Raw genomic sequence first — 55556 nt, forward strand, 5'->3', positions numbered from 1 at the left:
TCCCCGGCCCGCTCCCGCGCCGCGCCGCCGCCCGAGGCCTGGAGGGTGGAGCCGTCCGGCGAGGTCATCAGCCGCTCCAGGTACCCCGCCCAGACGGCGACCAGCACCACCAGCGCGGCTCCGCTCAGCGCCAGTTGCAGCACCCCGGTCCCGTACGCCCCCTCGCCCACCGAGTCCACGGCGTCGATCGCGGACGCGGGCGGCACCCAGCGCAGCACGTCCGCGGCCGGGTCGAGCTGCCCGAGCCCGGCCCTGCCCAGCCGCTGAGCGCCGTAGTTGACGAGCTGCGCCCCCACCGCGATCACCAGCCCGCTCAGCACCGCCAGATCGCGCCCCTTGCGGCTGGTCAGCAGCCGTACGTTGGCGGCGGCGACGGCCCGCGCGAGCGCCACGCACACCAGCAGCGCCAGCGGCACGGCGACGACGGCGGTGACGTACGCGGCACCGCCGTGCGCCACCGCGATCACCGAACCGACGATCATGCACAGCGTGAACAGCGGCCCGATGCCCACCAGCGAGGCCGCGAGCAGCGCCCGCACCAGCGGCCGGGTCCGCAGCGGCAGCATCACGAGCCGGGTGGGGTCGAGGGTCTCGTCGCCGCTGGGGAAGAACAGCGGCATCACCGCCCAGCCGAGCGCCAGCAGCGCGACGAGCAGCACGACGACGGAGTCCGCGTGCGCGTGGCCGCGCAGCAGCACCAGACCGAGCAGCTGACCGGCGGCGAACAGCAGCGTGAGCACCCCGGACGCGATGTACGCGGCCCGCCGCCCGGCGGACTGCCGCAGCCCGTTGCGCAGCAGGGACAGCTTCAGCCGTACGAGGATGGCGGTGGCGCTCGTCATCGGGCCCCGCCGCCCAGCCAGTCGAGGTGGGCGGAGGCGTCCCGGCCGTTCGCGCCCACCAGTTCGAGGAACGCCTGCTGGAGGGTGGCGGCGTCGCCGCGCACCTCGGCGAGCGTCCCGGTCGCGCGGATGCGTCCGGCGGCCATCACGGCCACCCAGTCGCACAGCGACTCCACCAGCTCCATCACGTGGGAGGAGAAGACGACGGTGGCGCCGGAGGCGGTGTACCGCTCAAGGACGCCCCGGATGGTCTGCGCGGACACGGGGTCGACGCCCTCGAACGGCTCGTCCAGGAACAGCACTTCGGGGTTGTGCAGCAGGGCCGCCGCGAGCCCGATCTTCTTGCGCATGCCGGTCGAGTAGTCGACGACGAGCTTGTGCTGCGCCCCGGCCAGGTCGAGCACGTCGAGGAGCTGGGTGGTCCGCTTGTCGACCTCGGCGCCGGGAAGCCCCCGCAACCGGCCGGTGTACGCCAGCAGTTCGCGCCCCGACAGCCGCTCGAACAGCCGCAGCCCCTCCGGCAGCACCCCGATCCGCGCCTTGACCTCGACCGGGTCCCGCCACACGTCGTGCCCGACCACCTCGACGGTCCCCTGATCGGGCCGCAGCAGCCCCGTCACCATCGACAGCGTGGTGGTCTTCCCCGCCCCGTTCGGCCCGACCAGCCCGATGAACCGCCCGGCGGGCAACTCCAGATCGATGCCCCCGACGGCGACCTGCTCCCCGAACCGCTTCCAGAGCCCCCGGACATGAACGGCGACTGTCCCCACCACACCTGATTCGGCCATGCCCAAACCCTACGGCGGGGACCACGCCCCGAAGGGGCGCGGGGCTGTGCCGGTATGCGGCTCCGCCGCGCGGGCGGGCTCCACCACACACCACCCGCACCCGCCACCAAGAGATCAACCCGGCAGACGGAGAGGCGCTACCGATCCCGCCCACACGCATAGGCGAGCGGCGAGATCAACTCCTCCGCGTCCGGCAACCACCGATTCGCAGCCGTCGGCCGACAGGCCCACTGCACCGCCCCCCGCGACCCGAACCGCGTAGGCGGCGCGGCCACATACGCCCCCTCACCGAACGCCACCAGATCCAGCGACGCCGGCGACCACCCCAGCTTGCGCACCAGGTCCGGCAGCTTCACCGCCGCCCCCGGCAGCACGAAGAACTGCGTCCGCCGGTCCGGCGTGAGCGTCACCGGCCCCAGCGTCACCCCCATCCGCTCCATCCGGGCCAGTGCCAGGAACCCGGCCGTCTCCGGCACGGAGATCGCGTCGAAGGTACGTCCCGTCGGCAGCAGGATCGAGGCGTTGGGCTGCTTCTGCCACATGCGCCGCGCGACGGTCGCACTGCCCGTCGCCTGCGTCGCCCAGTCCGCGCGTGCGGGGTGCGCCCCCGGCGCATCGCAGACGGCGTTGCCACAGGAGCAGAGCTGCACGCCGTCGACGGCTTCCAGCCAGGTGCCGGGGAACACGTCCCAGTGGCGGTCCTCGGCGTAGCGAACGGCGGTCTCCAGCAGCGATTCCCCGCGCTGCTTCGGAATCTGGACGGCTTCGGTGGCCGGGATCGTCTCTTCCACGCTGAACACAACTCCCGCGCCCACCTCGGGTTACGGCCGGACCGCGCGCGGGGGAGGAGCACCGATCCCGCGTCCGGGGCGCACGGGTGCATGTGCGGGGGCGCGCAGGAGGATCCACGGCAGGAGCTGGGTAGCCAGGTGTGGGGGGACGACGCGGGTCGTTGGGTGAGGGGGCGACTCGAACCGCTTCCCGGCAATCCTCGCAAGCCTCGCATTTTCGGTATGTCCGCTGGGCATTGATCTTCACGGCCGGAACTCTTCGGTGCCCGGCACGGGCCGGTGACCGACGGGTTCGGGCCTGGAAGACACGTCAACTCGGTGCGCGGGCAGGCACCGCAGCCACAGGGGGTTACGCCATGGCCGCAAGGCCTCTCGTCGCTCGGCAGCCGAACGAACGGCTGCAGGCGCTCATCCAGGAAGCGGGTTGCTCCAACGCCGGACTGGCCCGCAGGGTCAACATGTGCGGCGCCGAGCACGGACTCGACCTGCGCTACGACAAGACGTCCGTGGCCCGTTGGCTGCGCGGGCAGCAGCCGCGCGGCCGGGCCCCGGCGATCATCGCAGAGGCGCTCGGGCGCAAACTCGGCCGTACGGTCACGATCGACGAGATCGGCATGGCCAACGGCAAGAACCTCGCGTCCGGCGTCGGCCTCCAGTTCTCGCCGACGGTACTGGGCGCCATCGAGCAGGTCTGCGAGCTGTGGCGCAGTGACGTGGGGCGCCGGGACTTCCTGTCCGGCTCCTCCGTCGCCGCGTCCGCGCTGGTCGAGCCCAGCCGGGACTGGCTGATCTCCGCGCCCGACTCCCAGGTGGCCCGCTCGGCGGGCCCGCGCGTGGGGCCGTCCGACGTGGCCGCCGTCCGCGCGATGACGCAGGCGCTGGTCGACCTCGACCACCAGTACGGCAGCGGGCACGTGCGTCCCGTCGTCGTGCACTACCTCAACAGCGTCGTCTCGGGGCTGCTCGCGGGCTCCTACCGGGAGTCCGTCGGGCGCGACCTGTTCGCCGCGGTCGCCCGGCTGACCGAGCTGGCCGGGTACATGGCCGTCGACACCGGTCAGCCGGGGCTGGCCCAGCGCTACTACATCCAGGCGCTGCGGCTGGCCCAGGCGGCCGGGGACCGCGGGTACGGCGGCTATGTGCTGGCCGCGTCGATGAGCCACCTCGCCGCCCAGCTGGGCAACCCGCGCGAGATCGCACAGCTCGCGCGGGCCGCGCAGGAAGGGGCACGCGGGCGGGTGACCCCCCGCGCGGAGGCGATGTTCCACGCCGCCGAGGCCCGCGGACACGCGCTGCTGGGCGACGTACGGTCCGCTCAGGCGTCGACCGGGCGGGCGATGAGCGCGATGGAGCAGGCCGACGACGCCTCCGGGGACGATCCCGCGTGGATCGCGCACTTCGACGAGGCGTACCTGGCGGACGAGCTGGCGCACTGCCACCGCGACCTCGGACATGCCGCGTCCGCGGCGCGGTACGCGCAGGAGTCCCTCTCCGGGCACCCCGAGGGCCGCGCCCGTCGACGGGCCATCGGTTACGTCCTGCTGGCCACCGCGCAGGTGCAGCAGCGCGAGGTCGAGCAGGCCTGCACCACGGGGCTGAAGGCCGTGGAACTCCTGGAGACCCTGCGCTCGAACCGGGGCGCCGAGTATCTGGAGGACCTCCAGCAGCGGCTGGAGCCCTACCGGGAGGAGCCGGTGGTGAGGGAGTTCGGGGCGCGGCTGGAGTTGCAGGCGGCTGCCTGATGGACACCTGACGGGCAAGTGGGCGCACGGGCAGCGTGGGGAACGGGCGACGGCCGGTGTTTGTTGCGCCGGTCACAGGGAAGGAGGGCCGGTTCTGTCCTGCGTGGCACCGGACTTGGCGGACCCGGTAGCGTGAGCCGACGATTCCGAAGGTCCCCCATTCGTAGGAGTCCCGGTGACGCAGAGTGGACAGGGCGAGGAGCCCTCGGCGCGGCACGCGCACGAAGGCATCGTGCTGCCCTCCGACGGTGGCGAACCGCTGCTGCCGGGTACGACGGCGGGGCCCGGCGGTCCGCAGCACGCCGCCCCGCCCGGAGGGCAGTCCTGGGGCCAGCCGTGGGGGCCCGGGCAGCCCTCGTCCGCGCCGCCGAACGAGGGCTGGGGCGCCGCGCCCGCCCAGGGGGAGGGCTGGGGCGGGCCGCCCGCCGACCAGTGGGGCGCGCAGGCGCCGGGCGCGCTCCCCCCGGAGGGGGCGCCCGCGCCGGGGTACGGCCAGATCGACCAGGCCACCCAGTACCTGCCGCCGGTCGCGCCCGGCGGTCACGGGGCGCCCGTCGACGACGGGGCCACCCAGTACATCCCGCCGATCACCTCCGCCCCCGCGCACGGCGTGCCGCAGGGCATCGACGAGGGGGCGACCCAGTACCTGCCGCCGGTGGGCCCGGGCGCGCTGCCGCCCGAGATGCCCGCCGCCGCGCCGCCCGCGGAGACGACGCAGTACCTCGGGCGCGTCCAGCAGCCGGGATCGGCGACGCACCAGCAGGGTTCGCCCCAGCAGCCCGGGTCGGCTCACCATCCCGGCCCCGGCCCCATGCCGTCCGCCGGTGGCCCCGACGCCGAGGCCACGCAGTACATACCCCCGGTGGCGGCCGGGACCCCGTACGGCCACCAGGCCCCGGAGGACCGGCAGCCGCCCGCCGAGTTCGCGGGCCTCTTCCGCAGCGATCCGGGCGGTGGCGGACCCGCCGGGGCCACCCAGCAACTGCCCCGCTTCGAGGAGCCGCCCGCCCGCTACTCCGCGCAGCCCGCGTACGACCCGCCGGGCGGCGGGCAGGGGCGGCGTGCCGCGCGGGTCGGCCACGACGGCGGCGGGCGGGGCGGCCGTACCGGCTCGCGGGTGCCGTTGTTCGCCGCCGTGGGCATCGCCATCGCGGTCGTCGGCGTCGGCGCGGGCGCGATGCTCGGCGGCGGCGGGGGCGAGGAGACCGACGGCTCCAAACCCGTGTCGGCGACGGCGCCCGCGACCGAGGAGTCCTCCGCCTCGCCGTCCCCGACCGTCGATCCGGCCCGGCAGCAGGCCGAGGATCTGGACAAGCTGCTGGCGGACAGCGGTGACAGCCGGGCCGCGGTGATCAAGGCGGTCGGCGATGTGAAGGCCTGCACCAACCTCGGCCAGGCGGCCAAGGACCTCAGGGACGCGGCGGCGCAGCGCAACGGCCTGGTCACCAGCCTGTCCGCGCTGTCGGTCGACAAGCTGCCCAACCACGGCCAGCTCACCGCCGCCCTCACCGAGGCGTGGAAGGCGTCCGCGTCCGCCGACACCCACTACGCGGCCTGGGCCGACCAGGTCGCGGGCAACAAGAAGCTGTGCCGCAAGGGCCAGGCGAGCAGCACCGGTCAGACCGCGGCGGGCAACCGCCAGAGCGGCGTCGCCAGCGCGCAGAAGACCAAGGCGGCCGGGCTGTGGAACTCGATCGCGAAGACGTACGGCCTGACCGAGCGGCAGCCCACCCAGCTGTGAGGCGGGCGGGCGCCGCCGGTTCAGTGGACCTCGGCGCCCTGGAGGGTCTCGGTCACATCGGTGAAGCCCTTGCGGGCCGCCACCAGCCGTCCGTCCCGTACGACCTGGAGGGTCACGTCGGCGTTGACGAGCCGGGGGAAGCCCACGGAGGCCAGCCGGTCCTGGAACTGCCAGCGCAGGGTCGGCGTCAGCCCGCCCGTGCTGATCTTGAACCCGCTGTCCAGCTTCCGCCGTACCGTGTCGGCGGACACCTCCCCGTCGCCGAGGCTCTCCACGACGGTCCTGAAGACGGTGTACGCGATCCAGGTGGTCTGCGCTCCGGCGTCCGCGGCGTCGATGCGGTTGTCGGAGAAGGCCTGCTCGCTGATCACCTTCTTCATGGCGCCCCACCGGTCGTCGCTCGCCACCGGGTACCAGCCGGTGACGTACGCCCCCTCGTACGGCCCCGACCCGCCGCCGGAGGCGTCGACGATCGTCTGGTCCGCGCTGCCGAGGACGGTGCCGGTGCGCACCTCGGGGAAGTCGGCGCGGGCGCGCCGGAAGGAGTCCATGAAGGTGCTGGTGCGGTCGCCGAGGGCGGGCACCACACAGCCCTTGTCGTCGTCGCCGGTCTCGCCGGTGGTGGTGTCGTCGGTGGTGGTGTCGCCGGTGTCCGCCGTGGCCTGCTGGAGCGCCTGCTGCGACTGCGCGGAGTACTCGGTGGCGTCCTCCGCCGCCCGTACGTCCTTGACGGGCTCGTGGCCGCCCGCCTCCAGGCCGGAGTTGAGCATCGCGGGCAGTTCGTCGCCCGCGATGGTGTCGGGGCGGACGAGTGCGACCGGCCCGCAGTTCGCGGCCAGGGCCTCACCGAGACCGGCGAGCAGCACCGGCTGGCCGCCGTTGACGGGGTAGGAGAGGGGGCTGGTGAACTCGGCGTTCGTGATGCCGTAGCCGCCTATGTACGGGATTCCGGCGCCCTCCAGGACGGGGAAGAAGGAGTCGGCGTGCTGGCTGTAGGAGCCGAGGACGGCGACGGCGTTCTCGTTGACGGCGCGGCGGGCGCACTTGGCGGCGGCCAGGCTCTCGTTGTGGTCGTTGCAGAGCAGGACCCTGAGCTTGCGGCCGTTGATGCCGCCGTTGCTGTTGACCCAGCGCGCATAGGCTTGCGCGAGGGCGGGCATGCCGGGTTTGTTGGTCGCGCTCGTCTCCGTCGGGGCCCAGGTCATGACGGTGATCGAGTCGTCCCCGGAGCCCCCCGTGACACCGGGGACGACCCCGCAGCCGACGGCGAGCGACGCGCACGCCACCAGGGCTCCCGCGCCGCGGGCTGCCGTTCTGACGGGCTTGGGGGAGTTGAGGCGGAATGTGCTGCGGATGCGTGGCCTGCCGGTCATGTCTCCGCACGATTCCGCCACACGACTAACCTTGGCGTGACCCTCGGTCAACGCATGGTGACGTCGAGGTGAATTACGGGGGCCGGTGGGACGGATGGGACGGAGAACGTACGATCGATGACCGTGCAAGGTTCGGAGAACTCTTCCCGTCGTGGCCGCCGCTCCTCCACCATGGGCGGCATGCCACTCAACGACATGCCGTGGTGGCGCTGGCGCAGCAATGTGCGCTCCGCGCTGCACATGCTCTCCGATCCGGTGTTCCAGCGGGACGTCTGGCTGGCCGGCGTGGACGGCTACGGAGACGTGACCGACGCCGTGTACCGGCTGGTCGAGGACACCTGGCTGGACCACTGGTCCGCCGAGAAGTACGTCGGCACGATCTTCCGTGACTCGCAGGAGGCCGCCCTCGTCGACACCGCCGTGCTGCGGGTGCTGCGGATCATGCACGCGGTCGGCCCCGACGCACCCGTCACCTCCTACGTCGAGCACCAGGGGTGGCCGGACGCCGTACGGGCCGCGCGGGACGCGCATGTGCGGATGGCGGTGAGTGACGGGGAGGACCCCGACACGCCGCCGCGCACCCTCGAGGTGCTGCGCATCCTGACCCGGTCCGCGTAGCGGACGGCTGCCCGGCGCCGGGCCGGGTATGGGACCCTGTCCTGCATGAACGAGCAGTCCGCCCGCGCCGAGGCCCCGGCCGACCAGTACGTCCTCATCCTGTCCTGCCCCGACAAGCAGGGCATCGTGCACGCCGTGTCCAGCTACCTGTTCATGACCGGCTGCAACATCGAGGACAGCCAGCAGTTCGGTGACCATGACACGGGGCTGTTCTTCATGCGGGTGCACTTCTCGGCGGAGCCGCCGGTGACGGTGGAGAAGCTGCGGGCCAGCTTCGCGGCGATCGGTGACTCCTTCCAGATGGACTGGCAGATCCACCTGGCCGAGGAGAAGATGCGGGTCCTGCTGATGGTCAGCAAGTTCGGGCACTGTCTGAACGACCTGCTGTTCCGGGCGCGGATCGGTGCGCTGCCGGTGGAGATCGCGGCGGTGGTGTCCAATCACACCGACTTTGCCGAGCTGGTGGGTTCGTACAACATTCCGTTCCACCACATTCCGGTGACCAAGGACACCAAGGCGGAGGCGGAGGGGCGGCTGCTGGAGATCGTGCGCGAGGCCGACGTCGAACTGGTCGTGCTCGCGCGCTACATGCAGGTGCTGTCCGACGACCTGTGCAAGCAGCTCAGCGGGCGGATCATCAATATCCACCACTCCTTCCTGCCGAGCTTCAAGGGCGCGAAGCCGTATCACCAGGCGCATGCGCGGGGTGTGAAGCTGATCGGCGCGACCGCGCACTACGTCACCGCGGATCTCGACGAGGGGCCGATCATCGAGCAGGAGGTCGAGCGGGTCGGGCACGACGTCACGCCCGAGCAACTGGTCGGCATCGGGCGCGATGTGGAGTGCCAGGCGTTGGCGCGGGCCGTGAAGTGGCATGCGGAGCGGCGGATTCTGCTGAACGGGCGGCGGACGGTGGTGTTCGCCTAGTCGCCGTGGCTGGCGCAGCGGTGCCCCGCTGACGCGGGCGGGCGGAGACCCACCCCCGGCCCCTACATCCGGCTCAGTGACGCCGCAGCCAACAGCACCTCCCTGATCGCCGCCCGGTCCCCGAGTTGACCTGCCGCCGCCTCCTCCGCAGGGACGTGGCCCGCGGCCAGGCGGCAGAACTCCACGCCGTCGAGGGCGACATGGGCGACCTCGTGGTCGGCGGAGCCCACCGCGGCCGGGGAGTCGAGCGGGATCAGCCACTCGCCCCCGCCGGACCCCTCGATCTCCAGCCGCAGGCTGCGTCCCGGCGTACCCGCGGCGACCAGGTGCGGGGCGGCCCCGGGAGCGGCCAGGCCCGCCCGGCGCCGCGCGGCCAGCGCCTCCGGCAGGGTGCGGGCCGCGAGGTCGATCATCTGGTGCAGATGGCGCGGGGACGGCGGGGTGTACGGATAGTCCACCGCCTCGGCGATGTCCTCCGCGTGCACCCAGCACTCGAACGCCCGGTCGATCATGGCGTCCCGCAGCGGCAGCCCGTAGTCGCCGTACGGCACCTCGAGCCCGCCCGATGCGCTCCCGCCGGTGAACGCGACCGTCCGCACGATGTCGTGGCTCTGCTCCCGCCAGGGACCCCGCACCGAACGGGTCGGCGGGAAGTACGAGCCGCGCCAGTAGGCGTCGGTGCGCCCGGCGGGCGTGGGCGGGTCGGCGGTGATGTCGCCGAGCGGGTCCTGCAGCCCGAGGGCGATCGCGACCAGCCCGTCGACGGCCAGGAGGTGCGCGATGACCCCGGCGACGGTCGTACGGCGACTGGTGCCCTGTTCGCCGGTGAACCAGCGCAGCCGCACGGGCGCGTGCCACTCGGAGTCGCCGAAGTCCTGGAGCAGGGCGTCCAGACGCGCGGTCTCGGCGTCGTACGGCATGGCCCAGCCCGGCACCGGGATGCGCGGGGGCCGCCGGCCCAGGCAGGACTGGAGGACGCGGGTGCGCAGGGCCGGGTCGAGGTCGAGGCTCTCCGGAGGGTGCAGCAGGCCGACGGCCTCCCGCAGTCGTAGCGCCTCCTCGGCGCAGCTTCCGCAGTCGCCGAGGTGTTCCTCGACGGCGGCGGTCTCCTGCGCCGAGCAGGCGGCCAGGGCCCAGGCGCCCAGCAGGGACTTCAGCACGGGGTGCGGCAGCAGGAGCGGGGCGGGGGTCACCGCCTCGGCGGGCAGGTCGGCGAGGGCGGGCAGTGGCCGTCCGGTGTCCTCGACGGAGGCGCGGGGGAGGGGTATGCGGGGCGGCGGCCGGTCGTCGTCGGGGTGGTGGTCCGCGCCGTCGCCGTCACCGGTGCCGCCGTCGCCCGGGGCGCCGGGGCCGCCCGGTTCCTGTGCGGACCCCGCACGCCCCTCGTCCCGTTCCTTGCCGTGACCGGACTCGTGACCGGACTCGTGACCGGACTTGTGACCAAACTCGTCGCCGAACTCGTCTCCGTATGCGTCGTCGAACCCCTCGTCGAACTCCTCGTCGAACTCCTCGTGCCCGTCGTGCGCCCGGTACCGCCTCGCCTCGCTCACACCGCACCCCCGTACCCGGGCGACCCCGGCGGCGCGCCGGGGGTTCCGACGTCGTGGGCGGTGGAGAGCAGTTGCAGGCCGAGGCGGAGGCGGCGGCGGGCCTCGTCCTCGGTGACGCCGAGGTCGACGGCGGTCTGGCGGTAGTCCCGGCGCTGGAAGTAGGCGAGGTCCAGGGCGGCGCGCAGGGGGGTGGGCATGGACTGGACGATGTAGTCGGCGCGGGCGGCGACGGAGGCGTGGCGGACCTTGTGCTCCAGTTCCTCGGTGGTGGCGGGGCCGTCGCCCTCGGCCAGCGCGGCGGTCTCGGTGGCGCGCAGCCGCTGCACGGCGAGCCGGTGGGTCAGGGTGGCGACCCAGGAGCGCAGGGGGCCCTGCTTGGGGTCGTAGGCGTCGGGGTGTTCCCAGACGTGGGCGAAGACCTCGCGCGTGACGCCGTCGGCGGCGCGCTCGTCACCGAGGACGCGGTGGGCGAGGCCGTGCACCAGGGAGGCGAAGCGGTCGTACAGCTCGCCGAGGGCGGCGGCCTCACCGCGGGCGAGCCGCTGCTGCATCTTGCGGTCCCAGCGGGGCGGTGCGTCCTTGTGCGCCATGCGGCCCCCTCCCCCTGCTCCGTCCCTGTGCCCGGTTGCGTGCCGGTCCCGTCCGTCCTGTTCCAGCCTGTGGCCGGTGTCCTCTCGAATGTAGTCGGCACGTCTGACAACGCACGCCCCTTTATGGCAAGGTGCGCCCTCGGACGAGCCGGTGGTGATAGTGGACCTTTGCTCCACCTTTTGGCTTCTGTCGTGCCTACCCGCCCGTCGTCTGATCAGACATGACCAGAGCGGGGGCGGACTTCGATCGAACAGGATCGAAGCCGACTGAAACAAGCCTTTACCGATCGGTATCCGTTTCTCCCGCGGAGTTTCAGGGAACGGCCGCTGGGCAGCCGCGCAGGCAGGAAGCGTAGGAGCTGCTTCCGTTTTCCATGGCGGTCCGACGAGTGAAAGGCGTGGTGGTGGCGTTCAATGTGACCGGCGGCGAACAGGGCCCGTGGGCCGTGCTGCATGTGTCGGGTGAGTTGGACCTGGTGACGTCGCCGATGCTGCGGCAGCGGGTGCACGACGCGGTGGCCGAGGGCCGCCACAGCCTCGTCCTGGACCTCTCCGAGGTGTTCTTCTGTGACTCCAGCGGCGTCGGGGTGCTCATAGCGGCCCGCCGACTGCTGCGGTCCTGTCAGGGGCGGCTGCGCCTGATACTTCCGGCCGCGGGCGCGGTCGACGGTTCGCACGTCAACCGGGTGCTGGGCGCGCTGGGCGTCCGTCGGCTGTTCGATGTGCATCCCGACCTGGCCTCCGCCGTCACCGAGGAGTCCCGCCCGCTGTCGGCCTGAGCGCGCCCGCTCTGCCACACCGTTGTTCCAAAGTTCCCCCAGTCTTGGCACAAGCGTGGTTTTCGCGCGCCGGGACCGGTCCCGTCGTCGTACGCTCCCTGCCAGACGCACCCCATCTGACATGCGACGACGTAAGGCGGCTCGAGGAGACATGGCCAGCAGCGAGTACGAGCGCAGGATCGCGGCCCGTTTCGCGACCTTCGACCAGAACGGCAACGGCTACATCGACCGGGAGGACTTCAGCGGCGCGGCCAAGGTGCTGCTCGCGGAGTTCGGCACGGCGGCCCGCTCCGACAAGGGGCAGGCGCTGTACGTCGGTGCCGAGGCGTTCTGGCAGGGCATGGCCGGGATAGCGGACCGGGACGGCGACCAGCGCATCACCCGCGACGAGTTCGTCAACGGGGCCGTCAAGCGGCTGCGGGACAACCCGGACCGGTTCGCCGAGATCGCCCGTCCCTTCCTGCACGCCGCCATCGACGTCGCCGACGCGGACGGCGACGGCGCGGCGACCGTGGCGGACGTCGCGCGCGTGCTGACCGCGCTCGGGGTCGGCGAGGACCTCGCGCGGTCCGTCGCGGCGGCCCTCGACGCCAACGGTGACGGCAAGGTGGGCGAGGCGGAGATCGTGCCCGCTTTCGCCCGGTATTTCACGGTTCCTGAGTGACCATGCCGTCCCCCGCGTCCGTATAGCGCTCGCGCAGCTTGTACTTGAGCACCTTCCGCAGCGTCTCGTTGCGCGGAAGGGCGTCCACCACTTCCAGCCGCTCCGGCAGCTTGTGCACGGACAGCCCTTCCGCGCGCAGGTGCGACGTCACCGCCTCCAGTGTCAGCGCGGCGGCCCCCGGCGGCTGTTCGACCACCGCGCACACCCGCTCCCCGCGCTCGGCGTCGGGCAGCCCGATCACCGCCACGTCACCGACCGCGGGGTGCCGGTGCAGCAGTTCCTCGATCTCCTTGGCGGAGATGTTCTCCCCCTTGCGGATGATGACGTCCTTCAGCCGCCCGGTGAGGACGAGATGCCCGCTGTCGGTGAGGTGGCCGAGGTCACCGGTGCGGAAGAACCCCTCCTCGTCGAAGGCCCCGGCCGTCTGCGCCGGATCCAGATAGCCCCGGCACACCGCCTCCCCGCGCAGCCGCAGCTCCCCGTCGACGACCCGTATCTCCATCCCGCGCGGGGGGCGCCCCTCCGTCGTCGCCAGGTGCTCGGGGGTGTCGTCCGGCGCCCCCATGGTGATCATCGGCACCTCGGTCATGCCGTACCCGTGGGTGAGCTGCACCTCCATCTCGCGGACGACGGCGTGATACACCTCGGGCGGCTTCGGCGCCCCGCCCCCGGCGAGCAGCCGCAGCGAGGGGACGACCTTCCGGCCGGGCTGCCTGCGCTGCTCGGCGAGGAACATCGTGTAGAAGGCCGTCGACCCGCCCGCGATCGTCACCCCGCGCGCACGGTACGCCGCCAGCGCCTCCGGCAGGGCGAACTGCTCGAACAGCACCGCCGGGAAGCCGTACAGCAGTTGCATCACCGTGTAGTCGGGCCCGCCGATGTGCGCGTAGGGGAACGCGATCGACCCCACGTCCTGGTCCGTCGGGCGCAGGGCGTGTGCGAGGCAGGAGCCGCCCGCGAGCAGGGAGCGGTCGGTGTGCAGCACGCCCTTGGGGTCGGCGGTGGTGCCGGAGGTCCAGTAGATCCAGCGGACGCCCGTCCCGTCGACGGGTGGGGCGGGCAGCACGGACGGATCGCCGTCCGGGAGGCTGTCGTAGGCCTCGAAGACGCCCTTGGCGCCCAGCCGCCGCGCCATCGCCGTGTGGTCGTAGCCGCGCCACGCGCCCGGTACGGCGAAGAACTCGGCGCCCGACCCGCGCAGCGCGAAGCCGACCTCGCGGTCCCGCAGGAAGGGGATCAACGGGCTCTGTACGGCGCCCAGGCGGGCCAGCGCGAAGGAGAGCACCGCCGTCTCGATCCGGGTCGGCAACTGCCAGGCGACGACCGTGCCGGGGCGTACGCCCATGCCGTACAGCCCCGCCGCCGTCCGCTCGGCACGCGCGCGTAGGGCGCCGCAGGTGAGCGTGCGGTCGTCCTGGTGGAAAAGCGGGCGGTCGGGGGTGAGGCGGGCGCGGCGGTCGAGCAGTTCCCACAGCGTGCGCGACGCGCTCAGGGAGTGCGGGGTCTCGTTCACGGGTGCCCCCTGCCTGGCCTTGGCTGACGGACCGTCAGGTGACATGCTAGCTGACGGCCCATCAGGTAAGTACCCGTCCGGCGGAGGGGACCATGACGGAACTGCCCCGCATCATCAGCGTCGACGACCATGTGATCGAGCCCGCCCACCTCTTCGAGACCTGGCTGCCCGCGAAGTACCGCGACCGCGGCCCCCAGCCGCTCACCGCCGGGATCGGCGAACTCGCCTACGTCGCCGGGAAGTACCGCATCACCATGGACCCGGACGGCCCGCCCACCGACTGGTGGATCTACGAGGACCTGATGTTCCCGTACAAACGGAACATCGCCGCCGTCGGCTTCGACCGCGACGAGATGACCCTGGAGGGCATCACGCGCGAGCAGATGCGCCGCGGCTGCTGGGACCCCGCGGCGCGCCTCGCCGACATGGACCTCAACCACGTCGAGGCGTCCCTGTGCTTCCCCTCCTTCCCCCGCTTCTGCGGCCAGACCTTCGCCGAGGCGCACGACAAGGAGGTCGCGCTCGCCTGTGTGCGCGCCTACAACGACTGGATGGTGGAGGAGTGGTGCGGCGACAGCGGCGGACGGCTGATCCCGCTGTGCCTGATCCCGCTGTGGGACGTCCGGCTGGCGGTCACCGAGGTCCGGCGCAACGCGGCCCGCGGCGTGCGCGCGGTGACCTTCTCCGAGATCCCCACCCACCTCGGGCTGCCGTCCATCCACTCCGGCTACTGGGACCCGTTCTTCGCGGTCTGCGAGGACACCGGCACGGTCGTCAACATGCACATCGGGTCCAGCTCCCAGATGCCCGCCGCCTCCCCGGACGCGCCGCCCGCCGTGCAGGCCTCCCTCTCCTTCAACAACGCGATGGCCTCCATGACGGACTTCCTCTTCAGCGGCGTCCTGGTGCGCTTCCCGCGCCTGAAACTCGCCTACTCCGAGGGCCAGATGGGCTGGATCCCGTACGCCCTGGAACGCGCCGACGACGTCTGGGAGGAGCACCGCGCGTGGGGCGGCGTGCGCGGCACGATCCCCGAGCCCCCGTCGACGTACTACTTCCGGCAGATCTTCTGCTGCTTCTTCCGCGACAAGCACGGCGTCGCCTCGATCGACGCGGTGGGCCGCGACAACGCCACCTTCGAGACCGACTACCCGCACGTCGACTCGACCTTCCCGCACACCAAGGAGGTCGCCCTCGACCATGTGAAGGGCCTCGACGACGAGACCGTGTACAAGCTGATGCGCGGCAACGCGATCCGCATGCTCGGCCTGGACCTCGACCGGGAGCCCGCCCGCTGATGGACCTGACGGACACCCCCGAGGAGGCCGAGTTCCGGGCCCGGCTGCGGGAGTGGCTGGCCAGGACGCTGCCCGCCCTGCCGCCGAAGCCGTCCCCGGACGACTGGCCGGGGCGGCGCGCCTACGACCTCGGCTGGCAGCGCGCGCTGCACGACGCCGGGTACGCGGACGTGCACTGGGACACCCCGCCGACCGTGCGGCTGATCTTCCTGGAGGAGACCGAGAAGGCGGGCGCCCCCTATGTGGGGGCCAACTTCGTCGGCCTGCTGCACGCCGGGCCGACGATCGCCGCCGAGGGGACGGCCGCGCAGCGGGCGCGCTGGCTGCCGCCGATCCTGCGCGGGGAGGAGGTCTGGTGCCAGGGCTTCAGCGAACCCGACGCCGGGAGCGACCTCGCGGCACTGCGCACGCGCGCGTGGCGGGACGGCGACGACTACGTGGTGAGCGGGTCCAAGATCTGGACCTCCCACGCGGAGGTCGCCGACTGGTGCGAACTCCTGGTGCGCACCGACCCCGCCGCCCCGAAGCACCGCGGCCTCACCTGGCTCGCGATGCGCATGGACGCACCCGGCGTGACCGTACGGCCGCTGCGCACCCTCGCCGGATCGGCGGAGTTCGCGCAGGTGTTCCTCGACGAGGTGCGGGTGCCGGTCGCCCACCGGGTCGGCGCGGAGCACGACGGCTGGCGGGTGACCATGGTGACGCTGTCCTTCGAGCGCGGCACGGCGTTCGCGGGCGAGGTGGTCGCGTGCCGCCGCGTCCTCGGCGAACTCGCGCGTGAGGCCCACCGCAACGGCCGCTGGGACGACCCCGCGCTGCGGCACCGGCTGGGCGGGCTGAACGCCGAGTTCCGGGCGCTGTGGCGGCTGACGCAGTGGCAGGTGAGCGAGGCACGGGCAACGGGCGCGGGCACGCCCGGCGTTGCCGGTTCGGTTGTCAAGCTGAGGTACTCACACGCGCGTCAGGATCTCTACGACGCCGCGGCCGACGTCCTCGGCCCCCTGTCGCTGGACCTCGACCGGCCCTGGACGGCGGACCGCCTCTCGTCGCTGTCGTACACCATCGCGGCCGGAACCTCGCAGATCCAGCGCACCCTCGTGGCCGAACGCCTCCTGGGCCTGCCGAAGGGACGATGACATGCGGTTCCGGCTCACGGACGACCAGCGGGCGCTGCGCGACGGCGTACGAGGGCTGCTGGCCCGCCGCTTCGACGTCCGCGCCGCCCTCGACCGGCCGGGGCACCTGGACCGGACCCTGTGGCGGGAACTGGGCGCGGCGGGCTTCTTCGCCCTGCGCCTGCCCGAGGAGCGCGGCGGGACCGGGCTGGGACTGCCGGAGACGGTGCTGGCGTTCGAGGAGGCGGGGCGGGCCCTGCTGCCGGGCCCGCTCATCGCCACGCACCTCGCCGCCGCCACCGTGCCCGGCGCGGCCGACGGGTCTGCCGTCGTGGCGCACGTCGACGGGCGGCTCGTGGAGTGGCTGGCCGAGGCCGACGTCGTACACGGCGAGGCGGCCGGAGCCGTGCCGCTGCGGTCGGTCGACCCCCTCACACCCCTGCACGAGGTGCCTGAGGCGGCGGTCCTGGAGGGCGTGGCGCACGAGGTGTCCCTGCTCACCGCCGCCGAACAGCTCGGCTCGGCGGCCCGGACCTGTGAGCTGGCCGCGGAACACGCCCGGACGCGCGAGCAGTTCGGGCGGCCGATCGGGGCCTTCCAGGCCGTGCAGCACCTGTGCGCGGGAATGCTGGTGCGGGTGGAGGTGGCCCGCGCGGCCGTGTACGCCGCCGCCGTCACCGGCGACCCGGCCGACATCGCCGCCGCCCGGTTGCTCGCCGACGAGGCGGCGGTACGCGGCGCCCGCGACTGCCTCCAGGTGCACGGCGGCATGGGGTTCACCTGGGAGGCAGAGGTGCACCTGCACCTGAAGCGGGCCTGGGTGCGAACGCACCGTACGGGCGATGTGACCGAGAGTATGGAGTTGCTCGCCCGGAATCTGCTGACGGGAGTGGATTGACCGGCGTTGGTCTGCGGTTTCCTGGAAAGCATCCCTTTAATGTCGCGGATTGTGGCATACCGTTATCACGGAGCGTTGATATCGGCTTGTGTCCTAGGCGTGACTCGTCACGTCCTGGAGTCGGAGTCCGGCTCCGGTACCTTGTGTGGGATGCGAGTGGTTCCGGGCACCTGGCGTGCCGGTGGTGACCAGGAGGGCCCTGCGCCTCCCGCCTGTTCGACTCCCCAGCGCGGGCGTCGCACAGTATCGCGCACGGGTACTCCTTCGCGCTGGAATATGCCCGAAGCGCTTGTTGGGGTGACAGTAGGCCAACCATGCTGTCCCACAAGGGATTCACGTTGCGTGACCCTTGCTCTGGTCGTTGTTCTGGTCATGCGGAAAATGGCTACGATCGTGGCCCTCATGAGGCGTGAGCCTCAGTGTCCATCGGTTCGGACGGTGTGAGCGGTGCAGGTGCTTCAAGTGCAGCTGGAGATCCGGCCCGACCCCGCTGAAGTGGGGCGCGCCCGGCGGTGGGCCCGTTCGCGGCTCACCGGGTCGGGCATAGAGGCCGACGAGCCGCTGGCCGAGACCCTGATCCTGATCGTCTCCGAACTGGTCACCAACGCCGTGGTGCACACCGGCTGTCCGGCCGTCCTGCGGCTGTCGCTGCCCGAGACGGTCGCCGAGTCGGCCACCGTCCGCCTGGAGGTGGCCGACTCCAGCACCCGCGCGCCGGTGCCCCGCTGGGTCGACGGCGACGAGACCGGCGGCCGGGGGCTCGCGCTCGTCGACGGGCTGGCCGACCGCTGGGGCTGGTGTCCCGAGGGCGCGGGCAAACGCATCTGGTGCGAGCTGGACCGCTGTTCCGAGGCCGATGAGCGCGCGGCGGCCTGCGCGGGCGGCGCGCTCCCGACGTACGAGGGGTACGGGGGGCTGGCCTACGAGGCTGTGTGACGCTGTGCGCCCGGGTGTGCTTCTGTGCGCGTGCGCTGTAAAGAGGGCGCAGTAACAAAACCTCGGACGGGTGTTGACGTGACGTGTCCGTTTGATCACGCTTATGGGCAGCGATTCGCCGCGAGGGGACGACGAGGGTTCCGGTGACGGGAGCCCTCGACGAGTGTGGGTCGTGAGTCGGCGTCGGTTCCCTCAGGGCCCAGGGGAAGCACGGGGCGGGTACGCCGAGCCGGATGGCGGCGCGCATGCCGTGCTCGGGGCGGGCGAGCCGCGCCGCCAACCGGAGCCCCCACGTTCAGAGAACCGCGACCGGCGCCACCGGTGTGCCCGTCCCCCCGACGAACGGCTCCGGCATCGCTGACAGCAGGAACGCGTGGCGGCCCGTTTCTCCACAGGCTGTGGACAACTCCTCCAGATTCCAGTTCTGGCCCTGGAGCATCCCCATCTCCACCAGGTCCAGCGCGTGCACGCCCAGCCACAGGCCGTCGATCTCCGGCGGGAAGACCTCGAAGGTCAACGTGTCATTGGCGACCGCCGCCACATCGCGCGCGTGGAACCACTCCGGCGTACGCACCGACAGTCCCGGCGACGGATGCGCGTACCCGTGCCTGTCCCCCGCGAGCAGGACCCGCATCTGCCCCGTCCGCACCAGCACGACGTCCCCGGCGCGCACCCGCACCCCGGCGAACTCCTCGGCGGCGTCCAGGTCCTCCGGCGTCACGGCGTGCCCGCCGTCCAGCCGGTCGACGCCACGCGCGCGTGCCACGTCGAGGAGCACCCCGCGCGAGACGATGTGCCGCGCCTTGTCGATACCGCCGAAGGCGGCGCCGCCGTGCGCGGTGACGGTGTCCGCCGGGCGGCCGTTGTAGAGCCTGCCGGAGTGCGAGACATGGGTCAGCGCGTCCCAGTGGGTGGCCGCCTGGAGGCCCATCGTCACGACGTCGTCGCTGCACGCCACCGTGCCCGGCCCGAACAGCTCCTGGTTGATCTGCACCATGGTGTGCAGCGGGTTGACCCGCCCCGGGATCACCCCCGTCTGCACGCCGTTCTGCTCCAGCGGCAGGGCGAGCGGGACGCGCCGCCCCGTGCGCACCCAGGCGGCGGCCTCGCGCACCACCTCGTCGGTGATGAGGTTCAGGGTGCCGATCTCGTCATCGGGCCCCCAGCGCCCCCAGTTGTTCACCCGCTTGGCGATCTCGTGGAACGCGTCCGGCAGTGACATCGGTGCCTCCCCGGGGCTTGTCTCCGCGTATCTGACGGGTCGTAGAATCCGGAGTAGAAATCTAACGGGCCGTCAGATAACGCGGGAAGGGGCCGGGCGTGGGGAACTTCCTGGCAGACAAGGTCGTCGCCGTGACGGGCGCCGGACGCGGCATCGGCCGGGCGGTCGCGCTCGCGGCGGCCACCGAGGGCGCGCGGGTCGTCGTCGCCGACTACGGGGTCTCCGTCGACGGGGCCGCGCCGAGCAGCGAGGTCGCCGCCGCCGTCGTCAAGGAGATCCAGGCGGCCGGAGGGGACGCGGTCGCCGTCGCCGACGACGTGTCCACCATGGCGGGCGGACAGCGCGTCGTCGACGCGGCGCTGGAGTCGTACGGGCGGCTCGACGGGGCGGTGTGCGTCGCCGGGATCCTGCGGGAGCGGATGCTGTTCAACATGACCGAGGAGGAGTGGGACGCCGTCCTCGCCACCCACCTCAAGGGCACGTTCACCGTGTTCCGCGCGGCCTCCGCGGTGATGCGGCAGCAGCGCTCCGGCACGCTGATCGGCTTCACCAGCGGCAACCACCAGGGCTCGGTCTCGCAGGCCAACTACAGCGCCGCGAAGGGTGGCGTCATCTCGCTGGTGCGCAGCGCGGCGCTGGGGCTGCACAAGTACGGGGTGACCGCGAACGCGGTGGCGCCGGTGGCGCGTACGCGGATGTCGGCGAAGGTTCCCGGAGGGCTGACCGAGATCGGTGAGCCCGAGGACGTCGCCGCGCTGGTGGTCTATCTGCTGTCCGGTCGGGCGGTGTCCGTGACCGGGCAGGTCTACACGGTCGCCGGGGCGAAGATCGCGGTGTGGGCGCAGCCGCGGGAGTCGCGGGCGGTGTACGCGGAGGGGGCGGGCTGGACGCCGGAGCGGGTCGCGGAGTGTCTGCCGGGGACGGTGGGGGTGGATCCGATGCCGTTGTTGGGACGGGGGCCTAATGAATCGGGGTGATCTGCCGTGGGGCGGCTGCGGGTTCGCCGTGGCTGGTCGCGCGGTTCCCCGCGCCCCTGAGGTCGGGTGCCGCGGCCTGCGATGAGAGGAGGCCCTCCGTGGACTTTGGGTTTGATGGCGAGGACGACGAGTTCCGTGCCGAAGTGCGGGTGTGGCTCTCGGCGCATGTCGAAGGGGCGGGGGATCGGCGGGGCTGGGAACGGACCCTCGGGAAGGCCGGGTGGATCGGCCTCGGGTGGGCCGAGGGTGGGTACGGGAACCGGACCGGGACGCTCACCCAGCAGGTGGTGTGGGCCGAGGAGTACGCCCGCTCGGGCGCGCCCGCGCGGTCCGGGCACATCGGGGAGAAGCTGCTCGCGCCGACCCTGATCGCGCACGGCACGCACGAGCAGAAGGCGCGCTTCCTGCCGCCGGTCGCCGCCGGGGACGAGCTGTGGTGCCAGGGGTACAGCGAACCGGGGGCGGGCTCCGATCTCGCCGCGGTGCGTACGAAGGCCGAACCCGCGCGGGACGGCGGCTACCGGGTCACCGGTCACAAGATCTGGACCTCGCTCGCCCACGAGGCCGACTGGTGCTTCGTGCTGGCCCGTACGGAGCCCGGCTCGCGGCGCCACCACGGACTGAGCTTCCTGCTGGTCGACATGGACCAGCCGGGCCGTATAGAGGTCCGCCCGATCCGTCAGCTGACGGGCACCAGCGACTTCAACGAGGTCTTCTTCGACGGCGCCCACGCGCGCGTGGAGCACGTCGTCGGCGGCGAGGGGGCGGGCTGGCGGGTCGCGATGAGCCTGCTCGGCTTCGAGCGCGGGGTGTCGACGCTGGCCCAGCAGGTCGGCTTCGCGGGCGAGTTGGCGCGCGTGGTGGGCGAGGCCGTGCGGACCGGCGCCGCGGACGATCCCGTCGTACGCGAAGGGCTCGTACGACTGTGGGCGGAGCTGCGGGTGATGCGGTGGAACGCGCTGCGGACGCTGGGCGGGGCGCCCGACGCCGGGGCGGCGAGCGTGGCGAAGCTGCTGTGGGGTGGCTGGCACCAGCGGCTCGGGGAACTCGCGGTGCGGGTGCGGGGCGCGGCGGGGAGCGCGGGACCGGCCGACTGGTCGGCTGCGGCGCCGTACGCACTCGACGCGGCGCAGCACCTGTTCCTGTTCTCCCGCGCGGACACGATCTACGGCGGTTCGGACCAGGTCCAGCGCACGATCATCGCCGAGCGGGTGCTCGGCCTGCCCAGCGAGCCCAAGGGGGCCGTGTGATGCGAGGCGTGATCTACGACGGTGAGCGGGTCCGGGTCGTGGACGACCTGGAGGTGCGGGAGCCGGGGCCCGGCGAGGTGCGGGTCGCGATCGCGGCGCCGGGGCTGTGCCACAGCGATCTGTCGGTGGTGGACGGGACGATTCCGTTCCCGGTGCCGGTGGTGCTGGGGCATGAGGGGGCGGGGGTGGTGGAGGCGGTCGGCGCCGGTGTCACCCATGTGCGCCCCGGCGACCACGTGGCCCTGTCCACGCTGGCCAACTGCGGCACCTGCGCCGACTGCGACCGGGGGCGGCCGACGATGTGCAGGCGGGCCATCGGACGGCCGGGCAGGCCGTTCGCGCGGGCGGGGCGGCCGGTGTACCAGTTCGCGTCCAACTCGGCGTTCGCGGAACGGACCGTCGTGCGGGCCGTGCAGGCGGTGCGGGTCCCGGACGACATTCCGCTGCCGTCCGCCGCGCTGATCGGCTGCGGGGTGCTGACCGGCGTCGGGGCCGTGCTGAACCGGGCGCGGGTCGGGCGCGGGGACAGCGTCGTGGTGATCGGCGTCGGCGGGATCGGGCTCAACGTCGTCCAGGGGGCGCGGCTGGCGGGGGCGCTGAGGATCGTCGCCGTGGACGCCGACCCGGCCAAGGAGGACGCCGCCCTGGCCTTCGGCGCCACCCACTTCCTGACCTCGGCGGACGGGGTGCGGGACATCCTGCCCACGGGCGCGGACCACGCCTTCGAGTGCGTGGGCCGGGTCGAGCTGGTCCGGCAGGCCGTCGACCTGCTCGACCGCCATGGACAGGCGGTCCTCCTCGGCGTCCCCCCGGCCGACGCGGAGGCGTCCTTCCGGGTCTCGTCCATGTACCTGGACAAGTCCATCCTGGGCTGCCGCTACGGCTCCTCGCGCCCCCAGCACGACATCGCCCTGTACGCCGAGCTGTACCGGCAGGGGCGGCTGCTGCTGGACGAGCTGGTGACCCGGACGTACCCGGTCGCGGACTTCGATAAGGCGGTGACGGACGCGCGCGCGGGGCGGGTGGCGCGGGCGGTGGTCACGTTCTGACGCCGGAGGGGGTCCCGACGCCGGAGGAGCGGAACGTGCGCCGATAGGCGGTCGGGGTGACGCCGAGGGCCGCCTGGAGGTGCTGGCGCATCGACTGGGCCGTCCCGAAGCCCGCCTCGCGGGCCACCTGGTCCACGGACAGGTCGGAGGACTCCAGCAGGTGCCGCGCCCGCTCCACGCGCTGCTGGGTGAGCCACTGGCCGGGGCTGACGCCGACCTCCTCGCGGAAGCGGCGGGTGAAGGTCCGTACCGACATGGACTCCCGCGCGGCCATGTCCCGCAGCTGGATCGGTTCGCCCAGGCGGCCGAGCGCCCACGCGCGTGCGGCGGTCGTGGTGGCGGACTGGGGGTCGGGCACCGGCCGCTCGATGTACTGCGCCTGCCCGCCGTCGCGGTGCGGCGGTACGACCGTACGGCGGGCCACCTCGTTGGCGACGGCCGAGCCGTGGTCGCGGCGCACCATGTGCAGGCACAGGTCGATCCCGGCGGCGACGCCCGCCGACGTGAGGACGTCGCCGTCGTCGATGAACAGCACGTCGGGGTCGACCCGCACGCGCGGGAAGATCCGTTGGAAGCGGTCGGCGTCCGCCCAGTGCGTGGTCGCGGGGCGGCCGTCCAGGTAACCGGCGACGGCCAGGACGTACACGCCGGTGCAGATGGAGGCGAGGCGGGTGCCGGGGCGGATGCGGGCGAGGGCGGCGGCCAGTTCGGGGGTCGGCACGCCGTCCTCGTAGACCGGTCCGAGTTCGTACGACGCCGGGACGATGACCGTGTCCGCGGTGGCGAGGGCCTCGGGGCCGTGTGCGACGTGGATGGCGAAGTCGGCGTCGGTCTCGACGGGGCCCGGCGGGCGGATCGAGCAGGTGACGACCTCGTACAGGTGGCGCCCGGACGCGTCCCGGGGGCGGCCGAAGATGCGGTGCGGGATGCCCAGCTCGAAGGGGAGCAGGCCGTCGAGCGCGAGGACGACGACGCGGTGCGCTCGCGCGGGGTGCTGGTCGGCCGTATCCATGGCCCGATCCTAACGAATGCTGTCCCTCGGGCCACTCGATCGGGACGAGCGCAGAACCGAAGCTGGATGACGTGACCCAGACAACCGATGCGACCGTCCTGAGCGACAAGGGCGGCGAGAAGCCGAAGTCCCCCCGCGTCCATTGGGCCTGGTTCGTCGCCGCCGTCACCTTCGTGACGATCATCGGCGCCGCCGCCTTCCGCTCCCTGCCCGGACTTCTGATCGACCCGCTGCACCAGGAGTTCGGCTGGTCACGCGGCACGATCGGCGCGGCCGTCTCGGTCAACCTCGCGCTGTACGGGCTGACCGCGCCCTTCGCCGCCGCGCTGATGGACCGCTTCGGCATCCGGCGCGTGGTCGCCGTCGCGCTGACCGTGATCGCCATCGGCTCGGGCACCACGGTGTGGATGACGTCGGCCTGGCAGCTGATGCTGTGCTGGGGCCTGCTGGTCGGCCTCGGCAGCGGCTCGATGGCGCTGGCCTTCGCGGCGACGGTCACCAACCGCTGGTTCACCGAACGGCGCGGCCTGGTCACCGGCATCCTCACCGCGGCCTCCGCCTCCGGACAGCTGATCTTCCTCCCCGTGCTGTCCTGGATCGTCGAGACGCGCGACTGGCGTCCGGCGGCCGTGACGGTGTCGCTCGCCGCCCTCGCCGTCGTGCCCTTCGTCTGGCTGCTGCTGCGGGACCACCCGGCCGACATCGGCCAGAAGCCGTACGGCGCGAAGGAGTTCGTGCCCAAGCCGGAACCCGTGCCGGGCGCCGCCCGCCGCGCCGTGACGGTGCTGCTGTCGGCGGCGCGCACCGGCCCCTTCTGGCTGCTCGCGGGCACCTTCGCGATCTGCGGGGCGTCCACCAACGGCCTGATCCAGACCCACTTCGTGCCCGCCGCGCACGACCACGGCATGCCGATCACGGCCGCGGCCTCGCTGCTCGCCGTCATCGGGGTCTTCGACGTGGTCGGCACCGTGGCCTCCGGCTGGTTCACGGACCGCTTCGACGCCCGCCGCCTCCTGGCGACGTACTACGCCCTGCGCGGCATCTCGCTGCTTTTCCTGCCGATCCTGCTCGCGCCCAGCGTGCACCCCCCGATGATCTTCTTCATCGTCTTCTACGGCCTCGACTGGGTCGCCACCGTCCCGCCGACCATGGCCCTGTGCCGCGAGCACTACGGCGAGGACTCCGCCATCGTCTTCGGCTGGGTCCTCGCCTCCCACCAGGTCGGCGCCGCGCTGGTGGCCTGGCTGGGCGGCGCGGCAAGGGACGTCTTCGGGTCGTACGACGTCGTCTGGTACGCGTCCGGCGCCCTGTGCGCCGCGGCGGCCCTGATGGCGCTGGTGATCCAGCGCCGGAAGCCCGCGGCTCCTACCGGGGTGGCGGCTGCGTGAACCGGCCCCGGTGGAAGACGAGCGGCGGTCCGTCCGGGTCCGGAGCGCCGAGCGCGGTCACCCGGCCCACGACGACGAGGTGATCCCCGCCCGTGTGGACCGCGTGGATCGCGCAGTCGACCCACGCGAGCGCGCCCGCGAGGCGCGGTGACCCGGAGACGGGCGCGGCGTCGTACGCCACCCCCGCGAACTTGTCCCCGCCGCGCGCCGCGAAGGCCCGGCACAGGTCGGCCTGGTGAGCGGCCAGGACGTTCACGCAGAAGACGCCCGCGCGGGCGATCCGCGGCCATGTCGTCGACGTGCGGCCGACCATGAAGGCGACGAGGGGCGGGTCGAGGGAGAGGGAGGAGAAGGACTGGCAGGCGAAACCGGCGGGGGCGTCGGTAGGGGGCGCCGCTGGGTCGTCGGTGCCGGGGGTGGCCGGTGCCGTCACCACCGTCACGCCGGTGGCGAAGTTCCCCAGGACGCGGCGGAACTCGGTCTGGTCGACCGGGGCGCGTTCGTCGGCGCCGACGCAGCGCAGGTCCGGGGGCGGCAGCGGCTCCACGGGCTGGGGGAGGCCGGGCCCCTGGCCGGACCTGAGGTAGCGGACGGCGGCTTCCGCTGTTCCTGCTTGTCCCATCACGCTCCTTATTGAAACTGACGGGTCGTCAGATGGGAAGGTGTGTGGCTCGGTGAGGGCGCGTGGCTCAGCGAGGGCGTGTGGCTCAGTGAAGGCGTGTGGCTCAGCGAGGGCGCGTGGCTCAGTGGCGGCGTGTGGCTCAGTGAGGGCGTGGGGCTCAGCGCCCTTCGAAGCGCGGGTCGCGCCGCTCCGCGAAGGCCTTCAGGCCCTCCCGGGCGTCGTCGGTCGTCATGTTGATCTCCTGGGCCGCGGCCTCGGCGGCGAAGGCGGTGGGGCGGTCGGAGTCGAGGGAGGCGTTGACGAGCTGCTTGGTGAGGGCGAGGGTGCGGGTGGGGGCGGTGGCCAGGCGGGTGGCCCACTCGTCGGCCGCCGAGGGCAGTTCGGCGTCCGGGACGACCCGGTTGACGAGGCCCAGACGGGCGGCATCGGCGGCGGTGAGGGCGTCGCCGAAGAACATCAGCTCCTTGGCGCGGTGGGGGCCGATGAGCCGGGGTAGGAGGAAGGCGCCGCCACCGTCGGGGACGAGGCCGCGGCGGACGAACACCTCGATGAACCGGGCCGATTCGGCGGCCAGGACCAGATCGCAGGCGAGGGCGAGATGCGCGCCGAGGCCCGCTGCCGTGCCGTTCACCGCGGCGATCACCGGCTTCTCGCAGTCGAGGACGGCCGAGACCAGGCGCTGGGCGCCGAGGCGGAGGGTGCGGGCGACGTCACCGGCGACGCGCTCCCCGGCCGGGCGGGTGCCTGCGCGCAGATCCGCGCCCGCGCAGAAGCCGCGGCCGGTTCCGGTGAGGACGACGGCGCGGACGCCGGGGTCGGCGGAGGCGTCGGAGAGCAGGTGGATGAGGCGTTCGCGCTGGTCAGGGGTGATGGCGTTGAGGGATTCGGGGCGGTTGAGGGTGATGCGGGAGACGTGATTGTCAGTGGTGTGCTGTACCAATGAATCAGCGGGTTCGCCCGGCTCGGTACGAGTCGTGGGATCTGCTTGGCTTGTTGGTATCCGGGGGGAATGCGACATGTTCATCTCAGCGGCACACCGCCAGCGCGTCCAGCGCCACGGCTCCCTGTCCCCTGGGCAGCACCATCAGCGGGTTGATGTCGAGTTCCGCGAGGTCGCCGCCCAGCTCCAGGGCCATGCGCTGGACCCGCAGGACGACTTCCACGAGCGCGTCCAGATCGGCGGGCGGCCGACCGCGCACACCGTCGAGGAGGGCGCGGCAGCGCAGCCCGGCGAGCATGTCCCGGACCTGCTCCTCACCGAAGGGCGGCACGCACACCGCCGTGTCCCGCAGCACCTCGACGAGGACGCCGCCGAGCCCGGCGGTGACGGTCGGCCCGAAGAGGTCGTCGTGGGTGACGCCGACGACCATCTCGACGCCCTGCTCCACCATCTGGCAGACCAGTACGCCGTCCAGCGGGACGTCCTCGCAGCGGGCGATGTCGGTCAGCTCCCGGTAGGCGTCGCGGACCTGGGCGGCGGAGGTCAGCCCCGTCTTCACCAGGCCCAGCTCGGTCTTGTGGGCGAGGTGCGCGCCGGAGGCCTTCATCACCACCGGGTAGCCCACCAGCCCGGCCGCGCGCACGGCCGCCGCCGCGCTGGTCACCAGCTGCTCACGCGGCACCCTTATGCCGTACGCGCGCAGCAGTTGCTTCGCCGCGTGCTCGCTGAGCTGCTGGCCCGGGCGCATCAGCTCGCGCGCCTTGCGATAGGAGGGCGAGGGGGAGCGGGGGGCCTCGTCGAAGGGGGAGCGGTAGTCGCGGACGAAGCGGTGGTGGTCGAGGTAGGCGCGGACGGCGGTGAGGCAGTTGCCGACGGTGCGGAAGGTGGCCACGCGGGAGGAGCCGAGCAGGACCTCGCGGTAGGCGGGCTCGGTACCGACCGGCGAACCCCACACCACACAGACCAGCTTGTCGGTCTCCTCGGCCGCGTCGACCAGGTCCCGCACCAACCGGTCGGACAGCGGCGGGAAGGGCCCCGTGACCGGGCAGATCAGCACCCCCACCGCGGGGTCGGCCAGCAGCGCGTCGATGATCTTACGGCCGCGCTGGTCGCCCACCGGATGACCGCCGTTGTCGACCGGGTTCGCCACGCTCAGATACCCGGGGATCCACTGGTGCAGCTCGGCCTGCTTGGCCGCGGAGAGCGTCGGCAGTGCGAGGCCCGCCGCGGTGGCCAGGTCGGCGACGTGGGCGCCGGTGCCGCCCGAGATCGAATAGACGGCGACCCCTTGGGCGCTCGGCGGGCGGGCCCTGGCCAGCAGGGCGGCGGTGTCCTGGAGTTCGTCCAGGCCGTCGACGCGGATCACGCCGTACTGCCGCATCGCCGCGTCCACCACCGCGTCCGCGCCGGTCAGCTTGCCGGTGTGTGAGGCGGCCGTGCGGGCGCCGGTCTCGGTGCGGCCGACCTTGACCGCGACGACGGGCACCTTGCGGCGGGCGGCGCGGTCGGCGGCGAGCAGGAAGGCGCGGCCGTCCTTGAGGCCTTCGACATAGGCCGCGATGGCGCCGACCTCGGGGCGTTCGGCGAAGTAGGACAGGAAGTCGGCGGTCTCCAGGTCGGCCTCGTTGCCGGTCGGCGCCCAGTGGGACAGGCGGACGCCCAGTTCCTGGAGGGCGAAGACGGGGCGGCCCTGGTGGCCGGACTGGGTGATCAGGGCGATCGCCGGGCCGGTGAGGTCGTCGCGGAAGCGCTCGAAGGCGTTGAGGTTGGTGTTCGGGCCGAGCAGCCGCAGCCCGGACCGCTCGACGGCGGCGGCGAGCCGGTCCTGCGCGGCGGCGCCCTCCGCGCCCGTCTCCGCGAACCCGGAGGCGAAGACCACCGCGAAGCGCGCCTTGGCCTCGGCGAGTTCCTCGACGACCGGAAGGGGGTCGGCGACCAGCAGTACGGCCAGATCGACCGGTTCGGGCAGTTCGGAGACGGAAGGGAGGCAGGGGATGCCGAAGACGGAGGGCCGCTCGGGGTGCACCGGGTGCAGCCGGGCGCCCACCCGCTCGGCCCAGGTGAGGAGTTGCCGGGTGATACCGGTGTGGGGGCGGCCCTCGGCGTCCGAGGCGCCGATCACGGCGACGGACGCGGGGCGGAAGAAGCGGTCCAGATCGGGGACGTCGGCGTAGAGCGGGCGCCCGCTGACGTCGAGGTCGCCCACGTCGGCCGTCCGGCCGTGGACCGCGTTTCCGGGGTGACGCTCACCGCAGGCGATGGCGCGGGCCCGGCGGGAGTCGGTGGTGAGGGTGCCGTGGGTTGATCCAAGCATCGGTCCGCCCGCTCCTGTGTGACAGCCAACAACAGCCAACAGCTCAGCAATAACTGACGCAGTGTCAGATTACTGAACTGACGAGAGGTCAGGAACAGGCGCGGCGGCAGAATCGTGGGCGGTGGCTTGGCGTGTGCGACGGGCGGATGACATCCCGGGGTGCGCGACTGCCCGACGGCGCCCAGGCGGGCGCGCATGACGGACAGCACCCCACCGCCGCCGGATCGGTACCCGGTGTGCGCGAACCGCGAGACCTCGGTGTGCGCGAACGGCGAGACCTCGGCGTGTGCGAACGGCGAGACCTCGGCGTGCGCGAACCGCGAGACCCCGGTGTGCGCGAACGGCGAGACCCCGGTGTGTGCGAACCGCGAGACCCCGGCACGCGCGAACCGCGGACCTCACCCCAGAACCCGGGAGACCTTCCCCTCCATCCGCCTCGCGACGGCCTTGGCTATCTTCTCCGCGTCGATGGCCATCTCACGGAGCATGCCGCTGATGGGGTTGGTGAAGCCGGTGAAGTACAGGCCGGGGGCGTCGCGGTGGGTGCGGGAGCCGTGGACGACGGGTCGGCCGCGGGCGCCGAGGACGCCGAGGTGACCGACCAGGTCCTCCAGCGCGCGGACATAGCCGGTGGCCGCGATGACGGCGTCCGGGGCGACGCGGTCGCCGTCGGCGAGGACGACCTTGCCGTCCTCGAACCCCTCGACGGCGGCGACGACCTCGACCCGCCCGGTGCGCACCGCGTCGACGAGACCGACGTCCTGCACGGGGATCGAGCCCTCACGGACCCGGCTGTAGAGGCCGGTGTCGGGCCGGGGCAGACCCTGCGCCGAGAGGTCGGGCACGCTGATGCGCGCCACCGGGCGGGCGAGCCGGTCGACCAGGCGGACCGGGAGGCGCCGGATGAGCACGGCGGTGTACTGGGCGGCCCATCCGGCGGTGGAGCGGCGGACGATGTGCGGCGTGGTGCGGACGGCCAGCCGTACCCGGGACGCCCCGCCCTCCACCAGGTCGACGGCGATCTCCGCGCCCGTGTTGCCGACGCCGACGACCAGCACGTCACGGCCCGCGTAGGGCTTGGCGTTGCGGTAGTGGGCGGCGTGCACGAGGTCGCCGGTGTAGGTGTCGCGGCCGGGCCAGTCGGGGAGGCGGGGGGTGTGGTTGTAGCCGGTGGCGACGACCACCGCGCCGCCCGTCAGCTCCCGGCCGCCGGTGGCGTGCAGCAGCCAGCCGGTGCCGTCGGGCGACCGCTCGACGCGGGACACCTCGACACCGGTGACGATCTCCAGCTCGTGGTGCTCGGCGTACTTCTCCAGGTAGCGGACCACGTCGTCGCGGGCGACCCAGCGGCCGAAGCGGCGCGGCATCGGCAGGCCGGGCAGGGCGGACAGCCGACGGGTGGTGTGCAGCCGCAGCCGGTCGTAGTGCCCGCGCCAGGACGCGCCCACCCGGTCGGACTTCTCCAGGACGACCGCGCGGATTCCCTGTGCGCGCAGCGCGTAGGCGACGGAGAGTCCACCCGGGCCGCCGCCTATGACATACACGGGACGGTCTGCGGGGTGGGGTGCGGGGGAGTCGGCCATGGGCGCGAGCGTAATCCCATGCCGTGTTCATGGGTCTCGGTCAAGACCGGAATTGGTTGCGGATCGATCACGGGTGTGTGGGTGATGTGCGGATGCTTGCGCTTGAGTGCCCCGTGAAGAGGTGCGGGGCCTACTCATCTGACGCTCCGTCAGCTATAGAGATATTCCATGGACACCCCCGTGGACACGATCTGGCTCACCGGCGCCGAATGGCTCGCCGTGCTGCGTATCGGGCTCGGTCTGTGGTGGCTGGAGAGCTGGCGGCACAAGGACCGGGGGGCCTGGTTCGAGCGGGGGAGCGGAATCGTGTGGGCCGGGGAGATCGCGGCGAAGCACCGCTGGGGCGCGGTCCGTTCGGGCTTCGAGCGCGTCGTGACCCCCCGCCCGCGGGTGATGGCGTACACCGTGGTCTCCGCGGAACTGGCCCTGGGCCTGGGCCTGATCAGCGGCTTCCTCACCCCGATCGCCCTGCTCGGCGGCCTGCTGCTGAACCTCCTCTACCTGACCCTCATGATCCACGACGTGGCCGAGCAGGGGCAGAACCTGATGATGGCGCTGATCTCGACGGTGGCGTTCTTCGGCATGTCCTGGCAGACCTGGTCACTGGACAGCGCGCTGGGATGGTTCCTATGACGGAGCCGCGCCGGGGGCACACCACCCCCCGCCACGACATCCCGGAGCCCGACGCCTTCACCCGCACCTACTGGGACGCGGCAGCGCGAGGACGCCTCTTGCTCAGACACTGCGGCACCTGCCGCCGCGCGCATCACCACCCCCGCGAGTTCTGCCCGTACTGCTGGGGCGACGACGCCCTGACCTGGCGGGACGCGAGTGGCCGGGCCACCCTCTACACCTGGTCCGTCGTCCACCGCAACGACCTCCCACCCTTCACGACGCGCACGCCGTACATCGCCGCGGTGGTCGACCTGGCGGAGGGCCCCCGGATGGCGACGGAGATCATCGACTGCGCCCCCGCCGACCTACAGGCCGGAATGCACCTGACGGTCGCCTTCCGCGACGGAACCCCGGTGTTCCGCCCCGACCGCCCACCCCCTCCTCCAACTCCTCCTCCACCCCCTTCTGCAACTCCTCCTCCACCCCCTCCTCCATCTCCTCACCCAGCACCCCCACCGCGATCGACGTGAAGCCGCGCCGCGAAGACGCTTCAATGGCCGGATGGCCCACCGCATAGTCGCCCCGTCCCGCCCGCACCCCCACCCCGACCCGCACGGCCAAGGCCTTCGCCTGTGCCGTTGGGACGCGGACTCCGACGCCGACGTGGCGGACTGGCTGCGCGGGCTGGCAGACCCGGAGTTCCGGCGCTGGAACACCCCCTTCCACCCGGTGACGGACCTCGACGCCGCCCGCGCCTCCCTGCGCGCGAAGGCGGAACACGCGGCGGAGGGCACGGGCGTGTCCTTCCGCATCACGGACGCGGTGACGGGTACGACGCTGGGGCACATCGGCGTCAACGACATCAACCAGGCCATGCGTGTCGCCCGAGTCGGCTACTGGACCCTCCCCGAGGCCCGCGGCCACCGCGTCGCCACCCGCGCCCTCGCCCTCACCGCCCACTGGGCCCTCACCGACCTGGGCCTCCACCGCCTCGAACTGGGCCACGCCCTCGCCCACGACGCGTCCTGCCGCATCGCCGAGCGCTGCGGATTCCCGTACGAGGGAACCCTGCGCGGCGCGATGTGGGAGGCGGAGAACCGGGACGCGTTCCGGGACGTCCACCTGCACGCCCGACTGGCGACGGACCCGCCGGTGAACCTCTGACCCACCGACCGGCCTACGGCGTCACGGCCACAGCAACTCCCGCGCCCAAGCCCCGCCCCCCTCCCTCCGGTACCGCAGCCGCACGTGCCGCCGCTCCCCGTCCCCCTGGAAGAACTCCACCTCGTCCGCCCGCACCCGGTACAGCGTCCAGGTAGGGACGGGGGCGCCGGGTTCGCGCCGGGCGCGGTCCCAGGCGGCTCGGGAGGCGGCTTCCAGGTCGGCGTAGGAGGGGAGGATCTCGCTCTGGTGGCCGGTGAGGGCGGCTGCGAGGGCTCCGGTGGAGCGGGCGTGGAGGTCGGCGGCGCCTTCCTCGGCCGGGGCGGCGGTGACCGGGCCCCGGACGCGGACCTGGCGGCCGAGGGTGGGCCAGTAGAAGCCGAGGGCGGCGTAGGGGCGGGTGGCGAGCTGGCGGCCCTTGGTGCTGGTGGCGTGGGTGGCGAAGGACCAGCCGTCGGGGTCGGCGCCGTGGAGCATCACCGTTCGTACGTCGGGGAGGCCCGACTCGTCCGAGGTGGCCAGGGACATGGTGTGCGGCTCGGTCTGTCCGGCCGCGACCGCTTCCGCGAACCACGTGGTGAAGAGGGGGAGGGGGGTCGGGGGCGCGGTGGTCGGGTCGAAGGGGCGGAGTTCGGTGACCTCCGGGGACCACACCCGCAGGGACCTCAGCAGCTCATGCAGATCCGTTTCCATGCGTCGATTGTCCGAGGCCGCCCGTCACCGGCCGTTCCGGCGGGCGTTGAGTCGAGCCGCCTGGCGCGTCAGGTGGTGGCGTTCGGGGAGGTTGGGGGCCTGCTGGGCGGCCTCGGCGTACAGGCGGGCCGCTGTCTCCAGGTTGCCGTCGCGCTCGTGGAGGTAGGCCGCGACCGCGGTGTGGCGGGGCAGGGTCCCGTCCACCGCTGCCAGCGCCGCGAGACCCGCACGTGGTCCGTCGGCCTCGCCGACCGCCACCGCGCGGTTGAGCCGGACCACGGGGCTGTCGGTCAGGCGGGTGAGTTCGTCGTACCACTCCACGATCTGCACCCAGTCGGTCTCCTCGGCGGTGGGCGCGTCCGCGTGCAGGGCGGCGATGGCGGCCTGGGCCTGGAACTCGCCGAGCCGGTCGCGGGCGAGGGCCGTCTGGAGGATGCCGATGCCCTCGGCGATCGACCCGGTGTCCCAGCGGCCCCGGTCCTGCTCGGCCAGCGGCACCAGGCTGCCGTCGGGCGCGGTGCGGGCGGCGCGCCGGGCGTGGTGGATGAGCATGAGCGCGAGCAGACCCGCCACCTCGGGATGGTCGATGACGGCCGCGAGCTGCCGGGTGAGCCGGATGGCCTCGGCGGCGAGGTCGACGTCGCCGGAGTAGCCCTCGTTGAAGATCAGGTAGAGGACGCGCAGAACGGTGGCCACGTCGCCGGGCTGGTCGAAGCGGACGTCGGAGACGGTGCGCTTGGCGCGGCTGATGCGTTGCGCCATCGTCGCCTCCGGCACCAGGCAGGCCTGGGCGATCTGGCGGGTGGTGAGCCCGCCCACCGCGCGCAGCGTGAGCGCGACGGCGGACGACGGCGTCAGTGAGGGGTGCGCGCACAGGAAGTAGAGCTGGAGGGTGTCGTCGACCGCCGGAGCCGGGCCGGGTGTCGGCTCCTCCTCGACGCGGTCCTCCCGTCGGCGGCGGGCCGCCTCCGAGCGGGCCTGGTCGAGGAACTTCCGCCAGGCCACCGTGACCAGCCAGCCCTTCGCGTCCCGCGGCGGGTCGGCGGGCCATACGCGGAGCGCCTCGACCAGCGCGTCCTGTACGGCGTCCTCGGCCGCCGCGAAGTCGGCTCCGCGGCGGACGAGGACGGCGAGCACGCTCGGCGTGAGGCTCCTGAGCAGGGCCTCGTCCATCTGGGGCAGCTGAGACGCCCGAGGGGTCATTTGAACGCGCAGTCCGTGGTCGTGGAGGTCGCCGTCAGGAACGGGCGCACCTCCAGCCACTCGTAAATCGGCTTGCCGCCCGCACCCGGGGCGGCCGACAGCTCCCCGGCCAGCTCCACGGCGCGCTCCTCGCTGTCGACGTCGATCACCATCCAGCCCGCGATGACGTCCTTGGTCTCGGCGAACGGACCGTCGGTGACCGGCGGGCGCCCCACACCGTCGTACCGGACCCACATCCCCCCGGGCGCGAGCGCCTGACTGTCGACGAACTCGCCGGTGTTCTCCAACCGGGCCGCGAAGTCGTTCATGTACCGCACGTGCGCCGAGATCTCCTCCGGGGTCCACTGCTCCATGGGGACGTCGTTCGCCGCCGCCGGAGCGCCGCGGTAGTGCTTGAGCAGCAGGTACTTGGCCATGGTCGTACTCCTCGGTACTGGTGGGACCCATTGTGGTCGCGTTCACCCCGGGGACGGAGCCGGACGGCGGTTCTCGACATGCCCGCCCACGATTCTTCCGGCCGCCCGGTCGGCCCCCGTCACCCAGCCTCGGCCCCCGTCCCCCAGGCTCAGCGTGCCGTCACCCAGCCTCGGCCCCCGTCCCCCAGGCTCAGCGTGCCGTCACCCAGCCTCGGCCCCCGTCCCCCAGCCTCAGCGTCCCGTCACCCCGCCCCCAACACCACCGTCCCCGAGGAGCAGAACCATCCCCCCGTCCCCGAGGCCACCCCCATCCGCGGCACCCCGCCCCCCGCCGTCCGCACCTGCCGCTCCCCGGCCTCCCCGCGTAGCTGCCGTACCGCCTCCACCAGCAGAAACAGCCCCCGCATCCCGGGATGCTGGGCCGAAAGCCCGCCCCCGTCCGTGTTCACCGGCAGTTCCCCGCCGCGTACCAGCAGCCGCCCTTCCCCCACGAACGCCCCGCCCTCGCCCTTCCCGCAGAAGCCGAGGTCCTCCAGCGTCACCAGGGTCATGTAGGTGAACGCGTCGTAGATCTGCGCGAAGTCCATCTCCGCGGGCCGCACCCCGGCCCGGGCGAAGGCGAGCCGTCCGCTCACCGCGGCCGGGGACACCGTGAAGTCGGGCCAGGAGGAGAGCGCCGCGTGGGAGACGTGCTCACCGGTGCCGAGCACCCACACGGGGCGGGTACGGCAGTCCCGTACGTACTCCTCGGCCGCCAGCAGCACCGCCGCCCCGCCGTCGGAGCGCAGACAGCAGTGCAGCTTGGTGAAGGGGTCGGCGATCAGCGGGCCGGACAGGACGTCGTCGACCGTGATCGGGGTGCGGAACATCGCCTCGGGGTTCAGCGCGGCGTTCGCCCGTGCCTGCACCGCCACCCGAGCCAACTGCTCGGTGCTCGTGCCGTACTCGATCATGTGGCGGCGCGCGGCCATCGCGTACTTCGCGATCAGCGTGTGCCCGTACGGCACCTCGAACTGCGCCGGACCCCGCCCCCCGAAGTCGTACGTACCGCCGCGACGGCCCGCCTTCACGTCCGCGCGGGCGGTGGAGCCGTAGGCCAGCAGGACCACGTTCGCGTGCCCCGCGGCGATCGCGTCGGCCGCGTGGGCGGCCATGACCTCCCAGGTGGCGCCGCCGACCGAGGTGGAGTCGACCCAGGTGGGGCGCAGGCCAAGGTGGTCGGCGATCTCGACGGGGGCGAGGGTGCCGGTGCCCGCCGACCCGAGCCCGTCGACGAGCGAGCGGTCCAGGCCCGCGTCGGCGAGGGCACGGCGGGCGGCCTGGGCGTGCAGCGTGTACGGGGTGGCGTCGTCGACACGGCCGCAGTCGGAGAGTGCTGTCCCGACGACGGCGACCTTCCTCCGGGCGTGCGCCATGAAAACTGACGGTACATCAGATACGCGTCCGCCGCACTCTCGAAATCGCCGCCCACCGCGCCTAATATGACAGACCGTCAGATCATTCGAAGGCAGGCCAGCCATGGACGCCCAGCTCACCCCCGAGCAGCAGGACATCCGCCGCACCCTCCGCGAGCTGCTGCGCGAGCGGTGCTCGGCGAAGGACGTGCGGGCCGCCGTGGACGACCCCGCCGGATACGACCCCTCCCTCTGGGCCACCCTCGCCGAGGGCCTCGGTCTGCCCGGCCTCGCCCTGCCGGAGGCGTACGGCGGCGCCGGGTGTACGTCGACCGAGCTGGCCCTCGCCTGTGAGGAGACCGGCCGGGCGCTCGCCCCCTCGCCCCTGCTCGCCACCGGCGTCCTCGCCGCGCCCCTCGTCCACGCCCTCGGCACCGACGCCCAGCGCGCCGAGCTGTTGCCGCGCCTCGCCTCCGGGTCGCTCACCGCCGCCCTCGCCGTACCGGGCCACGCCCTGGCCACCGCCCTCGCCCTCACCGGCGACAACGACGGCACCGACTGGGCGGGCGGGGGACGCGCCGGGGGCGTACAGGCGCGGCGGGTGGACGGGGGCTGGCGGCTCTACGGGCAGGTCGACCAGGTGCTGGACGGGCACAGCGCCGGGCTGCTCGTCGTCGCCGCCCACACCGGCGGGTACGCCCGCTCGCGCGTCCTGCTGTTCCTGGTGGACGGGGGTGCGCCCGGGGTGGTCCGGGCACGGCGGACCGCGCTCGACGTGACCCGCCCCCAGGCCCGCGTCCAACTCCGGGACACGGCGGCCGAGATGCTCGGCGAGGAACCCGTGGCCACCCCTGGGACGCCCCTCGCCGCCGTCGGTGACTCCGCCGCCGCCGTCCTCGCCGCGGAGGCCGTGGGCGCCGCCGACCGGGTGCTGGAACTGACGGTCGAACACGTGCGGCAGCGTGAGCAGTTCGGGCGGCCGATCGGGTCCTTCCAGGCGGTCAAGCACCGGCTGGCCGACGTGTACGTACAGCTCCAGGCGGCGCGCTCGGCGGCGTACTACGCGGCCTGGGCGGGGGCCCACGGGGAGCGGATCGGCGGGCTCGCGCTGGCGCAGGCGCTCCAGGCGCTGCGCGCCGCCGCGGCCGAGGGCATCCAGTTGCACGGCGGGCTCGGCTTCACCTGGGAGCACGACGCGCACCTGTACTTCAAGCGGGCGGCCGGGGACGAGCTGCTGTTCGGCCCGGTGCACCGGCTGCGGGCGCATGCCGCCGACCGGGTGAGACTGTTCGAGGGGGCCGCGTGACGACCATCGCCCTACGGCTGGTGCAGCGGGTGTCCGCCACTCGGGGGTTCGCGCGCCTCGCGCCGTACGTCATTCCCGCCCTCGATCGCGGAGTCCACCGGCTTACCCGGGGAAAAGTGCTGCTCAGCGCGTTGCTGCTGCCGGGGGTCGTGCTCACCTCGACCGGGGCCAGGACCGGGCGGCCCCGTCGTACACCGCTTGCTTGCATGCCCTGGGAGGGCGGCTGGGTCCTCGTCGGCTCCAACTTCGGACGGCCCGGCCACCCCGCCTGGACCGCCAACCTCATCGCCCACCCGGACGCCGAGATCAGCCGACGGCGTGCGGACGTCCCGGTCACGGCCCGGCTGCTGACGGGGGAGGAGCGTGCGGCGGTCTGGGCGGCGGTGCTGGAGTTCTGGCCGCCGTACGCGGCGTACCAGGAGCGAGTGGAGCGGGAGATCCGGCTGTTCAGGCTGGTACGACGGTGATGCCGCGGGACAGGACAGGACGGATGGACCCTCCGGCTACTTCGTCGGCTTCTTGCCGGTGACCCCCAAATACACCAACAACGCCAGATTCGGCTTCAGTTCCGCCTGCTTGACGCCCCACGACGTGAACCCCTTCTGGTGCGAGGCCACGGCCGCCAGCATCGCGACGAGGGAACCGGCGATCGCCGCCGGGTTCACGTCCTTGTCGACCCTGCCCTTGGACTGCAACTCGGCGACCGCGTCCGCGAGGGAGTTGTTCACGGAGTTCAGGATCTTCATCCGCAGTTTGTAGAAGCGTTTGTCCCCCTCGGCGGCGCCGAGGTCCACGACGCGCAGGATGGCGTCGTTCTTCCGCCAGAACTCCAGGAAGGCGTCGACCAGTTCCTGCGCGGTCTGCCAGCCTGCCTTGCCGACCCAGCTGCGCCCCTGGACGACCTCGGTCAAACCGGCGCCCTCGGTGGCCATTTGCTCGGCGATCTCCAGGACGGCGCCCTCGACGTCCGGGAAGTACTGGTAGAAGGTCGCGGGCGAAGTCCCCGCCTTGCGGGCGACGTCGATGACTTTGACGTCGCGGTACGGAGAGGAGCTGAGCATCTCGCTGAGGCAGTCGAGCAGCTTCTGCCGCGTCGCCTGCCCACGCCGACCGGCCACGCGGCCGTCGACGGTACGCACTTGTCCTGTCATGCCGTCAGCTTACCGAGGGGTGATCTGAGCGCGATTCGGCCGAGTGCAAATGGGGTGCACCGGGGATCGACGGGTGGTGCGCCTGGTGGGCGGGGTGCGCGCAGGGCCGTTACGTTGACAGCATGGCCGAAAACAGGGCATCTGCCGCCGACGAGGCGAACCCGGGTGGGTACCCGGAGGGCGTCCCCTGCTGGGTGGACGCGCAGCTCGCCGACGTCGAGGCGGGCAAGCGGTTCTACGGTGGGCTTTTCGGGTGGTCCTTCGAGGCGTCGTACGGCGGCACGGTGTGGGCGTATGCCGAGGGGGAGCCGGTGGCCGCGCTCGCCCAGAAGACGGACGGCAGGCTGCCCACCGTATGGACGGTGTACTTCGCGACGCCCGACGCCGGTGCCCTGACCCGGCGGATCCACGCCGCGGGCGGGCAGGTCGTCACGCACCCGATGCCGCTCGGCGGCCTGGGCACCGCCGCCCTCGCCACCGACCCCGAGGGCGCCGTCTTCGGCCTCTGGCAGCCGGGCAGCCACGAGGGCTTCGGCCGCCGCCACCAACCCGGCACCTTCGCGTGGGCGGAGCTGTACGCCCGCGACACCGCCGCCGCCAACACCTTCTACGGCGGCCTCTTCCATGACGCCCTGTTCGGCCAGGACGCCGAGCCCGACTTCGGCCGCGCGCCGCTGACCGACGTCTTCCCCGCCGAGATGCCGCCGCACTTCCTGGTCCACTTCCGGGTGGCGGACTGCGCGGCGGCACTGGCGGACGTGGTGCGGCTCGGGGGGCGGGTGCAGGCTGACCCCTTCGTCACCTCGTATGGGACCGTTGGCGTGGCGAGTGACGACCAGGGGGCGTCGTTCGCGGTGCTGGAGCGATGAGCTGCCACCGTATGGTGCTGTCTGGGTGAGACACCCCATTTGTCACCGGGTTCGCAACCTGCGCCCCGGACAGGAAGAATCGGGGTGCGTGCCGCCATGGCGGTGCGGTGGTGAGACGCTGCACAGGGCGGCTCGTACGGGGAGGTGGCAGGCAAGTGGTGGATCAGCTGACGCAGCACGATCCGCGGCGGATCGGGCCGTTCGAGGTGCTGGGACGGCTCGGCGCCGGCGGCATGGGGCTGGTCTATCTCGCGCGCTCGGCGTCCGGGCGGCGCGTGGCGATCAAGACGGTCCGCACCGAGCTGGCCGAGGACCAGCTGTTCCGCGTCCGCTTCACCCGCGAGGTGGAGGCGGCCCGCGCGGTCTCCGGCTTCTACACGGCGGCCGTCGTCGACGCCGACCCGCGCGCGGCGGTCCCGTGGCTGGCCACCGCGTACGTCCCCGCGCCCTCCCTGGAAGAGATAGTGAACGACTGCGGGCCGCTGCCCGCCCAGGCGGTGCGCTGGCTGGCGGCGGGCGTCGCCGAGGCGCTCCAGTCGATCCACGGCGCCGGACTGGTCCACCGCGACCTCAAGCCGTCCAACGTCCTCGTCGTCGAGGACGGCCCCCGGGTGATCGACTTCGGTATCGCCTCCGGTGTCTCCAACACCCGGCTGACGATGACGAACGTCGCCGTCGGCACCCCCGCCTACATGTCGCCCGAGCAGGCCAAGGACTCCCGCAGCGTGACGGGCGCCTCCGACGTCTTCTCACTCGGCTCCACCCTCGTCTTCGCCGCCACCGGACACCCGCCCTTCCACGGCGCCAACCCGGTCGAGACGGTCTTCATGCTGCTGCGCGAGGGCCCGGACCTGGAGGGCCTCCCGGACGAGCTGCGCCCGCTGATCGAGTCCTGTATGCAGATGGAGGCCGGGGCCCGCCCCACCCCGGCCGACCTCCAGGCCCAGCTCGCACCCCACCTCTTCGGCTCCGGCTCCGACGACAGCGGTACGGCGTCGGCGTGGCTGCCCGAGAAGGCGGTCGGCCTGATCGAGTCCCGCCGCGGCGGACGCCCACCCGCGCCCAAGCCCGCCCACAACCACGGTCACGGCCACGGCGGAGGCCGCAGCGGCGGCGGTCGCCCGCACGTCCCGCCCCCGCCCCGGCACGACCCGCCCATCCCCGCGCCGCCCCCCGCCCCACCGGTCACCGCACCCCCCGTCCCCGCCCCGGTCGGCGCCCCCGACGGCGGCCCGGTCCGGCTGGCCGGGGCCCGCGTGCCCATCGGCCCCGGACCGCGCGTCGCCGACGTCCGCGCCACCGCCGTCACGGCACCCCCGGCCGAGACGGGCCTGGCCGCCTCCTGGTCCAAGCCGCGCCCCGGCGTCAACGGCGCCGACCCCGCCGTACCCGCCACCGCCACCGCCACCGCCCCGGCGCCCACGCCCGGCCACGACCCGGCGGCGACCGGCTGGCGCCCCTGGCGGTTCCGCATGTCCAACGACGTCTGGGGCACCCCGGCCGTCGCCGACGACCTCGTCTACGTCACCTCCTTCGAGGTGCACGCCCTGGACGTGGCGACCGGCCGCCGCCGCTTCAAGACCCGCGACGTGGCCTGGTCGATGGCGGTCGCGGACGGCCGTATCCACGCCTCCGACGGACCCACCCTGTTCGCCCTGGACGCCCGCGAGGGCACCGACCTGTGGCGGCTGTCCACGGACGCCTGGGTGTACACCCTCAAGGCCGAGCGGGGCACCGTCCTCACCGGCACCCGCGGCGGCGGTGTGCAGGCCTGGGAGGCCTCCAGCGGGCAGAAGCTGTGGGAGGTCACCGGCTGCCAGACCGACTTCGAGTCCCCGGAGGCCGGACCCGCCCTGCACGACGGCACGGTCTACGTCTGGCAGGACGCCCGGCTGCGCGCCCTGGACGCCCGCACCGGCGACGAGCGTTGGTCCTACCCGATCGGCGACGCCGCCTCCTGCGGCGGAGTGCCGGTCCGGGTCACCCACGCCCCCGACGGCTACGTCTACGTCTGCGCGGGCACCCGCGTCATCGCCGCCGACGTCGCCACCGGCCACGTCCGCTGGCACTTCGAGGCCCCCGCGGTCTTCCTCAGCCCGCCCACCTTCGTGTCCGGCCCCGCGGTCACCGGCGGCGGCGTCTACCTCGCCGACTACCTCGGCACCGTCTACGCCCTCGACGCCACCGACGGCCGCGACCGCTGGCGCATCGCCACCGAGTCCCGCGCCGCCACCGACCCGGTGCTGGTCGCCGCGGGCCACGTCCACGTCGGCAGCGGCACCGGCCTCTACACCCTGGACGCGGTCACGGGCACGCCCAAGTGGCGCTTCCAGGCGGGCGGCGACATCGTCGGCACGCCCGCGGTGGCCGAGGGCCGCATCCACTTCGGCTCCACCGACCACCTCCTCTACACCCTCAAGGCCGACGACGGCCGCCTGCGCTGGAAGCTCGCCACCGGCGGCGAGATCACCGGCGCCCCGGTGGTGAAGGACGGCATCGTGTACGCGTGCAGCAAGGACCGCTGCGTGTACGCGCTGGACGCGGAGAAGGGCACGGGGACGGCGCGCGGCTGACCGGTCGCGGGACGGCCGGTGCACCGGTGCGCTGAACAGCCGTTGCACCGGGGCGCTGAACAGCCGTTGCACCGGGGCGCTGAACAGCCGTCGTACCGCGGCGCTGAACAGCCGTCGTACCGGGGCGCGGGACGGCCGTCGTACCGGCGTACGGAAGGGGCCCAGACGGCGGCCGTCCTCCCTGACGCTACGCCGGGTACGGGCCGGTCGCCATGCGGTGACATGCCCGTGACAGACCGCTGGCTAGGGTGTGGGCCATGCAGATTCGGGGGAGCGCACTCAGGCTCACAGCGGTGTCGGCGTTGGTGGTCCTCACACTGACGGGGTTCTCGACGGGCCGCAGCAGCGGCGGCAGCGGCGGAGGCGACGGCGGGGGCGGCTGCAGCAGCTCCGGCCAGGACCACGACAGCTCGTCGTCGGGTGGCAAGCACGACGACGACGATGACGACTTCGACGTCAGCGGCGCGGACGCCGGAAGCGGCGGCGACACCGCGACGCTCAAGGCCGCGACCGTGGAACTGGTGACCTGCGCGACGCCGGAACAGCCGTACGCGACCGTCGAGGTCACCAACCCCAACGCCACCGACGGCGTCTTCACCGTCAGCGTCACCTTCGAGGACGCGGCGAACTCCGGGATCATCTCCCAGCACCAGGCCATCGACGTACCCGCGCTCGACACGGTCACCGTGCGGGTGGACCTGGGCAGCGCGGAGGCGGAGGCGGCCGACGTCGACCACTGCGAGGCCGACCAACTGGCCCCGGCGGTCGCCTGACCTAGCGCGTACGGAACCGCGGGCGCCGGGCGGCGAACAGCGCCGCCTGCCGCTCGCCCGGCACGTTCCCCAGCGCGATGAGCTGCGGCGCCTGCGCGAACTGCGCCGCCAGCGCCGCCTCCCGCCCCGCCCACAGCGCCCTCACGGTGCCCTGCACGGCCTCGGTGGGATACCCGGCGATCACGGCGGCCCGCTCGACGGCGGTGTCCAAGTCCCGCCCGGCCGCGCTGACTTCGGACACCAGCCCGATCTCCAGGGCCCGCCCCGCCCCGATCCGCTCGGCGTTCCCCATGAGCGCCATCCGGGCGGCCTCCCCGTACGGCATCCGCGCCGCCATCAGCATCGACTCGTACGCGCTGACCATCCCGTAGGTGGTGTGCGGGTCGAAGAACTCGGCGCTGGGATCGGCGACGACGAACTCGGCCTCCCCGAGCAGATAGAAGGCCCCACCACAGGCGATCCCCCGCACGGCGGCGACGACGGGCTTCCACAGCCCGTTCGCCTTCGGCCCGATCCCGAGCAGCGGATCGTCGACCATGTACGGCGACGAGGGCTGCGGCACGACCACGTCCCGGTCGATCCCGGAACAGAACGCCCGCTCTCCCGCCCCCGTGAGGACGACGACGCGCACGGTGTCGTCGTACCGGAAGTCCCGCCAGGCGGCGGCGAGTTCGGAAGCGGTGGACAGGTCGATCGCGTTGAGCCGCTCGGCCCGGTCAAGGGTGAGAACGGCGACCCCGGACCCCTTGTCGACGCCGACCCGCACACTCACGACGCCCGCTCCGGCACCCACTGCATCAGCCCGCCCTCGGGAAACACGGCCCGCACCCGCGCCCCGATGCGCACCCGCCCGGACGGCGGCGACCCGATCGGCGCCCCGGGCGCGCCGACGAGGTTGCCGACGAGCCGTATCCGGGGCGCGTCCTCCAACTCCACGACGACGACGATGTACGGCGCCAGCTCCGCGTACTCGGGAAGGAGCGGCGGATGCGGAACGGCATACGACCACACACGCCCGTACCCGCTCACGGCCCGCCACTCACCGCGGAAGGACTGGCAGTGGGGACAGCAGGGCCGCGGCGGAAAGCGCGGTTCACGGCAGTCGGCGCAGGCCTGGACGCGCAGCTCGCCCTGGGCGGCGTACCGCCAGAAGGGGGCGCCGTCGGGGTCGGTGACGGGCTTCAGCATGGTCAGCTCCTCAGCAGCAGCGCGGAGGTCGGGACGCCCTCACCCGCGGTGACGAGGCAGGTGGCGGCGCCCGGGACCTGGGCGGTGCTGGTGCCGCGGAGTTGCTTGACGCCCTCGTTGATGAGGTTGAACCCGTGGACGTAGGCCTCACTGAGCCCGCCGCCACCGGTGTTGATGGGCAGCCGCCCGCCGATCTCCATCGCCCCGCCCTCGGTGAACGCCCCGCCCTCGCCGCGCCCGCAGAACCCGTAGCCCTCCAGGGAGAGCAGGACGAGCGGGGTGAAGGCGTCGTAGATCTGGGCGACGTCCACGTCCTGCGGGGCGAGGTCGGCGTGCTTCCACAGATGCCGGGCGGCGGTCCAGGCGGGGCCGGTGAGGGGGTCGTCGTTCCAGTAGTTGACCATGCCGTGGTGCTGGGCGGGCAGCCCCTGGGCGGCGGAGTGCACATAGACGGGCCGCCGTCGGCAGTCGCGGGCGCGCTCACGCGACACGACGACACAGGCCAGGGCGCCGTCCGTCTCCAGGCAGTTGTCGAAGAGGCAGAGGGGCTCGCTGATCCATCGGGAGGTCATGTACATCTCCCGGGTGAGGGGGCGCTCGTACATGATCGCGGCGGGGTTCTGGTTGGCCCGGTTCCGGCAGGCGAGGGCGACGTTGAAGAGGTGATCGCGGGTGGCGCCGTACTCGTGCAGGTAGCGGCGTGCGAGAACGGCGATCTCGTCGACGGGCCGGAGCAGCCCGAAGGGGCGGGTCCACTGGGCCGGGGTGGGCAGTTGGACGCTGGTATCCGTCCAGGGCCGGGGCCCGCTGCCCCGCTTCCGCGACCGCCAGGCGACCCCGACGGTGGCCTGCCCGCTGGCGATGGCGGCGGCGAGATGAGCGACGGTGGCACAGGACCCGCCACCCCCGTAGGGAATCCGCCCGAAGAAGGTGAGGTCCCCGAGCCCGACCGCCTTCGCCAGCTCGACCTCGTCCGTCTCCTCCATGGTGTACGAGGCCAGGGCGTCGACCTCGCCGGGCGCGATCCCGGCGTCATCGAGCGCGGCGAGGACCGCACGGCAGGCGAGGGTGCGTTCGTCGTCGTCGAGGCGTCTGGCGAAGGGGGTCTGCCCGATGCCGACGATGGCGGTGGCGTCTTTGAGACCGGCCATCCTGGTGCACCTCCAGGCCTGCGGACCACTGCTGACAGGCCGTCAGATTACAACTAATCTGACGGTCAGTCAGCTATGCGGGAGGAGGTCGGTCGCCGTGCGCGCAGACGAGAGGTGGGGCGGGGACGGGAGCACCATCCCGGCGTTGGTCCGGACGGCCACCGAACGGTACGCGGACACCGAGGCGGTGGTGGACGGCCGCACCCGCGTCACCTACGCCGAACTGGGCGCCCGGGTGGAACGCGCGGCGGCGGCCTGCATGGCGAGCGGGGTGCGCCCGGGCGACCGGGTCGCCGTCTGGGCACCGAACTCCCTGGACTGGATGGTCGCGGCGCTGGGCGCGGTGACCGCGGGCGCGGTCCTGGTCCCCCTGAACACCCGCTTCAAGGGCACGGAGGCGGCGGACGTGCTGGGCAGGAGCGGGGCGAGGCTGCTGTTCGTCACGGGAACGTTCCTGGGCACGTCATACGTGGCCTCGCTACGCCGCGCGGCAGCGTCGTCACCGGAGGGCCTCCCGTCCCTGCGCAAGGTGGTGGTCCTCTCGGACGACGCCCCGCCCGACTACCAGACCTGGAAGGACTTCCTGGCGAGCGGGGAGGGGGTAGGGACGGCGGAGGTCCGCGCACGCGCGGCGGACTTGCCGGGTGATGCCTTGTCGGACGTCACCTTCACCTCCGGCACGACGGGCCGCCCCAAGGGCGCGATGACCACCCACGCCCAGACCCTGCGCGCGTACGACATCTGGTGCGGCCTGGCGGGCCTGCGCCAGGCCGACCGCTACTTGATCGTGAACCCCTTCTTCCACACCTTCGGCTACAAGGCGGGCGTGCTGGCCTGCCTGATGCGCGGCGCGACGATGATCCCCCAGCCGGTGTTCAACGTCGACACGGTCCTGGCGAACATCGCCGCGGAGCACGTCACCGTCCTCCCCGGCCCACCCACCCTCCTCCAGTCCCTCCTGGACCACCCGGCGAGGACGGCACACGACCTCTCCTCACTACGCCTGATGGTCACGGGCGCGGCGGTGGTCCCCCTCCGCCTGGTGGAACGCCTCCGCGCCGAGCTGGGCGTCTCGACCGTCCTCACGGCCTACGGCCTCTCCGAAGCGACCGGCATCGTCACCATGTGCCGCCAGGGCGACGCCCCTTCGGTCATCGCCGCCACGTCGGGCCGACCGATCCCCGGCACGGAAGTGAAGGTGGTGAACCCGCAGGGCGCCGCGCTGGCCCCCGGCGAACGCGGCGAGATCCTGGTCCGCGGCTTCAACGTCATGCGCGGCTACTACGAGGACCAGCAGGCCACCGCCGAGGTCCTGACCCCGGACGGCTGGCTGCACACCGGCGACGTCGGCGTCCTGGACCCGACGGGCAACCTGCGGATCACCGACCGCATCAAGGACATGTACATCGTCGGCGGCTTCAACGCCTACCCCGCGGAGATCGAGCAGATCCTGTGCCTGCACCCGGACGTGACCGAGGCCGCGGTGACCGGCACCCCCGACCGGCGGCTGGGGGAGGTCGGCAAGGCCTACGTCGTGCGCCGCGCGGGGTCGACACTCACGGGGGACGACCTGATCGCCTGGGCACGACGGGAGATGGCCAACTACAAGGTGCCGCGGGCGGTGGAGTTCGTGCGGGCACTACCGCGAAACGCCAGCGGGAAGGTCGTGAAGGGGGAGCTGCGGGGGTGGCGGGGTTAGACGGCGGGCCGCGCTTGCGGAGTTGCCGGGCCCGGCGTTTGGCAGGGGCTTCCCGGAACCCTTGGGTCAGGCCAGCTCACCCCCCGCTAGGTCCGCCACCACCGCCGCGTGGTCCGACGGCCACACCCCCTCCACAGGGCCGTGGCAGGCGCGTTGAATGGTGCGGACGTGGCCGAGGCCGTTGGGGCCGGGTGGGGCGACGTGGATGTAGTCGATGCGGGCGGGTGGGCTGTGGGTCGCGGCGACGTAGGGGTTGGTGGGGTCCCAGGTGGCGGACGGGGTGTCCGGGGCTGCGTATTCCCAGGCGTCGATGAAGACCTGGCCGGGGGTGGTGGGGGCGGTCTTGTAGCCGCCGAAGGCCCGGATCTCGTCGGAGTCGGGCCAGGCGTTGAAGTCGCCGGTGACGACCGGGGGGAAGGCCGTGTCCGATCGATGCTGGGACACGAAGGTCGCCAGGGCCTCCACCTGGGCCTGCCGTACCGCCGAGGCGTGCACCAGCGATGTCAGGTGGGCCGTGAAGAAGGGGATGTCGGCGCCCGGCGCCGCCAGGCGGGCGTGGAGCGCGAGGCGGCCGTCGTCGAGGTCGGGTGGGGTGGGGAGGGGCAGGACGGCCCGGTCGACGACCGGCCAGCGGCTCAGGACGGCGTTGCCGACGTCCACCGGTGCGCCCCCGATCCGCCGCTGCCACCGCTCGGGCCGACCGGACGGGGCCCACGTCCAGTGCATGCCGAGTTCGCCGGCCAGCCACTCGGCGAGGTTCTCACCGCCCGCCGCCCACACCTCCTGGAGGCCGACCACATCGGGCCGTGCCTCTCGCAGGGCTCCCAGGATGGCCTTCTGTCGTGCCTCCCAGGGCCCGAACCGCCACCACAGGTTCCAGGTCATCACCCGCACCGCAGCCACCTGCTTCCCTCAGCGTGCGCCGGGGACCATTGAAGCAACATCGACCGCCACTTGGCTCACCAGGACGACAGGAGCACCCGCGCCCATGACCCGCCTCGCCGACCTCCGCTTCCGCGCCGCCACCACCTTCCAGCGCCACGTCGCCAACCCCCTCACGCGCCGCCTGCCCGGCCACACCCTCCTGGAGACCACCGGCCGCGTCTCCGGGCTGCCCCGCCGCACGCCGGTGGGTGGGCGGCGGGTCGGTGATTCCTTCTGGTTGGTCGCGGAGTTCGGGGAGCGGGCCCAGTACGTGCGGAACATCAAGGCCGATCCCCGCGTGCGGGTCCGGCTGCGCGGGCGGTGGCACACCGGGACCGCCCGTCTGCTGCCTGACGACGACCCCGTGGCGCGGATGCGGAGCCTGCCGAAGCTCAACAGCGCGGCCGTGCGGGCCTTGGGGACGCAGTTGCTGACGGTGCGTGTGGATCTGGACGGCTGAGGACCCAGCCCCCAGTCAGCCACGTCGCGGCTAACCCGCCCACACGATCGCCTGTGTCTCGCTGTACGCGTGCAGCGCCCACGCACCCACGTCCCGCCCCACGCCACTGCGCCTGAAGCCCCCGAACGGCGCCTCCATGTTGCGGCCCACGGTGTTCACGCCGACCCCGCCCGCCCGCAGCTGTCGCGCCACCCGGAAGGCGCGGGCCACGTCGCCCGACCAGACGTAGTCGACGAGGCCGTAGTCCGTGTCGTTGGCGAGGGCGACGGCCTCCTCCTCTTCCTCGAAGGGGAGGACGGTCACGACCGGGCCGAAGATCTCCTCGCGGGCCACCCGCATGTCGTTGGTGCAGTCGGCGAGGAGGGTGGGGGTGACGTAGTAGCCGTGGTCCAGCGGGGGGCGTTCGCCGCCCGTGACCACTACCGCGCCCTCCTTCCGGCCGAGTGCGACGTACGACTCCACGCGGTCGCGGTGGGCGGCCGAGATCAGCGGGCCGACGACCGTACCGGGCGCCGCCGGGTCGCCCACCGGCAGGCGTGCCGCGTACCGCGCCAACCGGGAGACCACCGCGTCGTACACCCCCCGCTGCGCCAGCACCCGCGTCGGCGCCGTGCAGATCTGCCCGCTGTAGAAGGAGAAGGTCGTCCCGATGCCGGACACCGCCGAGCCGAGGTCCGCGTCGTCGAAGACGACCGCGGCGCCCTTGCCGCCCAGCTCCATCAACTGGCGCTTCATGTGCCGCCCGCACACCTCGGCGATACGGCACCCGACCGCCGTGGAGCCGGTGAAGCTGACCATGTCGACGTCCCCGGATTCGACGGCCGCCTCACCGACCGCCACCGAGCGTCCGGAGACCACGTTCACGACACCCGGCGGCAGCCCGGCCGCCTCCAGCGCCTCCGCCATCCGGTAGACGGACAGCGGGTCCTGCGGGGCGGGCTTCACGACCACCGTGTTGCCCATGGCCAGCGCGGGCGCGATCTTGCCCGCCGGGTTGGCCCAGGGGTTGTTGTAGGACGTGACGCAGGTGACGACGCCGACCGGCTGGCGCACGGCCAGCGCGCCCAGCACGCTCGCCGGTCCCATCGGGCCCGCCGGGTTGATCTGCGGCGGAATCGCGGTCTCCGTCTCCTCCACCCGCGCGTACCGCCGGAAGCGGGCCGCCGCCACGCCCACCTGCATCGCCCGTGCCGTCGCCGTGGTCGCGCCGGTCTCCGCGCGGGCCAGGTCGGCGTACGGGGCCAGCCGCTCCCGCACGATCGCCGCGGTACGGGCCAGGATCGCCGCCCGCTCCTGCGGCGCCGTACGCGACCACGGCCCGAACGCCTCGCGGGCCGCGGCGCAGGCGGCGTACACCTGTGCGCGGGAGGCCTCCGGGGCCGCGCCGACGGGCCGCTCGGTCGCGGGGTCGACGACGTCGTAGTGGCCGCCGTCCGGCTCGACCCACGCCCCGCCGACGAAGAGACGGGCGGCGGTCACCTGGTGCTCACCGTCCGCGTGTCCCGGCCCGAGCGCAGCACCCGGCCCGGCACCTTCCCGGTCACCGTGTCCTCGCGGATCGTCTCGACCCCGTTGACCCAGACGGCCCGTACGCCGAGCGCCTTGGAGTCGAGCCGGGGGCTGTCGCCGGGCAGGTCGTGGACGAGCGTCGCGGGAGCGGCGTCGACGCGGTCCGGGTCGAGGAGGACGAGGTCCGCGTGCCAGCCCTGCCTGATCCGCCCGCGCTCGCGCAGCCCGAACAGCCGCGCCGGGTCGTCCGTCAGCATCCGCACGGCCTCCTCCAGGCCGACGAGTCTCCGGCCGCGCAGACAGTCGCCGAGGAAGCGGGTGGTGTACGGCGCCCCGCACATGCGGTCCAGGTGGGCGCCCGCGTCGGAGCCGCCGAGCAGGACGTCCTCGTGCCGCCAGGTCTCGGCGCGCAGCGCCCAGGACGCCGGGTCGTTGTCGGTCGGCATCGGCCACAGGACCGTACGCAGGTCGTCGGCCGCGCAGATCCCCACCAGGCAGGCGAAGGGGTCCTGGTCGCGTTCGGCCGCGATGTCCCGGACGACGCGGCCGGTCAGCCCGGCGTTTGCCGCGCTGTAGGTGTCGCCGATGACGTACCGCCCGAAGTCCGTCAGACGGCGGAAGACCCCGGCCTCCCTGCTCGCGGCCCGGCGCAGCATCCCCGCGCGCACGGCGGGGTCACGGAGCCGCGCGATCCGCTCGGGGACGGGCAGCCCGAGGATCTCCCCCCACCCGGGGATCAGGTTGAGGGCGCAGAAGGTCCCCAGGGACATGTTCATCGGCGTGAGGATGGGCATGGTCAGCGCCACCACGCGCCCGCCCGCCTTCCGCGCCCGCTCGCTCGCCAGGAGCTGCCGGGGCACGCGTTCCGGGACGGCGGCGTCGACGGTGAGCACGTTCCAGTTCAGGGGCCGCCCGGCGGTCGCGCTCAGCTCCGCCAGCAGTTCGATCTCGGCGTCACTGAACTGGTCGAGGCAGCCCGCGACGATCGCCTCGATCTGCGTCCCCTCGTGCTGCCCCACCGCCCGCGCGAGAGCGAGGAGTTCGGCGGGACGCGCGTGCCGGGAGGCCACCGGCTGCCCGTCGCCGTCGGAGTGCGTGCTGGACTGCGTGGTCGAGAACCCCCACGCCCCCGCGTCCATGGCCTCGTGCAGCAGCCCCACCATCCGCGCGAGCTGCTCCTCGCCCGGCTGCCCCCCGACCGCCTCCGGCCCCATCACATACCGTCGCAGCGCGCAGTGCCCCACCATGAACCCGGCGTTGACGGCGATCCGCCCCTCCAACGCGTCCAGGTACTCCCCGAAGCCGTGCCAGTCCCAGGGCGCCCCCTGCTCCAGCGCCACCAGCGCCATCCCCTCGACCTTGGACATCATCCGGCGCGTGTAGTCGGCGTCGGCGGGACGGGAGGGGTTGAGCGGCGCGAGCGTGAACCCGCAGTTCCCGGCGGCGACCGTGGTCACGCCGTGGTTGAGGGAGGGGGTGGCGTACGGGTCCCAGAACAGCTGGGCGTCGTAGTGGGTGTGCGGGTCGACGAAGCCGGGCGCCAGGATGAGTCCATCGGCCTCCTCCCGGGTGCGCGCGGCCCCGGTGATCCGCCCGACGGCGGCGATACGACCGTCACGCAGGCCGACGTCGGCGGTGTACGAGGGGGCGCCGGTCCCGTCGACGACGGTGGCGCCTGTGAGCACGTGATCGAGCATGAGGTGCACCTCCTGGCGTGCGGTCGGACTTCCCACCCAGGGGCGCGGGGAACTGCGCGACCAACCACACACGACCCGCACCCGCCAACGACGCTCAGGCTCCCTCCCGGAACCGCGTAGTCCGATGCACGGGATCCGTATCGATCTTCGGAATCACGTGCTCCCCGATCAGCCGGATCGTCCGCAGCGTCTCCTCCTTCGGCACGCCCACCGGCAGCCCGAAGCTGATCTGATCGGCCCCGGCCTGCTCCCACCGCTCGCACTGCCGCAGTACCTCGTCGGGATCCCCGCAGATCAGCAGCTCCTCCTCGATGAGGATCTCGACGAACTCCGCGGTGTACTCGGGCAGCGTCTCGGGCCACACGGGGAAGCCCTCGGGGCGGGGGAAGGTGTCGTGGTACCGGAAGACGAGGGACGGCAGGTAGTGCAGCCCGCCCCGCACGGCGGTCTCCACGGCCTCCGCGTGCGTGGGCGCGCAGATCGCCGTCGTCGTCACCATCACGTTGTCGTTGACGAAGTCCCCCACCGGCTCGGCGTCCACGATCGCCGTCTTGTACTGCTCCAGCACCCACTCCATGTCGGAGACCTTCTGCACGCTGAAGCCGAGCACCCCGAGCCCCTTCCTCGCCGCCATGGCGTACGACGGCGGCGACCCGGCGGCGTACCACAGGGCGGGGTGGGACTTCCCGTACGGCTTGGGCAGCACCTTCCTGGGGGGCAGCGACCAGTGCTTGCCCTGGAAGCCCTCGTACTCGTCCTGGAGCCACATCTTGGGGAACTCGGCGATCGTCTCCTCCCAGATCTCCTTGGTGTGGTTCATGTCGGTGATGCCGGGGAGGAACCCGAGGATCTCGTGGCTGCCCGCGCCGCGCCCGCTGCCGAACTCGAAGCGGTTGCCGGTGAGGTGGTCGAGCATGGCGACCTTCTCGGCGACCTTGACGGGGTGGTTCACCTGGGCGAGGGGGTTGAAGATGCCGGAGCCGAGGTGGATGCGGTCGGTGGCGTGGGCCAGGTAGCCCAGGAAGACGTCGTTGGCGGAGAGGTGGGAGTACTCCTCCAGGAAGTGGTGCTCGGACGCCCACGCGTACTTGAATCCGGACCGGTCCGCCTCGATGACGTACTCGGTCTCCTCCATCAGCGCCTTGTGCTCGGCGAGCGGGTCGCCCTGGGCGCGCCTGCCGACGTATCCCTGTACGAAAAGCCCGAATTCCAAGGCGGTTCACCGTCCCCGGTACGAAGTTTCTGATGGATCGTCAGATCGCTGACTGTGGCACCGTACGCGTGGCGGGTCAAGAGCTGACGGACAGTCAGATAACCGAGACCCCGGCCAGCCAGCCACCGTCGATCACGAACGGCTGTCCCGTGATGTACGACGAGTCGTCCGAGGTCAGGAACAGCGCCAGCCGCGCCACCTCCTCCGGCCGCCCGATCCGCCCCAGCGGCACGAGCTTGCGGTAGAGGTCGTCGAGGGCCCGGGACATCTCCGCCGCGTCCGCCGCCGGGCCCAGCTGCGCCGGGTTGGACATGGCGGTGTCGATCGCGCCCGGGCACACGGCGTTGACCCGGATCCCCCGGGGCGCCAGCTCCAGCGCGGCCACCCGGGTCAGGCCCAGGACGGCGTGCTTGCTCGCCGCGTACGCGCCCACGGCGGCCATCCCGGTCACCCCGGTGTAGGAGGCGGTGTTCACGATCGTGCCGCCGTCCGCCAGTTCGGGGGTGGTCGTCCTGATCCCGAGGAAGCAGCCGACCTGGTTGACCCGGACCACCTGCATGAAGTCCTCGAGGGGCGTGTCCACGAGCGTGCCGAAGCGCAGGACGCCCGCGTTGTTGACGAGCCCGTCGATACGGCCGTACGCGTCCCTGGCCCGCCGTACCGCCGCCCGCCAGTCGTCCTCGTCGGCCACGTCCAGGTGGACGTAGAGCGCCCCGATCTCCTCGGCGAGGGCCTTCCCCTGGTCGTCGAGCACATCGGTGACGACGACCTCCGCGCCCTCCGCCCGGAACAGCCGGGCCTCCTGCTCGCCCTGTCCGCGCGCCGCGCCGGTGACGATGACGACACGGCCGTCCAGCTTGCCCATGGGGCCTCCTCAGGCAGTCCTGTCCTGGAGCGACGGCGCCACGTCCGCGCCGAACGCCTCCATCTGGTCGGTCAGTTCGGCGCGGCTCCGGCTGCGGAACCGCACCTGGATCTGGTGCACGCCCATCGCCCGGTACGCGCGCAGCGACTCGGCGAGGGCGGCCGGGGCGCCGGTGAGGGTGCGGCGGCCGACGTCCCAGGCGGGTTCGCCGACGTAGAGCGGCTCGGTGAGGGCGCCGACGGTCAGCGGAGCCGTGACGCCCGCCTCCTGCCGTAGCCGGGTGAGCCGGGCGATCTGGTCCGGCAGCCGGTCCCGTGGGTCGCCCTGCGGGAGCCAGCCGTCGCCCTTGAGCGCGGCCCGGCGCACGGCGGCGGGCGAGGAGCCGCCGACCCAGAGGGGGACGCGGGGCTGGGCGGGGCGGGGGAGCTGGCCCAGGCCCTCGAAGTCGTACAGCTTGCCGTGGTGCTCGGGGAACTCCTCCGGTCCGAGGGCGGCCCGCAGCGCGTCGATCGTCTCGTCCAGGACGGCACCGCGCCGCCGGAAGTCCACGCCCAGCGCCTCGAACTCCTCGCGGACGTGCCCGGCGCCCACCCCGAGGACCAGGCGTCCGCCGGAGAGGTGGTCGAGGGTGGCGTACTGCTTGGCCGTGAGGAGGGGGTGGCGCAGGCCGACGACGGCGACGTGACTGAGCAGGCGGACGCGTTCCGTGACGGCGGCCAGGTGGGCGAGGGTGGCGACGGGGTCGTACCAGACCGTGCTCATCGCGGGCGCGAGGCGGCGCGGTACGGCGACATGGTCGCAGCTCGCGAGGTACGCGAACCCGGCGCGGTCGGCGGCGCGGGCGACCGCGACCAGGTCGGCGGGGCCCGCGGTGGCCTCCCAGGGCTCGGCGAAGAGGGTGCTCTGGGCCTGGACGGGCAGCTGGATGCCGTAGTCCAGGCTCACGGCGACCAGAGCCCCTCGGGAGTGAGCTGGAGCAGCTCGATGGCGTTGCCCCGCACGATCCGCTCGACGACCTCCGCGTCCAGGTGCCCCGTCTGCGCCTCGCCGACCTGGCGGGACTCCGGCCAGGTGGAGTCGGAGTGCGGGTAGTCGGTCTCGTAGAGGACGTTGCCGACGCCGATCGCGTCCAGGTTCCTGAGCCCGAAGGCGTCGTCGAAGAAGCAGCCGTGGACGTGCTCGGCGAACAGTTCGGAGGGCGGCCGGTGCACCTTGTCGGCGACCCCGCCCCAGCCCCGGTTCTCCTCCCAGACGACGTCCGCCCGCTCCAGGATGTAGGGGATCCAGCCGATCTGCCCCTCCGCGTACATCACCTTCAGCCGGGGGAAGCGTTCGAACTTGCCGCTCATCAGCCAGTCGACCATCGAGAAGCAGCAGTTGGCGAAGGTGATCGTCGACCCGACGGCGGGCGGCGCGTCGGCGGAGGTGGAGGGCATGCGGCTGCTGGAGCCGATGTGCATGGCGATGACCGTGCCGGTCTCGTCGCAGGCGGCGAGGAACGGGTCCCAGTCGTCGGTGTGCACGGACGGGAGCCCGAGGTGCGGGGGTATCTCGGAGAAGGCGACGGCGCGGACGCCGCGGGCGGCGTTGCGGCGGACCTCGGCCGCGGCCAGTCCGGCGTCCCAGAGGGGGATGAGGGTGAGCGGGATGAGACGGCCGTGGGCGTCCGGCCCGCACCACTCCTCCACCATCCAGTCGTTGTAGGCGCGCACGCAGAGCAGGGCGAGGTCGTGGTCGGCGGCCTCGGTGAAGGTCTGCCCGCAGAAGCGCGGGAAGGTGGGGAAGCAGACGGCGGACTGGACGTGGTTGACGTCCATGTCGGCGAGGCGGGCGGGGACGTCGTAGGAGCCGGGCCGCATCCGCTCGTAGGTGATGATCTCCAGCTTGACCTCGTCCCTGCTGTAGCCGACGGCGGTGTCCAGGCGGGTGAGGGGGCGGTGCAGGTCCTCGTAGACCCACCAGTCGCCGATCGGGCCGTCGCTGCCGCCGGGGGTGCCCATGACGGGCTTGAAGCGACCGCCGAGGAAGGTCATCTCCTTGAGCGGGGCGCGGACGGTGCGGGGGCCGGTGTCCCGGTACTTCTTCGGGAGCCGGTCCTGCCAGACGTGCGGGGGCTCCACGGTGTGGTCGTCGACCGAGATGATCAGCGGGAACGCGGTGTCCGGGGTCTCTGG

52 protein-coding genes (2 of these 52 running past the window's edge) are annotated in these 55556 nt (G+C 72.9%); 24 read left to right on the top strand and 28 right to left on the bottom strand.

Features of this window, described 5'->3' with window-relative positions:
- From ACFVQG_RS25245 to ACFVQG_RS25255, 3 genes are all read right to left on the bottom strand, one after another.
- Nucleotides 1–842, bottom strand: partial view of a transporter gene (locus tag ACFVQG_RS25245; RefSeq protein WP_383387575.1) — the 5' portion only. 751 nt of this gene lie to the left of the window's left edge; 842 of the gene's 1593 nt are visible here — the first part of the coding sequence; the start codon lies at nucleotides 840–842; the stop codon falls past the left edge of the window.
- Nucleotides 839–1630, bottom strand: coding sequence for an ABC transporter ATP-binding protein (locus ACFVQG_RS25250; RefSeq protein WP_383387577.1), 792 nt, complete (start codon nucleotides 1628–1630; stop codon nucleotides 839–841). The genes ACFVQG_RS25245 and ACFVQG_RS25250 overlap by 4 nt, the downstream gene beginning before the upstream one ends.
- Before the next feature lie 137 nt (nucleotides 1631–1767).
- Nucleotides 1768–2430 (bottom strand): bifunctional DNA primase/polymerase, encoded by a 663-nt coding sequence (locus ACFVQG_RS25255; RefSeq protein WP_383387579.1) that lies wholly within the window; start codon nucleotides 2428–2430, stop codon nucleotides 1768–1770.
- A 347-nt stretch (nucleotides 2431–2777) separates the two neighbouring features.
- On the opposite strand from ACFVQG_RS25255, the gene ACFVQG_RS25260 reads away from it, so the two are divergent.
- Both ACFVQG_RS25260 and ACFVQG_RS25265 read left to right on the top strand, forming a co-directional pair.
- Complete coding sequence (locus ACFVQG_RS25260) at nucleotides 2778–4163, top strand: transcriptional regulator (RefSeq protein WP_383387581.1); 1386 nt, start codon at nucleotides 2778–2780, stop codon at nucleotides 4161–4163.
- Nucleotides 4164–4338: 175 nt separating this feature from the next.
- A complete protein-coding gene (locus ACFVQG_RS25265) occupies nucleotides 4339–5904 on the top strand; it encodes a hypothetical protein (RefSeq protein WP_383387583.1) in 1566 nt (521 codons plus the stop codon).
- 20 nt (nucleotides 5905–5924) lie between these two features.
- Here the strand turns inward: ACFVQG_RS25265 and ACFVQG_RS25270 are convergent, their stop codons facing one another.
- On the bottom strand, nucleotides 5925–7277 hold the full coding sequence (locus tag ACFVQG_RS25270; protein WP_383387585.1) for an ABC transporter substrate-binding protein: 1353 nt from the start codon (nucleotides 7275–7277) through the stop codon (nucleotides 5925–5927).
- A 117-nt stretch (nucleotides 7278–7394) separates the two neighbouring features.
- Between ACFVQG_RS25270 and ACFVQG_RS25275 the strand changes: the two genes are divergently transcribed.
- The gene (locus tag ACFVQG_RS25275; protein WP_383387587.1) at nucleotides 7395–7895 is read left to right on the top strand and encodes a hypothetical protein; all 501 of its coding nucleotides are present in this window, start codon (nucleotides 7395–7397) and stop codon (nucleotides 7893–7895) included.
- 45 nt (nucleotides 7896–7940) lie between these two features.
- Complete coding sequence (gene purU, locus ACFVQG_RS25280; protein ID WP_383387591.1) at nucleotides 7941–8822, top strand: formyltetrahydrofolate deformylase; 882 nt, start codon at nucleotides 7941–7943, stop codon at nucleotides 8820–8822.
- 62 nt (nucleotides 8823–8884) lie between these two features.
- Here purU and ACFVQG_RS25285 read toward each other — a convergent pair whose 3' ends face one another.
- Together ACFVQG_RS25285 and ACFVQG_RS25290 are read right to left on the bottom strand one after the other, a co-directional pair.
- Nucleotides 8885–10372: an MDMPI N domain containing protein gene (locus ACFVQG_RS25285; protein ID WP_383387595.1), complete on the bottom strand. Its 1488-nt coding sequence runs from the start codon at nucleotides 10370–10372 to the stop codon at nucleotides 8885–8887.
- A complete protein-coding gene (locus ACFVQG_RS25290; protein WP_383387597.1) occupies nucleotides 10369–10962 on the bottom strand; it encodes a sigma-70 family RNA polymerase sigma factor in 594 nt (197 codons plus the stop codon). Before ACFVQG_RS25290 ends, ACFVQG_RS25285 begins: the two co-directional genes overlap by 4 nt.
- A 398-nt stretch (nucleotides 10963–11360) precedes the next feature.
- Between ACFVQG_RS25290 and ACFVQG_RS25295 the strand changes: the two genes are divergently transcribed.
- Complete coding sequence (locus tag ACFVQG_RS25295; RefSeq protein ID WP_383388090.1) at nucleotides 11361–11741, top strand: STAS domain-containing protein; 381 nt, start codon at nucleotides 11361–11363, stop codon at nucleotides 11739–11741.
- 151 nt (nucleotides 11742–11892) lie between these two features.
- The gene (locus ACFVQG_RS25300; protein ID WP_383387599.1) at nucleotides 11893–12405 is read left to right on the top strand and encodes an EF-hand domain-containing protein; all 513 of its coding nucleotides are present in this window, start codon (nucleotides 11893–11895) and stop codon (nucleotides 12403–12405) included.
- Here ACFVQG_RS25300 and ACFVQG_RS25305 read toward each other — a convergent pair.
- Complete coding sequence (locus ACFVQG_RS25305) at nucleotides 12389–13918, bottom strand: class I adenylate-forming enzyme family protein (RefSeq protein ID WP_383387600.1); 1530 nt, start codon at nucleotides 13916–13918, stop codon at nucleotides 12389–12391. The two genes, ACFVQG_RS25300 and ACFVQG_RS25305, sit on opposite strands and share 17 nt — an antisense overlap.
- A gap of 92 nt (nucleotides 13919–14010) precedes the next feature.
- On the opposite strand from ACFVQG_RS25305, the gene ACFVQG_RS25310 reads away from it, so the two are divergent.
- The 4 genes from ACFVQG_RS25310 to ACFVQG_RS25325 all read left to right on the top strand — a co-directional run bounded on the left by ACFVQG_RS25310 (nucleotide 14011) and on the right by ACFVQG_RS25325 (nucleotide 18165).
- On the top strand, nucleotides 14011–15216 hold the full coding sequence (locus ACFVQG_RS25310) for an amidohydrolase family protein (protein ID WP_383387602.1): 1206 nt from the start codon (nucleotides 14011–14013) through the stop codon (nucleotides 15214–15216).
- Nucleotides 15216–16352 (top strand): acyl-CoA dehydrogenase family protein, encoded by a 1137-nt coding sequence (locus tag ACFVQG_RS25315; protein WP_383387604.1) that lies wholly within the window; start codon nucleotides 15216–15218, stop codon nucleotides 16350–16352. Before ACFVQG_RS25310 ends, ACFVQG_RS25315 begins: the two co-directional genes overlap by 1 nt.
- Before the next feature lies 1 nt (nucleotide 16353).
- Nucleotides 16354–17229 carry an acyl-CoA dehydrogenase family protein gene (locus ACFVQG_RS25320; protein WP_383387606.1) on the top strand — a complete coding sequence of 292 codons (876 nt, stop codon included), beginning with the start codon at nucleotides 16354–16356 and terminating at the stop codon, nucleotides 17227–17229.
- Between the two features lie 462 nt (nucleotides 17230–17691).
- Nucleotides 17692–18165 carry an ATP-binding protein gene (locus tag ACFVQG_RS25325; RefSeq protein WP_383387608.1) on the top strand — a complete coding sequence of 158 codons (474 nt, stop codon included), beginning with the start codon at nucleotides 17692–17694 and terminating at the stop codon, nucleotides 18163–18165.
- A 295-nt stretch (nucleotides 18166–18460) separates the two neighbouring features.
- Here the strand turns inward: ACFVQG_RS25325 and ACFVQG_RS25330 are convergent, their stop codons facing one another.
- Nucleotides 18461–19387 carry a cyclase family protein gene (locus ACFVQG_RS25330; RefSeq protein ID WP_383387610.1) on the bottom strand — a complete coding sequence of 309 codons (927 nt, stop codon included), beginning with the start codon at nucleotides 19385–19387 and terminating at the stop codon, nucleotides 18461–18463.
- A gap of 98 nt (nucleotides 19388–19485) precedes the next feature.
- Here ACFVQG_RS25330 and ACFVQG_RS25335 point away from each other — a divergent pair, with 98 nt between their 5' ends.
- The 3 genes from ACFVQG_RS25335 (at nucleotide 19486) to ACFVQG_RS25345 (ending at nucleotide 22663) form a co-directional block, all read left to right on the top strand.
- Entirely contained in the window at nucleotides 19486–20364 is an 879-nt protein-coding gene (locus tag ACFVQG_RS25335) for an SDR family NAD(P)-dependent oxidoreductase (RefSeq protein ID WP_383387612.1), read from the top strand.
- A gap of 98 nt (nucleotides 20365–20462) precedes the next feature.
- Nucleotides 20463–21614, top strand: coding sequence for an acyl-CoA dehydrogenase family protein (locus tag ACFVQG_RS25340; RefSeq protein ID WP_383387614.1), 1152 nt, complete (start codon nucleotides 20463–20465; stop codon nucleotides 21612–21614).
- The gene (locus ACFVQG_RS25345) at nucleotides 21614–22663 is read left to right on the top strand and encodes an alcohol dehydrogenase catalytic domain-containing protein (protein WP_383387616.1); all 1050 of its coding nucleotides are present in this window, start codon (nucleotides 21614–21616) and stop codon (nucleotides 22661–22663) included. Before ACFVQG_RS25340 ends, ACFVQG_RS25345 begins: the two co-directional genes overlap by 1 nt.
- Here the strand turns inward: ACFVQG_RS25345 and ACFVQG_RS25350 are convergent.
- Nucleotides 22653–23675 (bottom strand): GlxA family transcriptional regulator, encoded by a 1023-nt coding sequence (locus ACFVQG_RS25350; RefSeq protein WP_383387617.1) that lies wholly within the window; start codon nucleotides 23673–23675, stop codon nucleotides 22653–22655. The genes ACFVQG_RS25345 and ACFVQG_RS25350 overlap by 11 nt on opposite strands.
- 71 nt (nucleotides 23676–23746) lie before the next feature.
- Between ACFVQG_RS25350 and ACFVQG_RS25355 the strand changes: the two genes are divergently transcribed.
- Nucleotides 23747–25063, top strand: a complete 1317-nt coding sequence (locus ACFVQG_RS25355) for an MFS transporter (protein ID WP_383387620.1) — start codon at nucleotides 23747–23749, stop codon at nucleotides 25061–25063.
- On the opposite strand, the gene ACFVQG_RS25360 is transcribed toward ACFVQG_RS25355, so the two are convergent.
- From ACFVQG_RS25360 to ACFVQG_RS25375, 4 genes are all read right to left on the bottom strand, one after another.
- Nucleotides 25041–25685: a flavin reductase family protein gene (locus ACFVQG_RS25360; protein WP_383387622.1), complete on the bottom strand. Its 645-nt coding sequence runs from the start codon at nucleotides 25683–25685 to the stop codon at nucleotides 25041–25043. The genes ACFVQG_RS25355 and ACFVQG_RS25360 overlap by 23 nt on opposite strands.
- Nucleotides 25686–25842: 157 nt before the next feature.
- Nucleotides 25843–26625 carry an enoyl-CoA hydratase/isomerase family protein gene (locus ACFVQG_RS25365; protein WP_383387624.1) on the bottom strand — a complete coding sequence of 261 codons (783 nt, stop codon included), beginning with the start codon at nucleotides 26623–26625 and terminating at the stop codon, nucleotides 25843–25845.
- An 85-nt stretch (nucleotides 26626–26710) separates the two neighbouring features.
- Nucleotides 26711–28939, bottom strand: a complete 2229-nt coding sequence (locus ACFVQG_RS25370; RefSeq protein ID WP_383387626.1) for an acetate--CoA ligase family protein — start codon at nucleotides 28937–28939, stop codon at nucleotides 26711–26713.
- Between the two features lie 398 nt (nucleotides 28940–29337).
- On the bottom strand, nucleotides 29338–30522 hold the full coding sequence (locus tag ACFVQG_RS25375) for a flavin-containing monooxygenase (protein ID WP_383387628.1): 1185 nt from the start codon (nucleotides 30520–30522) through the stop codon (nucleotides 29338–29340).
- 180 nt (nucleotides 30523–30702) lie between these two features.
- On the opposite strand from ACFVQG_RS25375, the gene ACFVQG_RS25380 reads away from it, so the two are divergent.
- The 3 genes from ACFVQG_RS25380 to ACFVQG_RS25390 are packed head-to-tail and all read left to right on the top strand — an operon-like array spanning nucleotide 30703 to nucleotide 32301.
- Entirely contained in the window at nucleotides 30703–31155 is a 453-nt protein-coding gene (locus ACFVQG_RS25380) for a DoxX family protein (protein WP_383388092.1), read from the top strand.
- Nucleotides 31152–31667 carry a Zn-ribbon domain-containing OB-fold protein gene (locus ACFVQG_RS25385; protein ID WP_383387630.1) on the top strand — a complete coding sequence of 172 codons (516 nt, stop codon included), beginning with the start codon at nucleotides 31152–31154 and terminating at the stop codon, nucleotides 31665–31667. Before ACFVQG_RS25380 ends, ACFVQG_RS25385 begins: the two co-directional genes overlap by 4 nt.
- A gap of 31 nt (nucleotides 31668–31698) precedes the next feature.
- Nucleotides 31699–32301, top strand: a complete 603-nt coding sequence (locus ACFVQG_RS25390; RefSeq protein ID WP_383387631.1) for a GNAT family N-acetyltransferase — start codon at nucleotides 31699–31701, stop codon at nucleotides 32299–32301.
- A 21-nt stretch (nucleotides 32302–32322) separates the two neighbouring features.
- Here the strand turns inward: ACFVQG_RS25390 and ACFVQG_RS25395 are convergent, their stop codons facing one another.
- The 4 genes from ACFVQG_RS25395 to ACFVQG_RS25410 form a co-directional block, all read right to left on the bottom strand.
- Nucleotides 32323–32991, bottom strand: coding sequence for a pyridoxal 5'-phosphate synthase (locus tag ACFVQG_RS25395; protein WP_383387632.1), 669 nt, complete (start codon nucleotides 32989–32991; stop codon nucleotides 32323–32325).
- A 24-nt stretch (nucleotides 32992–33015) separates the two neighbouring features.
- Nucleotides 33016–34164: an RNA polymerase sigma factor gene (locus tag ACFVQG_RS25400; RefSeq protein ID WP_383387634.1), complete on the bottom strand. Its 1149-nt coding sequence runs from the start codon at nucleotides 34162–34164 to the stop codon at nucleotides 33016–33018.
- A 26-nt stretch (nucleotides 34165–34190) separates the two neighbouring features.
- Entirely contained in the window at nucleotides 34191–34610 is a 420-nt protein-coding gene (locus tag ACFVQG_RS25405) for a YciI family protein (protein ID WP_383387636.1), read from the bottom strand.
- 242 nt (nucleotides 34611–34852) lie between these two features.
- The gene (locus tag ACFVQG_RS25410) at nucleotides 34853–36025 is read right to left on the bottom strand and encodes an acetyl-CoA acetyltransferase (RefSeq protein ID WP_383387638.1); all 1173 of its coding nucleotides are present in this window, start codon (nucleotides 36023–36025) and stop codon (nucleotides 34853–34855) included.
- A gap of 103 nt (nucleotides 36026–36128) precedes the next feature.
- Here ACFVQG_RS25410 and ACFVQG_RS25415 point away from each other — a divergent pair, with 103 nt between their 5' ends.
- Nucleotides 36129–37310, top strand: a complete 1182-nt coding sequence (locus ACFVQG_RS25415) for an acyl-CoA dehydrogenase family protein (RefSeq protein WP_383387640.1) — start codon at nucleotides 36129–36131, stop codon at nucleotides 37308–37310.
- Nucleotides 37307–37777, top strand: coding sequence for a nitroreductase family deazaflavin-dependent oxidoreductase (locus tag ACFVQG_RS25420; RefSeq protein ID WP_383387643.1), 471 nt, complete (start codon nucleotides 37307–37309; stop codon nucleotides 37775–37777). Before ACFVQG_RS25415 ends, ACFVQG_RS25420 begins: the two co-directional genes overlap by 4 nt.
- A gap of 36 nt (nucleotides 37778–37813) precedes the next feature.
- Here the strand turns inward: ACFVQG_RS25420 and ACFVQG_RS25425 are convergent, their stop codons facing one another.
- Complete coding sequence (locus ACFVQG_RS25425) at nucleotides 37814–38461, bottom strand: TetR family transcriptional regulator (protein ID WP_383387645.1); 648 nt, start codon at nucleotides 38459–38461, stop codon at nucleotides 37814–37816.
- Nucleotides 38462–38583: 122 nt separating this feature from the next.
- Between ACFVQG_RS25425 and ACFVQG_RS25430 the strand changes: the two genes are divergently transcribed.
- The 3 genes from ACFVQG_RS25430 (at nucleotide 38584) to ACFVQG_RS25440 (ending at nucleotide 42676) form a co-directional block, all read left to right on the top strand.
- A complete protein-coding gene (locus ACFVQG_RS25430) occupies nucleotides 38584–39330 on the top strand; it encodes a VOC family protein (RefSeq protein WP_383387647.1) in 747 nt (248 codons plus the stop codon).
- Between the two features lie 155 nt (nucleotides 39331–39485).
- The gene (locus ACFVQG_RS25435) at nucleotides 39486–41903 is read left to right on the top strand and encodes a PQQ-binding-like beta-propeller repeat protein (RefSeq protein WP_383387649.1); all 2418 of its coding nucleotides are present in this window, start codon (nucleotides 39486–39488) and stop codon (nucleotides 41901–41903) included.
- Between the two features lie 257 nt (nucleotides 41904–42160).
- Complete coding sequence (locus ACFVQG_RS25440) at nucleotides 42161–42676, top strand: hypothetical protein (RefSeq protein ID WP_383387651.1); 516 nt, start codon at nucleotides 42161–42163, stop codon at nucleotides 42674–42676.
- A gap of 1 nt (nucleotide 42677) precedes the next feature.
- On the opposite strand, the gene ACFVQG_RS25445 is transcribed toward ACFVQG_RS25440, so the two are convergent.
- Genes ACFVQG_RS25445 through ACFVQG_RS25455 form a run of 3 tightly spaced genes read right to left on the bottom strand, consistent with a single transcriptional unit; the run spans nucleotide 42678 to nucleotide 45015 of the window.
- Nucleotides 42678–43448: an enoyl-CoA hydratase/isomerase family protein gene (locus ACFVQG_RS25445; protein WP_383387653.1), complete on the bottom strand. Its 771-nt coding sequence runs from the start codon at nucleotides 43446–43448 to the stop codon at nucleotides 42678–42680.
- Nucleotides 43445–43864 (bottom strand): Zn-ribbon domain-containing OB-fold protein, encoded by a 420-nt coding sequence (locus ACFVQG_RS25450; RefSeq protein ID WP_383387655.1) that lies wholly within the window; start codon nucleotides 43862–43864, stop codon nucleotides 43445–43447. The genes ACFVQG_RS25445 and ACFVQG_RS25450 overlap by 4 nt, the downstream gene beginning before the upstream one ends.
- A 2-nt stretch (nucleotides 43865–43866) precedes the next feature.
- Nucleotides 43867–45015 carry a lipid-transfer protein gene (locus tag ACFVQG_RS25455; protein ID WP_383387657.1) on the bottom strand — a complete coding sequence of 383 codons (1149 nt, stop codon included), beginning with the start codon at nucleotides 45013–45015 and terminating at the stop codon, nucleotides 43867–43869.
- Nucleotides 45016–45112: 97 nt separating this feature from the next.
- Between ACFVQG_RS25455 and ACFVQG_RS25460 the strand changes: the two genes are divergently transcribed.
- Nucleotides 45113–46714: a FadD3 family acyl-CoA ligase gene (locus ACFVQG_RS25460; RefSeq protein WP_383387659.1), complete on the top strand. Its 1602-nt coding sequence runs from the start codon at nucleotides 45113–45115 to the stop codon at nucleotides 46712–46714.
- Between the two features lie 66 nt (nucleotides 46715–46780).
- On the opposite strand, the gene ACFVQG_RS25465 is transcribed toward ACFVQG_RS25460, so the two are convergent.
- Entirely contained in the window at nucleotides 46781–47608 is an 828-nt protein-coding gene (locus tag ACFVQG_RS25465) for an endonuclease/exonuclease/phosphatase family protein (RefSeq protein WP_383387661.1), read from the bottom strand.
- A gap of 94 nt (nucleotides 47609–47702) precedes the next feature.
- On the opposite strand from ACFVQG_RS25465, the gene ACFVQG_RS25470 reads away from it, so the two are divergent.
- Nucleotides 47703–48098 carry a nitroreductase/quinone reductase family protein gene (locus tag ACFVQG_RS25470; protein WP_383387663.1) on the top strand — a complete coding sequence of 132 codons (396 nt, stop codon included), beginning with the start codon at nucleotides 47703–47705 and terminating at the stop codon, nucleotides 48096–48098.
- A 30-nt stretch (nucleotides 48099–48128) separates the two neighbouring features.
- On the opposite strand, the gene ACFVQG_RS25475 is transcribed toward ACFVQG_RS25470, so the two are convergent.
- The 6 genes from ACFVQG_RS25475 to ACFVQG_RS25500 all read right to left on the bottom strand — a co-directional run.
- Nucleotides 48129–49577: an aldehyde dehydrogenase family protein gene (locus ACFVQG_RS25475; protein WP_383387665.1), complete on the bottom strand. Its 1449-nt coding sequence runs from the start codon at nucleotides 49575–49577 to the stop codon at nucleotides 48129–48131.
- On the bottom strand, nucleotides 49574–51304 hold the full coding sequence (locus ACFVQG_RS25480) for an amidohydrolase family protein (RefSeq protein ID WP_383387667.1): 1731 nt from the start codon (nucleotides 51302–51304) through the stop codon (nucleotides 49574–49576). The genes ACFVQG_RS25475 and ACFVQG_RS25480 overlap by 4 nt, the downstream gene beginning before the upstream one ends.
- A gap of 94 nt (nucleotides 51305–51398) precedes the next feature.
- Nucleotides 51399–52517, bottom strand: coding sequence for an LLM class flavin-dependent oxidoreductase (locus ACFVQG_RS25485; protein ID WP_383387669.1), 1119 nt, complete (start codon nucleotides 52515–52517; stop codon nucleotides 51399–51401).
- A 94-nt stretch (nucleotides 52518–52611) separates the two neighbouring features.
- Nucleotides 52612–53382, bottom strand: coding sequence for an SDR family NAD(P)-dependent oxidoreductase (locus ACFVQG_RS25490; RefSeq protein WP_383387671.1), 771 nt, complete (start codon nucleotides 53380–53382; stop codon nucleotides 52612–52614).
- A 9-nt stretch (nucleotides 53383–53391) separates the two neighbouring features.
- Entirely contained in the window at nucleotides 53392–54327 is a 936-nt protein-coding gene (locus ACFVQG_RS25495; protein WP_383387673.1) for an LLM class F420-dependent oxidoreductase, read from the bottom strand.
- Nucleotides 54324–55556 carry the 3' portion of an amidohydrolase family protein gene (locus tag ACFVQG_RS25500; RefSeq protein ID WP_383387675.1) on the bottom strand. 9 nt of this gene lie beyond the right edge of the window, so only the last 1233 of its 1242 coding nucleotides appear in the window; its start codon lies beyond the right edge, outside the window; the stop codon is at nucleotides 54324–54326. Before ACFVQG_RS25500 ends, ACFVQG_RS25495 begins: the two co-directional genes overlap by 4 nt.

Source organism: Streptomyces sp. NPDC057877 (assembly GCF_042796855.1).
Taxonomy (GTDB): Bacteria; Actinomycetota; Actinomycetes; order Streptomycetales; family Streptomycetaceae; genus Streptomyces.

Excerpts from the sequence above, each read along its gene's own strand:
- ACFVQG_RS25250 (WP_383387577.1), bottom strand. The coding sequence starts at position 1,630 with ATGGCCGAATCAGGTGTGGTGGGGACAGTCGCCGTTCATGTCCGGGGG.
- ACFVQG_RS25260 (WP_383387581.1), top strand. The coding sequence starts at position 2,778 with ATGGCCGCAAGGCCTCTCGTCGCTCGGCAGCCGAACGAACGGCTGCAG.
- ACFVQG_RS25270 (WP_383387585.1), bottom strand. The coding sequence starts at position 7,277 with ATGACCGGCAGGCCACGCATCCGCAGCACATTCCGCCTCAACTCCCCC.
- ACFVQG_RS25275 (WP_383387587.1), top strand. The coding sequence starts at position 7,395 with ATGACCGTGCAAGGTTCGGAGAACTCTTCCCGTCGTGGCCGCCGCTCC.
- purU (WP_383387591.1), top strand. The coding sequence starts at position 7,941 with ATGAACGAGCAGTCCGCCCGCGCCGAGGCCCCGGCCGACCAGTACGTC.
- ACFVQG_RS25290 (WP_383387597.1), bottom strand. The coding sequence starts at position 10,962 with ATGGCGCACAAGGACGCACCGCCCCGCTGGGACCGCAAGATGCAGCAG.
- ACFVQG_RS25300 (WP_383387599.1), top strand. The coding sequence starts at position 11,893 with ATGGCCAGCAGCGAGTACGAGCGCAGGATCGCGGCCCGTTTCGCGACC.
- ACFVQG_RS25310 (WP_383387602.1), top strand. The coding sequence starts at position 14,011 with ATGACGGAACTGCCCCGCATCATCAGCGTCGACGACCATGTGATCGAG.
- ACFVQG_RS25315 (WP_383387604.1), top strand. The coding sequence starts at position 15,216 with ATGGACCTGACGGACACCCCCGAGGAGGCCGAGTTCCGGGCCCGGCTG.
- ACFVQG_RS25320 (WP_383387606.1), top strand. The coding sequence starts at position 16,354 with ATGCGGTTCCGGCTCACGGACGACCAGCGGGCGCTGCGCGACGGCGTA.
- ACFVQG_RS25330 (WP_383387610.1), bottom strand. The coding sequence starts at position 19,387 with ATGTCACTGCCGGACGCGTTCCACGAGATCGCCAAGCGGGTGAACAAC.
- ACFVQG_RS25345 (WP_383387616.1), top strand. The coding sequence starts at position 21,614 with ATGCGAGGCGTGATCTACGACGGTGAGCGGGTCCGGGTCGTGGACGAC.
- ACFVQG_RS25350 (WP_383387617.1), bottom strand. The coding sequence starts at position 23,675 with ATGGATACGGCCGACCAGCACCCCGCGCGAGCGCACCGCGTCGTCGTC.
- ACFVQG_RS25360 (WP_383387622.1), bottom strand. The coding sequence starts at position 25,685 with ATGGGACAAGCAGGAACAGCGGAAGCCGCCGTCCGCTACCTCAGGTCC.
- ACFVQG_RS25370 (WP_383387626.1), bottom strand. The coding sequence starts at position 28,939 with ATGCTTGGATCAACCCACGGCACCCTCACCACCGACTCCCGCCGGGCC.
- ACFVQG_RS25375 (WP_383387628.1), bottom strand. The coding sequence starts at position 30,522 with ATGGCCGACTCCCCCGCACCCCACCCCGCAGACCGTCCCGTGTATGTC.
- ACFVQG_RS25385 (WP_383387630.1), top strand. The coding sequence starts at position 31,152 with ATGACGGAGCCGCGCCGGGGGCACACCACCCCCCGCCACGACATCCCG.
- ACFVQG_RS25390 (WP_383387631.1), top strand. The coding sequence starts at position 31,699 with ATGGCCCACCGCATAGTCGCCCCGTCCCGCCCGCACCCCCACCCCGAC.
- ACFVQG_RS25395 (WP_383387632.1), bottom strand. The coding sequence starts at position 32,991 with ATGGAAACGGATCTGCATGAGCTGCTGAGGTCCCTGCGGGTGTGGTCC.
- ACFVQG_RS25400 (WP_383387634.1), bottom strand. The coding sequence starts at position 34,164 with ATGGACGAGGCCCTGCTCAGGAGCCTCACGCCGAGCGTGCTCGCCGTC.
- ACFVQG_RS25405 (WP_383387636.1), bottom strand. The coding sequence starts at position 34,610 with ATGGCCAAGTACCTGCTGCTCAAGCACTACCGCGGCGCTCCGGCGGCG.
- ACFVQG_RS25410 (WP_383387638.1), bottom strand. The coding sequence starts at position 36,025 with ATGGCGCACGCCCGGAGGAAGGTCGCCGTCGTCGGGACAGCACTCTCC.
- ACFVQG_RS25415 (WP_383387640.1), top strand. The coding sequence starts at position 36,129 with ATGGACGCCCAGCTCACCCCCGAGCAGCAGGACATCCGCCGCACCCTC.
- ACFVQG_RS25425 (WP_383387645.1), bottom strand. The coding sequence starts at position 38,461 with ATGACAGGACAAGTGCGTACCGTCGACGGCCGCGTGGCCGGTCGGCGT.
- ACFVQG_RS25430 (WP_383387647.1), top strand. The coding sequence starts at position 38,584 with ATGGCCGAAAACAGGGCATCTGCCGCCGACGAGGCGAACCCGGGTGGG.
- ACFVQG_RS25440 (WP_383387651.1), top strand. The coding sequence starts at position 42,161 with ATGCAGATTCGGGGGAGCGCACTCAGGCTCACAGCGGTGTCGGCGTTG.
- ACFVQG_RS25450 (WP_383387655.1), bottom strand. The coding sequence starts at position 43,864 with ATGCTGAAGCCCGTCACCGACCCCGACGGCGCCCCCTTCTGGCGGTAC.
- ACFVQG_RS25455 (WP_383387657.1), bottom strand. The coding sequence starts at position 45,015 with ATGGCCGGTCTCAAAGACGCCACCGCCATCGTCGGCATCGGGCAGACC.
- ACFVQG_RS25470 (WP_383387663.1), top strand. The coding sequence starts at position 47,703 with ATGACCCGCCTCGCCGACCTCCGCTTCCGCGCCGCCACCACCTTCCAG.
- ACFVQG_RS25480 (WP_383387667.1), bottom strand. The coding sequence starts at position 51,304 with ATGCTCGATCACGTGCTCACAGGCGCCACCGTCGTCGACGGGACCGGC.
- ACFVQG_RS25490 (WP_383387671.1), bottom strand. The coding sequence starts at position 53,382 with ATGGGCAAGCTGGACGGCCGTGTCGTCATCGTCACCGGCGCGGCGCGC.